Source organism: Streptomyces liliiviolaceus (genome assembly GCF_018070025.1).
In the GTDB taxonomy this organism is placed as follows: Bacteria; Actinomycetota; Actinomycetes; order Streptomycetales; family Streptomycetaceae; genus Streptomyces; species Streptomyces liliiviolaceus.
In genome coordinates this window covers 401895-459565 of record NZ_JAGPYQ010000002.1, presented here as the reverse complement: position 1 = coordinate 459565, position 57671 = coordinate 401895, and the positions used below count along the sequence as shown (strand labels likewise).

Annotated in this window: 38 protein-coding genes and 2 pseudogenes (2 of these 40 cut by a window edge); 24 read left to right on the top strand and 16 right to left on the bottom strand. The window is 71.9% G+C overall.

The window, feature by feature from the left end:
* From J8N05_RS37405 to J8N05_RS37385, 5 genes are all read left to right on the top strand, one after another.
* Positions 1-402 carry the 3' portion of an MHYT domain-containing protein gene (locus tag J8N05_RS37405; RefSeq protein ID WP_210891113.1) on the top strand. It extends 399 nt beyond the left edge of the window, so 402 of the gene's 801 nt are visible here — the last part of the coding sequence; its start codon lies off the left edge, out of view; the stop codon is at positions 400-402.
* A 70-nt stretch (positions 403-472) separates the two neighbouring features.
* A complete protein-coding gene (locus J8N05_RS37400) occupies positions 473-3145 on the top strand; it encodes a sensor histidine kinase (RefSeq protein ID WP_210891111.1) in 2673 nt (890 codons plus the stop codon).
* Positions 3142-3579: a roadblock/LC7 domain-containing protein gene (locus J8N05_RS37395; RefSeq protein WP_210891109.1), complete on the top strand. Its 438-nt coding sequence runs from the start codon at positions 3142-3144 to the stop codon at positions 3577-3579. Before J8N05_RS37400 ends, J8N05_RS37395 begins: the two co-directional genes overlap by 4 nt.
* A gap of 16 nt (positions 3580-3595) precedes the next feature.
* Positions 3596-3724: a hypothetical protein gene (locus tag J8N05_RS48020; RefSeq protein WP_282108199.1), complete on the top strand. Its 129-nt coding sequence runs from the start codon at positions 3596-3598 to the stop codon at positions 3722-3724.
* Between the two features lie 49 nt (positions 3725-3773).
* Positions 3774-4379 (top strand): GTP-binding protein, encoded by a 606-nt coding sequence (locus J8N05_RS37385; protein WP_210891107.1) that lies wholly within the window; start codon positions 3774-3776, stop codon positions 4377-4379.
* A gap of 111 nt (positions 4380-4490) precedes the next feature.
* Here the strand turns inward: J8N05_RS37385 and J8N05_RS37380 are convergent, their stop codons facing one another.
* Positions 4491-4919, bottom strand: coding sequence for a PPOX class F420-dependent oxidoreductase (locus tag J8N05_RS37380; RefSeq protein ID WP_210891104.1), 429 nt, complete (start codon positions 4917-4919; stop codon positions 4491-4493).
* Positions 4920-5014: 95 nt separating this feature from the next.
* Here J8N05_RS37380 and J8N05_RS37375 point away from each other — a divergent pair, with 95 nt between their 5' ends.
* Entirely contained in the window at positions 5015-5428 is a 414-nt protein-coding gene (locus J8N05_RS37375) for a roadblock/LC7 domain-containing protein (protein ID WP_210891102.1), read from the top strand.
* Positions 5429-5655: 227 nt separating this feature from the next.
* Positions 5656-6504 (top strand): annotated as a pseudogene (locus J8N05_RS37370) (DUF6397 family protein); the annotation flags it as partial.
* Positions 6505-6853: 349 nt separating this feature from the next.
* On the opposite strand, the gene J8N05_RS37365 reads toward J8N05_RS37370, so the two are convergent.
* Positions 6854-7726 carry an acyl-CoA thioesterase gene (locus J8N05_RS37365; RefSeq protein WP_210891100.1) on the bottom strand — a complete coding sequence of 291 codons (873 nt, stop codon included), beginning with the start codon at positions 7724-7726 and terminating at the stop codon, positions 6854-6856.
* A gap of 19 nt (positions 7727-7745) precedes the next feature.
* A complete protein-coding gene (locus J8N05_RS37360; protein WP_210891098.1) occupies positions 7746-10259 on the bottom strand; it encodes a DEAD/DEAH box helicase in 2514 nt (837 codons plus the stop codon).
* A gap of 145 nt (positions 10260-10404) precedes the next feature.
* Here J8N05_RS37360 and J8N05_RS37355 point away from each other — a divergent pair, with 145 nt between their 5' ends.
* Positions 10405-11199: a metal-dependent hydrolase gene (locus J8N05_RS37355; RefSeq protein WP_210891096.1), complete on the top strand. Its 795-nt coding sequence runs from the start codon at positions 10405-10407 to the stop codon at positions 11197-11199.
* Positions 11200-11300: 101 nt separating this feature from the next.
* On the opposite strand, the gene J8N05_RS37350 is transcribed toward J8N05_RS37355, so the two are convergent.
* The 4 genes from J8N05_RS37350 to J8N05_RS37335 form a co-directional block, all read right to left on the bottom strand.
* Positions 11301-11582 (bottom strand): type B 50S ribosomal protein L31, encoded by a 282-nt coding sequence (locus J8N05_RS37350; protein WP_210891094.1) that lies wholly within the window; start codon positions 11580-11582, stop codon positions 11301-11303.
* Positions 11583-11637: 55 nt separating this feature from the next.
* Positions 11638-12108: a DUF5709 domain-containing protein gene (locus J8N05_RS37345; protein WP_210891092.1), complete on the bottom strand. Its 471-nt coding sequence runs from the start codon at positions 12106-12108 to the stop codon at positions 11638-11640.
* 338 nt (positions 12109-12446) lie between these two features.
* On the bottom strand, positions 12447-14237 hold the full coding sequence (locus J8N05_RS37340) for an ABC transporter ATP-binding protein (protein WP_210891090.1): 1791 nt from the start codon (positions 14235-14237) through the stop codon (positions 12447-12449).
* Positions 14234-16033: an ABC transporter transmembrane domain-containing protein gene (locus J8N05_RS37335; protein ID WP_210891088.1), complete on the bottom strand. Its 1800-nt coding sequence runs from the start codon at positions 16031-16033 to the stop codon at positions 14234-14236. Before J8N05_RS37335 ends, J8N05_RS37340 begins: the two co-directional genes overlap by 4 nt.
* Before the next feature lie 188 nt (positions 16034-16221).
* Here J8N05_RS37335 and J8N05_RS37330 point away from each other — a divergent pair, with 188 nt between their 5' ends.
* Positions 16222-16959: a hypothetical protein gene (locus J8N05_RS37330; protein WP_210891086.1), complete on the top strand. Its 738-nt coding sequence runs from the start codon at positions 16222-16224 to the stop codon at positions 16957-16959.
* A gap of 86 nt (positions 16960-17045) precedes the next feature.
* A pseudogene (locus J8N05_RS37325) lies at positions 17046-18704 on the top strand (peptide-N4-asparagine amidase); the annotation flags it as partial.
* A gap of 13 nt (positions 18705-18717) precedes the next feature.
* Here J8N05_RS37325 and J8N05_RS37320 read toward each other — a convergent pair.
* Both J8N05_RS37320 and J8N05_RS37315 read right to left on the bottom strand, forming a co-directional pair.
* The gene (locus J8N05_RS37320) at positions 18718-20208 is read right to left on the bottom strand and encodes a Gfo/Idh/MocA family protein (protein WP_210891082.1); all 1491 of its coding nucleotides are present in this window, start codon (positions 20206-20208) and stop codon (positions 18718-18720) included.
* A gap of 156 nt (positions 20209-20364) precedes the next feature.
* Entirely contained in the window at positions 20365-20850 is a 486-nt protein-coding gene (locus J8N05_RS37315; protein ID WP_210891080.1) for a MarR family winged helix-turn-helix transcriptional regulator, read from the bottom strand.
* A gap of 95 nt (positions 20851-20945) precedes the next feature.
* On the opposite strand from J8N05_RS37315, the gene J8N05_RS37310 reads away from it, so the two are divergent.
* A complete protein-coding gene (locus J8N05_RS37310) occupies positions 20946-22745 on the top strand; it encodes an ABC transporter ATP-binding protein (protein ID WP_210891078.1) in 1800 nt (599 codons plus the stop codon).
* Positions 22746-22788: 43 nt separating this feature from the next.
* Positions 22789-23634 (top strand): endolytic transglycosylase MltG, encoded by an 846-nt coding sequence (mltG, locus tag J8N05_RS37305; RefSeq protein WP_210891076.1) that lies wholly within the window; start codon positions 22789-22791, stop codon positions 23632-23634.
* Between the two features lie 165 nt (positions 23635-23799).
* Here the strand turns inward: mltG and J8N05_RS37300 are convergent, their stop codons facing one another.
* The 3 genes from J8N05_RS37300 to J8N05_RS48235 all read right to left on the bottom strand — a co-directional run bounded on the left by J8N05_RS37300 (position 23800) and on the right by J8N05_RS48235 (position 26057).
* Positions 23800-24897: an NAD(P)-binding domain-containing protein gene (locus J8N05_RS37300; protein WP_210894089.1), complete on the bottom strand. Its 1098-nt coding sequence runs from the start codon at positions 24895-24897 to the stop codon at positions 23800-23802.
* 85 nt (positions 24898-24982) lie between these two features.
* Positions 24983-25798 carry an ATP-binding cassette domain-containing protein gene (locus J8N05_RS37295; protein WP_210891074.1) on the bottom strand — a complete coding sequence of 272 codons (816 nt, stop codon included), beginning with the start codon at positions 25796-25798 and terminating at the stop codon, positions 24983-24985.
* 175 nt (positions 25799-25973) lie between these two features.
* Complete coding sequence (locus tag J8N05_RS48235) at positions 25974-26057, bottom strand: putative leader peptide (RefSeq protein WP_366784861.1); 84 nt, start codon at positions 26055-26057, stop codon at positions 25974-25976.
* 138 nt (positions 26058-26195) lie between these two features.
* Between J8N05_RS48235 and J8N05_RS37290 the strand changes: the two genes are divergently transcribed.
* The 3 genes from J8N05_RS37290 to pgm all read left to right on the top strand — a co-directional run bounded on the left by J8N05_RS37290 (position 26196) and on the right by pgm (position 29313).
* The gene (locus tag J8N05_RS37290; RefSeq protein WP_210891072.1) at positions 26196-26618 is read left to right on the top strand and encodes a secondary thiamine-phosphate synthase enzyme YjbQ; all 423 of its coding nucleotides are present in this window, start codon (positions 26196-26198) and stop codon (positions 26616-26618) included.
* 167 nt (positions 26619-26785) lie between these two features.
* Positions 26786-27454, top strand: coding sequence for a CHRD domain-containing protein (locus J8N05_RS37285; RefSeq protein ID WP_247706849.1), 669 nt, complete (start codon positions 26786-26788; stop codon positions 27452-27454).
* 218 nt (positions 27455-27672) lie between these two features.
* Positions 27673-29313 (top strand): phosphoglucomutase (alpha-D-glucose-1,6-bisphosphate-dependent), encoded by a 1641-nt coding sequence (gene pgm / locus J8N05_RS37280; protein WP_210891070.1) that lies wholly within the window; start codon positions 27673-27675, stop codon positions 29311-29313.
* Positions 29314-29482: 169 nt separating this feature from the next.
* Here pgm and J8N05_RS37275 read toward each other — a convergent pair whose 3' ends face one another.
* On the bottom strand, positions 29483-30193 hold the full coding sequence (locus J8N05_RS37275) for a GntR family transcriptional regulator (protein ID WP_210891067.1): 711 nt from the start codon (positions 30191-30193) through the stop codon (positions 29483-29485).
* 52 nt (positions 30194-30245) lie between these two features.
* Here J8N05_RS37275 and manD point away from each other — a divergent pair, with 52 nt between their 5' ends.
* The 6 genes from manD to J8N05_RS37245 all read left to right on the top strand — a co-directional run bounded on the left by manD (position 30246) and on the right by J8N05_RS37245 (position 37694).
* On the top strand, positions 30246-31502 hold the full coding sequence (gene manD / locus J8N05_RS37270) for a D-mannonate dehydratase ManD (protein ID WP_210891065.1): 1257 nt from the start codon (positions 30246-30248) through the stop codon (positions 31500-31502).
* Complete coding sequence (locus J8N05_RS37265; protein ID WP_247706847.1) at positions 31499-32974, top strand: mannitol dehydrogenase family protein; 1476 nt, start codon at positions 31499-31501, stop codon at positions 32972-32974. Before manD ends, J8N05_RS37265 begins: the two co-directional genes overlap by 4 nt.
* 85 nt (positions 32975-33059) lie before the next feature.
* A complete protein-coding gene (locus J8N05_RS37260; protein ID WP_210891063.1) occupies positions 33060-34454 on the top strand; it encodes an MFS transporter in 1395 nt (464 codons plus the stop codon).
* Positions 34451-35503 (top strand): L-idonate 5-dehydrogenase, encoded by a 1053-nt coding sequence (locus tag J8N05_RS37255; RefSeq protein ID WP_247706846.1) that lies wholly within the window; start codon positions 34451-34453, stop codon positions 35501-35503. Before J8N05_RS37260 ends, J8N05_RS37255 begins: the two co-directional genes overlap by 4 nt.
* A gap of 145 nt (positions 35504-35648) precedes the next feature.
* Complete coding sequence (locus J8N05_RS37250; protein ID WP_247706845.1) at positions 35649-36719, top strand: sugar kinase; 1071 nt, start codon at positions 35649-35651, stop codon at positions 36717-36719.
* 159 nt (positions 36720-36878) lie between these two features.
* Positions 36879-37694, top strand: coding sequence for an SAM-dependent methyltransferase (locus J8N05_RS37245; RefSeq protein ID WP_210891061.1), 816 nt, complete (start codon positions 36879-36881; stop codon positions 37692-37694).
* 54 nt (positions 37695-37748) lie between these two features.
* On the opposite strand, the gene J8N05_RS37240 is transcribed toward J8N05_RS37245, so the two are convergent.
* From J8N05_RS37240 to J8N05_RS37230, 3 genes are all read right to left on the bottom strand, one after another.
* Entirely contained in the window at positions 37749-38669 is a 921-nt protein-coding gene (locus J8N05_RS37240; protein WP_210891059.1) for a helix-turn-helix domain-containing protein, read from the bottom strand.
* Positions 38670-38759: 90 nt separating this feature from the next.
* Positions 38760-50744 (bottom strand): non-ribosomal peptide synthetase/type I polyketide synthase, encoded by an 11985-nt coding sequence (locus tag J8N05_RS37235; RefSeq protein WP_210891057.1) that lies wholly within the window; start codon positions 50742-50744, stop codon positions 38760-38762.
* Between the two features lie 259 nt (positions 50745-51003).
* Entirely contained in the window at positions 51004-52173 is a 1170-nt protein-coding gene (locus J8N05_RS37230; RefSeq protein WP_210891055.1) for a mannose-binding protein, read from the bottom strand.
* Between the two features lie 455 nt (positions 52174-52628).
* Here J8N05_RS37230 and J8N05_RS37225 point away from each other — a divergent pair, with 455 nt between their 5' ends.
* The 3 genes from J8N05_RS37225 to J8N05_RS37215 form a co-directional block, all read left to right on the top strand.
* On the top strand, positions 52629-53486 hold the full coding sequence (locus J8N05_RS37225) for a type VII secretion system-associated protein (protein WP_210891053.1): 858 nt from the start codon (positions 52629-52631) through the stop codon (positions 53484-53486).
* 92 nt (positions 53487-53578) lie between these two features.
* On the top strand, positions 53579-54817 hold the full coding sequence (locus J8N05_RS37220) for a ricin-type beta-trefoil lectin domain protein (protein ID WP_308287028.1): 1239 nt from the start codon (positions 53579-53581) through the stop codon (positions 54815-54817).
* 165 nt (positions 54818-54982) lie between these two features.
* On the top strand, positions 54983-57671 hold the 5' portion of the coding sequence (locus J8N05_RS37215) for a right-handed parallel beta-helix repeat-containing protein (RefSeq protein WP_210891048.1). Its footprint extends 629 nt past the window's final position; the window shows 2689 of its 3318 coding nt (coding positions 1-2689); it begins with the start codon at positions 54983-54985; its stop codon lies beyond the right edge, outside the window.

Genomic DNA, 57671 nt, shown 5'->3' with positions numbered 1-57671 from the left:
CGGCTGCACGGCGAGGTGCGGTACGACCCGCTGCTCGTCGGAGTCTCCGTGGGCATCGCCGTGGTCGCGGCGACCGTCGCACTGTGGGCTGCGCTCAACATCAGCTCGCCGATCGCGGTCGCCGTCGCCTCGCTCGTCATGGGCGGGGCGGCCAGCAGCATGCACTACACCGGGATGGCGGCGGTCCACGTCCATGTCACCCCCTCAGGGGAGGCACTGCCCGGGGCTACGGCGATGCAGTTCGTCTTCCCCCTCGCCGTCGGTCTCGGGTCCTATCTCTTCCTGACGTCGGCGTTCGTCGCGCTCTCCCCGACAGTGGGCGAGCGCGAGGCCTCCGCGTCGGCCCAGCGGCCCGTCGAAAGCGACCGCTCCTCGGCGCCACCTGCGAGTGCCGTCCCCTAGCTCCTGGTAAGGAACCCGGACCGACGACCCGACAAGGCGCGCCCACCGAACCACTTCGAGCGAGAAGGCCATGCGTACATCCCGAAGGACCCCGACAGACGGTGCGCAGCCGTCGACGGCCGAGGTACGGGGCCGTCGCGCGCATGCCGGACCGCCGGCCGACGAAGACTCCGGCCGGGAGGAAACCGACGACACGGAACCGAGGGGCGCGCCCACGCGCGCGAGGAGCTGGAATCCGCGGCCCCGTACCGTGCGAGCGAAGGTCGTCTGCCTGCTCATGGTCCCGGTTGTCTCCCTGCTGGCCCTCTGGGCACACGCCACCGTCACCACGGCCCAGGACGTCGCACGGCTGCGGCAGTTGCAGCGCGTGGACTCCGAAGTGCGCGCCCCGGTAGCAGCGACCGTCATCGCGCTCCAGGACGAGCGCGCGGCAGCCGTCCGCTACGCCACGCGCCCCTCGGCCGACCGGGAGCGCGCCCTCAAGAAGCTGGCGGCGCGCACCGACCGGACCGTGTCGGAACTCCGCCTCGGACAGGGCAGCACCGTCGCCGACAGCGAGGAACTGCCCGCCGCGGTGGCCGTACGCCTCGAAACCTTCGTGACAGGCGCCGAACAACTCCACTCCCCGCGGACCGCCCTACTCGACCGCACGACCGGCTGGTACGAGACATACAGGCGGTACACCGGGACCATCGCCACGGCCTTCGGGGTGGGCGGAGCGCTCACCGGCATCCAGGACGCGGAAATCGGCTCCGACGCGCGCGTACTGCTTGAGTTCTCCCGCGCGGGGGAGGCCCTGGCGCAGGAGGACGCGGTACTCGCCGGTGCCCGCCTCGAAGGGACCCTCGACGGACAGCGGCTGCGACTGTTCACCGGCGCCGTCGACACGCGCAGGCTGCTCACCGACTCCGCTGCCGTCGATCTCCGCGAACCCGAACGAGCCGCCTGGCAGGCCCTCACGGAGGGTGCCGCGTACGCCGACATGACGGCCGTCGAGGACGGGGTGCTCACCGCCCCGCCCGGCGCGACGGCCCTCCAAGCCCTGCCCGGGGAGACCTGGAACGCCGCCCACGCGCGCGTGCAGGACGACATGCGGTCCATCGAGGCGGACGCCGGCCGCGACGTCGCGGACCGGGCCGACCCCCTCCGCCGCGGTCTGCTCTCGCCCGCGGGCGCCGCGGTCCTCCTGGGGCTCGCGGCCATGGCCGCCTCATTGATCATCTCCGTACGCATCGGACGCGGCCTCGTCGTCGAACTGGTGACCCTGCGCAACAGCGCCCTGGAGATCGCCCGGCGCAAACTGCCGAACGCCATGCGGAGACTGCGGGCCGGAGAGGAGATCGACGTCCGTGCAGAGGCCCCGCCGGGGCGGCCCGCCGAGGACGAGGCGGGGCAGGTCGCGGAAGCACTGACCACCGTGCACCGCGCAGCCCTGCACGCGGCCGTCGAACGCGCGGAACTGGCCGGCGGCATCTCCGGCGTCTTCGTCAATCTCGCCCGCCGCAGCCAGGTTCTCGTCCACCGCCAACTCAGGCTGCTGGACAGCATGGAGCGGCGCTCCGAGGACCCGAAAGAACTGAGCGACCTCTTCCGGCTCGACCACCTCACCACACGGATGCGACGCCACGCGGAGAGCCTGATCATCCTCTCGGGAGCGGCCCCCGGCCGGGCGTGGCGCATGCCGGTCCCCCTGACGAACGTGGTGCGCGCAGCCGTCTCCGAAATCGAGGACTACGCGCGCGTGGAGGTACGACAGCTTTCGGAGACCCTGGTCGTCGGAGCGGCGATCGCCGACCTCACGCATCTGCTGGCCGAGATCGTCGAGAACGCCGCCCAGTTCTCCCCGCCCCACACCGGAGTGCGGGTCACCGGCGAACCGGTCGGCAACGGATACGCCTTGGAGGTCGAGGACCGGGGGCTGGGCATGGGCAAGGAGACCCTCGCCGAGACCAATCGCCGCATCGGGCAGTCCCAGGCACTCGACCTGTTCGACAGCGACCGGCTCGGCCTCTTCGTGGTGAGCAGGCTCGCCGCCCGCCAGGGCATCAAGGTGCACCTGCGGACCTCGCCCTACGGAGGTACCACCGCGGTGATCCTCCTGCCCGTCGCGCTGTTGCACACGAGCACGGAGGAACGTTCCGGTACGCGTCGCGTGAGGGCCGAGGAGCCTGTGGGACGGCCTCCCGGACGAACTGCCGGACGGCCGGCGGAACAGCCCGTCGATCGAGCCCCCGGACGGACCGCCGGACGCGAGTACGCGCGCGTGCCCGGCCCCCTGTCTCGGCGGAAATCCGTGGGCCCCGCCCCACGACAGGAGTCAGTGGAAGCCCACATCCGACAGGAGTCGGTGGAGGCCCACATCGAACGACCCGCACTCGTCTCGCCCGTAGCCGCCCCGGCGGAGGCGTCGGCGGACGGCTCGCACGCCGGACCCCCGCCCGAGGTGATCACTCTGCGCCTGCACCGTTCCTCCGACGACGACGCGCCGTCCGACGTGCCCGACGGACTCCCGCGGCGCGTACGTCAGGCCAGCCTCGCCCCGCAACTGCGTGAAGGACGCGCCGAAGAGCCCGCGAACCCGGCACGTCACCGGGACGACGCCGAGCGCACCCCCGAAGCGGTACGGGACCGGATGACGGCCTACCGCGCCGGGTGGGCCCGCGGCGGCGGCCGTTCCCCCGGTCTCCGCACCACGTCCGGCCCCGCAGGGGGCAGAGACAGCAGCGAAGGAGACCTCGCATGATCCAGGATCCGGATACGGGGACCGCGGAACGGTCCGGCGAACTCGACTGGCTGCTGGACGACCTGGTGCTGCGGATCGCCGAGGTGAGGCATGCAGTCGTGCTCTCCGACGACGGGCTCGCGGTGGGCGCCTCCACCGGTCTCGGACGCGAGGACGCGGAGCATCTCGCTGCGGTCTCCTCCGGTTTCCACAGCCTGGCCAAAGGCGCGGGCCGTCACTTCGGCGCGGGCGGAGTACGCCAGACGATGGTGGAGATGGACGACGGCTTCCTGTTCGTGGTGGCCGCCGGAGACGGGTCCTGCCTCGCCGTCCTGAGCGGCGTGACGGCCGACATCGGCCTGATCGCCTACGAGATGGCACGCCTGGTCAGACGGGTGGGCGAGCATCTCCACTCGGCTCCCCGCGAAGGCTCCCGTCCGCCCGCGGCCGGGTGAGCGGGGGCCGGAGGCCATGACCGAGGAACGGGCAGCCGTCCCCGAGCAACCGGGCAGCCAGTGGTACGACAGCGAGGCCGGACCGCTCGTCCGCCCGCACACCTGCCCGACGAGCGCATCCTGCGCGAGGTCGTCGACGGACTGAGGGCTCTGTAGACGTCGACCGATCCCCGCGAAACCGAGAGAAGTGAGCGATGGCCCCTGAACACTCCGATGCCACCAGCGGTGAGACGGCCGCCCTGGCACTGAAGATCCTCGTCGCCGGCGGCTTCGGCGTCGGCAAGACCACCCTGGTGGGCGCGGTCAGCGAGATCAGACCGCTGCGCACCGAGGAACTGCTCAGTGAGGCTGGCCGGTCGGTGGACGACACCGGCGGCGTGGACCGGAAGGTGACGACGACCGTCGCCATGGACTTCGGGCGCATCACCATCAGGTCCGGGCTGTCGCTCCACCTGTTCGGAACGCCAGGCCAGGACAGATTCTGGTTCCTGTGGGACGAACTGGCGCAAGGAGCCCTGGGCGCCGTCGTCCTGGCGGACACCCGCCGGCTTGAGGACTGCTTCCCGGCGGTGGACTACTTCGAACACCGGCACATCCCCTTCGTGGTGGCGGTCAACTGCTTCACCGACGCACGCACGTACGGCGCCCACGAAGTGTCACGGGCCCTCGACCTCGACCGGGGAACCCCCGTGGTGCTCTGCGACGCCCGTGACCGCGACTCGGGAAAGGAAGTGCTGGTACGTCTCGTCGAGTACGCCGGGCGGATGCACACCGCCCGGCTCCTCGACTCGGTCGGCTGACCGACCGGGTCGACTGGAGGACCCGCCCGGCTGACGGATCCGCCCAGCTGATGGATCGGTCGGCTGACGGATCCGGTCGGCCCGGTCGGAGGACTCACCCAGTCCCGGAGGTCAGTCCGAGACCGACCCCTCCGCGAGAACCTTCTCGATCCTCACGCGTACGACGAGTTCACCGGGTACGCCGTTCCGGGCCGCGAACTCCTCGGCGCGCTCCTCGCCCATGTACCGGCCTCCGATCCGTCCCGCCCAGAGCCGGACGTCGTCGAGGTCCTCCGAGATCCGGGCCTGCCCCTGTACGACGACGTAGGCGAACGGCGGCCGGTCGTCGTCCACGCACAGGGCCACCCGGCCGTCCCGAGCCAGATTCCGCCCCTTGACGGTGTCCTTCCCCGTGTTGAAGACCAGGTCGTCGCCGTCGAGCACGAACCAGATCGGTGCCACATGCGGCCGTCCGTCGGCCCGGACGGTCGACAACTTGCCGGTGCGGGTTCCGTGCGAGACGAACGCCCGCCATTCCTCATCGGTCATCTTGTGTGCCATGCCCCTATCCTCCTTGCCCGGACGGCGACGGTGGTGAAGGCTGGTCGATCGGATCCTCCGGCCAGGGGGAGTCACACATCACGGGGAGACGGATCATGGCGGAGAACCGGGGACTTGACTGGCTGCTCGACGACCTGACCCAGCGTGTCGAGCACATACGCCACGCACTCGTGCTGTCCAACGACGGGCTGGTGACCGGGGCGAGCACAGGTCTGCGGCGGGAGGACGCCGAACACCTCGCCGCCGTCTCATCCGGCCTGCACAGCCTGGCCAAGGGCTCGGGCAGGCACTTCGGCGCGGGCCGGGTCCGGCAGACCATGATCGAATTCGATGACGCGGTGCTCTTCGTCACGGCAGCCGGCACCGGCAGCTGCCTGTGCGTGCTCAGTGCGGCCGAAGCCGACATCGGCCAGGTCGCGTACGAGATGACTCTGCTCGTCAATCGCGTCGGCGAGCATCTTCACGTCGATGCCCGACATCCGGAACACTCGCCCACCATAGACATCTGACCTGCACAGACGTCGTCGCGGTCGAAGTTATCCACAGGCTCGGCGCGAGGTGCGGCGAACCGGCTACGGTTTTTCTCGAAGCAAGCGCACGCAAAGCGCACATCGCTGCACGGGGGAGAACCACCATGTCCGGCAACACCATTACCGAGTCGTTCACGCCAACCGTCACGCAGTCCGTCACGCCAACCGTCACGCAGTCTGTCGAGTCAATCGTCACAGAGTCCGTCATGTCCGGTCCGAACGGGCCCGTCGGCGTGACCTCGGCACAGGCCTCGACACTCGCGCAGAGTCGCGCCTCGCGGGAGCTGGGGCTCAAGCGGGGCGAGTTCGACCTCGCCGTACGGCTCGGGCGCATCCGCACCGTGCCCGACGAAGGCGGCGGAGGCCATCGCGTCACCCGCGCCGAGGTCGACAGGGTGCGGGCCGAGGAAGGCTTCCCCGAGACTCTGCGGGAACGTGTCAAAGCGGTCGGCACCTCGGAGGGCGCGGCTCTCATGGGTGTCACGACCGCCCGGTTCACGCGCTTCGCCCGCCTGGGCCTCGTCGTTCCCGTCAAGTTCTACCTGAACCGCTACCGCGCCGTGGTCTGGCTGTACCTGGCCGAGGAGTTGCGGCAGTTCGCCGACGACAAGAAGCATGCGTCGCTGCTGAGCGGGCGTGTGCCCGAGAGCCTGCGCGGCCAACTGGAGACGGGGCTGGACCTGCGGGCCCGGAACTGGCGAGGCCGGCACCTAGGGTTCCTGCTTCGGCAGAACGAGGATCCATGGGCGCGTGCCGCGGTCGTGGCGTCGCTGCTCGACCCCGTCCAGGTCGCAGAGATCGTCCCCGACCCCTACGAGCGCGCCTACATGGACCGGTACCGGCCCGAACAGACCACCCACGGAGCGCCCGACTCGCCCGCCGCCCACATCACGGCCCGGATCATGACAGCGACGGATCCGGACGAGATCGGCTGGCTCCGGGCCGATCTGGCGAACGGGCTGGAGGAGGCACGCGACCACCGGGCCGCCCCGCGGCCGACGCCGGAGACCGGGCCTGCGGAGGTGGGGCACGACCTGCCGACGCCTCGGTCGACGCCTTTCGGGGACCACCACACGCCGGTCGACCACCGGCAGCCCGTCGACCTGCGAGAGGCCGCCAAGCTGCGGCACCCGGCCGCAGTGCGACGAGCGGCCGGGCAGCGACGTCCGGGAGAGCAGCGGCGCACGGCCGACGTACGGCAGCATCCAGCCGGACGGCATCCGGTCGGACGTCATCAGGTCGAGGGACGGCATCCGGCGGCAGCGCCACACCCCGCCGTAGGACGACGGCCGGCTGACGAGCGACACCCGGCCGAAGCGCGGCCCGCGATCGAAGAACCGGGACGCCCAGGGCGCCTCCTCGGCTGGCTGCGGCGCAGAAACCTCTGACCCGGCCGGTGCCCGCTCAGTCCTCCAGCTTGCGGAACAGCCCTTCCTGGACGACGGAGACGAGCAGGCGTCCCTCCTGGTCGTAGATACGCCCCCGGGCCAGCCCTCGGCCACCCGTCGCGATCGGCGACTCCTGGTCGTACAGGAACCACTCGTCGGCGCGGAACGGCCGGTGGAACCACATGGCGTGGTCCAGGGAGGCCATGTCGAAACCGCGCCGGCCCCACAGGGGTTCCACCGGGATACGGACGGCGTCCAGGAGGGTCATGTCGCTCGCATAGGTGAGCGCGCAGGTGTGGACCAGCGGGTCGTCGCCCAGGGGTCCGACGGCGCGCATCCATACGGCGCTGCGCGGCTCGGCGTTCTCGATCTCCTCCGGTGTCCAGCGCAGCCGGTCCGCGTAGCGGATGTCGAAGGGCTGGCGCCGGGCCATGCGCTCCAGCGTCTCGGGGAGCGCGCCCAGATGTTCCTTGATCTCCTGAGTGACGCTCGGGAGCGACTCGGGGTCCGGGACCTCACGGGTCGGCGGCAGCTGGTGCTCGAAGCTCCCTTCCTCAGGCTTGTGAAAGGAGGCGGTCAGATTGAAGATCGTGCGGCCCTGCTGCACGGCGGTGACGCGGCGCGTGGTGAACGACCGCCCGTCCCGCACCCGTTCGACCTGGTACACGATGGGCACGCCCGGCCGGCCCGGACGCAGGAAGTACGCGTGCAGGGAGTGCACGGGCCGTTCCGGGTCCGTGGTGCGGCCGGCGGCGACGAGGGCCTGGCCCGCGACCTGTCCGCCGAAGACCCGCTGCAGGGATTCCTGCGGGCTGGGGCCACGGAAGATGTTGACCTCGATCTGCTCCAGGTCGAGCAGATCGACGAGCCGTTCCGCTGGGTTCGTCATGTGTCGCGTTCTCCTGTGCTCACAGCTGGCCGACGGCGGTGACCTTGACGATGGCACGTCCCTCGGCATCGGAGGCCACGAGGTCGATCTCCGCGCTGATACCCCAGTCGTGGTCGCCGTTCGGGTCGGCGAACGTCTGCCGGACCCGCCACAGACCGTTCTCCGGCTGCTCGTCGATGAGCAGGAGCTTGGGACCTCGGGCGTCGGGGCCGGTGCCGAGGTCGTCGTACTCGTCCCAGTAGTCGTCCATGGCCTCGCCCCAGGCATCGGCGTCCCAGCCCGCCTCGGAGTCGAGCTCTCCGAGTTCGGCGACGTTGTCGAGGGCGGCGAGTTCGACACGCCGGAACATGGCGTTGCGGACGAGGACCCGGAAGGCACGCCCGTTGGCCGTGACCGGCTTGACCTGGTCGGCCTTCTCCTGGGCCTCCTCGGCCGTCATCACCTCGGGGTTGGCGAGCTGTTCCCACTCGTCGAGGAGGCTGGAGTCGACCTGACGCACCATCTCGCCGAGCCAGGCGATCAGGTCTTCCAGGTCCTCCGACTTCAGGTCGTCCGGGACGGTGTGGTCAAGGGCCTTGTAGGCGCTCGCCAGGTAGCGGAGCACGATGCCCTCGGTGCGGGCGAGTTCGTAGTGGGACACGAACTCGGTGAAGGTCATGGCCCGTTCGTACATGTCCCGGATGACGGACTTCGGGGAGAGCGGATGGTCACCCACCCACGGGTGGCTCTTGCGGTAGGTGTCGTACGCATGGAAGAGCAGCTCTTCCAGCGGCTTGGGGTACGACACGTCCTGGAGCCGCTCCATGCGCTCCTCGTACTCGACGCCGTCCGCCTTCATCGCCCCCACGGCCTCACCGCGGGCCTTGTTCTGCTGGGCGGCGAGGATCTGCCGCGGGTCGTCCAGCGTGGACTCCACGACGGACACCATGTCCAGGGCGTAGGAGGGAGATTCCTGGTCCAGGAGGTCGAACGCGGCGAGAGCGAAGGTCGACAGCGGCTGGTTGAGAGCGAAGTTCTGCTGCAGGTCGACGGTGAGGCGCACGATGCGCCCTTCCGCGTCCGGTGTGTCGAGTTTCTCCACGACTCCGCCGTCGAGGAGGGAGCGGTAGATGGCGATCGCCCGCCTGATGTGCCGCAGTTGCTGCTTGCGCGGCTCGTGGTTGTCCTCCAGCAGATGACGCATCGCGGCGAAGGCGTTGCCGGGCCGCGCGATCACAGAAAGAAGCATCGTGTGAGTGACTCGGAAACGCGAGGTCAGCGGCTCAGGATCGGACGAGATCAGCTTCTCGAACGTGCCCTCCGTCCAGCCCACAAAGCCTTCCGGGGCCTTCTTGCGCACCACCTTGCGACGCTTCTTCGGGTCGTCGCCGGCCTTGGCAAGGGCCTTCTCGTTCTCCACGACGTGCTCGGGGGCCTGCGCCACGACGAAGCCCGCCGTGTCGAAGCCGGCCCGGCCCGCCCGGCCGGCGATCTGGTGGAACTCCCGCGCGCGCAGGGTCCGCACACGCGTGCCGTCGTACTTCGCCAGAGCGGTGAACAGCACGGTGCGGATGGGCACGTTGACGCCGACACCGAGGGTGTCCGTGCCGCAGATGACCTTCAGCAGTCCGGCCTGCGCCAGCTTCTCGACCAGGCGGCGGTACTTGGGCAGCATGCCGGCGTGATGCACACCGATGCCGTGCCGTACGTAGCGGGAGAGGTTGCGGCCGAACTTGGTGGTGAAGCGGAAGTTGCCGATCAGCGCGGCGATCTGGTCCTTCTCCTCGCGCGTGCACATGTTGATGCTCATCAGAGCCTGCGCCCGCTCCACGGCCTGCGCCTGGGTGAAGTGCACGATGTAGACGGGCGCCTGCCTCGTCTCCAGGAGTTCGGTGAGCGTCTCGGTGAGCGGAGTCAGCTTGTACTCGTAGGAGAGAGGGACGGGGCGGGTCGCCGAGCGGACCACCGAAGTGGGACGGCCGGTCCGCCGGGTCAGGTCCTCCTCGAACATGGAGACGTCGCCGAGCGTCGCCGACATCAGGATGAACTGGGCCTGCGGCAGTTCGAGGATCGGGATCTGCCAGGCCCAGCCGCGGTCGCCCTCGGCGTAGAAGTGGAACTCGTCCATCACGACCTGGCCGACGTCGGCCTGTTTGCCGTCGCGCAGCGCGATCGAGGCAAGGACCTCGGCGGTGCAGCAGATGACCGGGGCGTCCGCGTTCACGGACGCGTCGCCGGTCAGCATGCCGACGTTCTCGGTGCCGAACATCTTGCACAGCTCGAAGAACTTCTCCGAGACGAGCGCCTTGATCGGCGCGGTGTAGAAGGTGACCTCGTCCCGGGCGAGAGCCGCGAAGTGCGCACCCGCGGCGATCATGCTCTTGCCGGACCCGGTGGGGGTCGACACGATCACGTTCGCACCCGAGACCACCTCGATCAGCGCCTCCTCCTGGTGGGGATAGAGCGTGAGACCGCGTTCCCCGGCCCACGACTCGAAGGCTTCGTAGAGGGCGTCGGGATCTGCGGTCTGCGGCAGCTGATCGATAAGGGTCACACACCCATCTTGCCTGTCATCCCACCCGATGAGGGAATCGGATGCGAGGCCGAAGATCACGAACGCTACGCTGTGTCGCCGACCAGGTGTCAGCTCACCAGGACAACTGGCAGTCAGTACAAGAGGAATGGGGCGGGGCACGGCCATGATGGGACCAGCACACTCACTGTCCGGGGCGGCGGCCTGGCTGGGCGTCGGAGCGGCGGCGGCGGCCTCCGGCCACACGATGCCGTGGCCGGTGCTCCTGACCGGGGCGCTGATCTGCGCGGGCGCCGCCCTCGCCCCGGATCTGGACCACAAGGCCGCCACCATCTCGCGGGCCTTCGGACCGGTGTCACGGGGCCTGTGCGAGATCGTCGACAAGCTCTCGTACGCCGTCTACAAGGGGACGCGGAAGCCCGGCGACCCGCGGCGTTCGGGTGGGCACCGGACACTGACGCACACCTGGCTGTGGGCCGTGCTGATCGGCGCCGGAGCCTCGGTCGCCGCGATCACGGGAGGCCGCTGGGCGGTTCTGGGACTTCTGTTCGTGCACATGGTGCTCGCCATCGAAGGGCTGCTCTGGCGGGCGACGCGTGGTTCCAGCGCCGACGTCCTGGTCTGGCTGCTGGCCGCGACGAGTGCGTGGATCATCGCGGGAGTGCTGGACAAGCCGGGCAACGGAGCCGACTGGCTCTTCACCGCGCCGGGCCAGGAGTACCTGTGGCTCGGGCTGCCGATCATCCTCGGTGCGCTGGTGCACGACATCGGGGACGCGCTGACGGTGTCGGGCTGCCCGATCCTGTGGCCGATCCCGGTCGGCCGCAAGCGCTGGTACCCGATCGGGCCGCCCAAGGCGATGCGGTTCCGGGCAGGCAGCTGGGTGGAGCTGAAGGTGCTGATGCCGGCATTCATGCTGCTGGGCGGAGTGGGCGCCGCGGCGGCACTCAACTTCATCTGACGGCGCCACGTCCGAGTGGCCGCGCCACCGGGACGGGTGGCGCGACCGGCGGACAGGGGACGGCCGTCACCCACTGCCGGGAGGCACCCGTTCCGGCCGGGTCAGGACGCCTCGCCCTCGCCCGACGCCTTGTCCTGGCCTCCGCCGCCGTACCGCTTCTCGAAGCGGGCGACCCGTCCCTCGGTGTCCACGGTCCTGGCCGTCCCCGTGTAGAAGGGGTGGCTCTCCGAGGAGATCTCCACATCCACGACGGGGTACGTCCGGCCGTCGTCCCACTCGATCGTCTGGTCGCTGGCGGCGGTGGACCGGGTCAGGAAGGCGTACCCGGCGGCCCGGTCACGGAAGACGACGGAGTGGTAGTCGGGGTGCTTGTCCTGCTGCATGACTGCTCCTTGCGTGGGGGAGGGGTGCGCGGACAGGGCAGCGGGGGAGACGCGGTCAGCCGGACAGGGAGTCCTCGTCGACGATGTGCATGGCGGCCTCCTCCGCCGAGGCAGCGGCTCCGTCGATGCCCACGTCGGTGGCGATCAGCCCGCTCTCCCCGTCCTCGTGCGCTCCTTCTCCGGGGGCCACGAGACGTCCGGAGCGGAGGGTGCCCACTTCGTTGTCCAGGGGTTCGCCGTCCGAGTCGGAGCAGTCTCCGATGCCGTCGCCGTCGGGTGCCGCGATGTCCGGGAGTTCTTCGGCGAGACGTTCGTCGAGGGTTTCGCCGCGATGGCGCTCGGCCGCTGTCACGTCTTTGCGTTCCACCGCCCAGGGGCGTTCCGGAGGCGACCAGCCGCGATCCAGAGGGTCGCTCACACCGTCGGTTTCGAGGGTGTCCTCGGCGTCGAGCAGTCCGGCGTCGTCCTGAACCTCGGATCCGTCGGGCTGGTAGACATCGTCTCCCCAACCGTCGGCGCTGTCCACGGGTACCTCCAGGTGGTGCGGGCCGGCCTGCTGTCACCGCGTTCGGCGGCGGGTACGCGGACCGCTCGGCCCAGGCCTCGCCCGTACGGAACACGTGGAACCGGGCGGTTCCCGGGCGCTCCCCGAGCCGGTGCCGACCTCCACACTTCCACCCACCTGCGACACCGCGCAACGTCACGGAGCCCGGCCGGGCGCGTCGGCCCGCCCAGGCGGGCGCGGCGGAGGGCCGGCCGCCGGGCGTGGCGCCACGACGGACCGGCCCGGTCACGAGCGGACCTCCCGCGGCGCCCGAGCCCTGCGGGCGGAGCGTCCCCAGGCCGGCCCGCCCACGTCCCCGTTCACCCGTGCCAGGACCGCCACAGCGCCGCGTACGCGCCGTTCGCGGCGACCAGCTGGTCGTGGCTGCCGAGTTCGCTGATGCGGCCGTTCTCGACGACGGCGATGACGTCCGCGTCGTGGGCCGTGTGCAGCCGGTGGGCGATGGCGACCACGGTGCGGCCGTCGAGGACCCGGGCCAGGGAGCGCTCCAGGTGCCTGGCCGCCCGCGGGTCGAGGAGCGAGGTGGCCTCGTCGAGGACCAGTGTGTGCGGGTCCGCGAGCACCAGGCGGGCGAGCGCGATCTGCTGGGCCTGGGCGGGTGTGAGCGCGACACCGCCCGAGCCGACCTCGGTGTCGAGACCGTCGTCCAGCGCCCGCGCCCACCCGCCGGCGTCGACCGCGCCGAGGGCGGCCCACAGCTCGGCGTCGTCGGCGCCCGTGCGGGCGAGGAGCAGGTTGTCGCGCAGGGCGCCCACGAACACGTGGTGCTCCTGGTTGACCAGGGCCACGTGGGAGCGGACCCGTTCCGCGGACATCCGGGACAGTTCGGCGCCGCCCAGGGTGACCTGGCCCGTGCGGGGCGCGTAGATCCCGGCGAGCAGCCTGCCCAGGGTGGACTTGCCCGCGCCGGACGGACCGACCAGGGCCAGCCGGGTGCCGGGCGCGACCTCCAGGGAGACCTTGCGCAGCACGTCGACACCCGCCCGGTAGCCGAAGTGCACCTCGTCGGCGTGCACGTCACGCCCGTCGGGGGCCAGCGCACCGTCACCCGCGTCCGGCTCGATCTCGCGGACGCCCACCAGCCGTGCCAGCGACACATGGGCCACCTGCAGCTCGTCGTACCAGCGCAGGATCAGGCCCACCGGGTCGACGAGCATCTGCGCGATCAGGGCGCCCGTCGTCAGCTGGCCCACGTCGATCCAGCCCTGGAGGACGAAGTATCCGCCGATCATGAGGACCGAGCCGAGGACCGTGGTGTGGGTGACGTTGACGACCGGGAAGAGCACCGACCGCAGCCAGAGGGTGTACCGCTCCCAGGCGGTCCACTCCCTGACCCGCCGGTCCGACAGATCGATGCGGCGCTCGCCGAGGCGGTGCGCCTCGACGGTGCGGCCGGCGTCCACGGTCTCGGCGAGCACGGCGGCCACGGCCGCGTAACCGGCGGCCTCGGAGCGGTAGCCGGACGCGGCGCGCTTGAAGTACCAGCGGCAGCCGATCAGCAGGATCGGGACGGCGACCAGTACGGCGGGCGCGAGCGGCGGCGCGGTCACGACCAGCCCGCCCAGCAGCAGCACCACCCACACCACGGCGATGGCCAGCTGGGGCACGGCCTCGCGCATGGCGTTGGCCAGCCGGTCGATGTCCGTGGTGATCCGGGAGAGCAGATCGCCCGTACCGGCCCGCTCCAGGACGCCGGGCGGCAGCCCCACGGCCCGTACGAGGAAGTCCTCGCGCAGGTCGGCCAGCATCCGCTCGCCGAGCATGGCCCCGCGCAGTTGCACCTGGTGCACGAACACGGCCTGGACGACCAGGGCGAGGGCGAACAGGGCGGCGGTGCGCTCCAGGTGCAGTTCGCGCGCGGCGGTCGTGCCCTCGGAGACGTGCTGGACCAGGGAGCCCAGCAGATAGGGGCCCACCATCGAGGAGACGACGGCGACCGTGTTGACGGTGACGAGCACCAGGAAGGTCCGGCGATGCCGCCGGAACAGTTCGGCCACGTAGGCGCGTACGGTCGCGGTGGCGCCGACGGGCAGGGTCTCTGCGGTCGTCGGGGCCGCCGGATCGTAGGCCGGTGGCGCCACGCCGATCATGCCGTCTCCTCGATCTCTTCCAGTTCCTGCAGCCGGTTCAGTTCCTGTTCGGCGACCTCGTCGTCGGTCTCACGGGTCACCACGGCGCGGTATCGCGCGTCGCTGTGCAGCAGTTCGCGGTGCACGCCGACCGCCGCCACCTCGCCCTCGTGGACAAGCACGACCCGGTCCGCCCGGTCCAGCAGCAGCGGCGACGAGGTGAGGACCACCGTCGTGCGTCCCTGCCGCAGGGCGCGGATCCCGTCGGCGATCCGCGCCTCGGTGTGCGAGTCGACCGCGGACGTCGGTTCGTCCAGGACCAGTACGCCCGGGGCCGTGACCAGCGACCGGGCCAGTGCGAGGCGCTGGCGCTGGCCGCCGGACAGGGACCGGCCGCGTTCGGTGATCCGGGCGTCCATCGGGTCGTCGGCGTCCAGCGAGCCCTGGGCGAGCGCGTCCAGGACGTCGCCGCACTGGGCCGCGGTCAGCGCCTCCTCGGGACTGACGTCTCCCGACGAGGGCACGTCGAGCAGTTCGCGCAGCGTGCCGGAGAGCAGGACCGGATCCTTGTCCTGGACGAGGACGGCGTTGCGGGCGGAGCGGAGGGGCAGTTCGTCGAGCGGCACGCCTCCGACCAGCGCGGACGGCAGTTCCGAGGACTCCGCCGTATGGCCGCCGAGCCGTTCGGCCAGTTCGCCCGCGGCGTCCGGGTCGCCGCACACCACGGCGGTGAGCCGTCCCTCGGGCGCGAGTAGACCGGTCGCGGGGTCGTACAGATCCCCGGTCGGCACGACGGCCTCGCGCGATCCCTCGCCGTCCGTGGCCCGTTCGAGGGACAGTACCCGCGCCGCGCGCCTGGCGGACGGTCGGGAGAAGGAGTACGCCATCGCGATCTCGGTGAAGTGCCGCAGCGGATAGGTGAGGATCATGACCGCGCTGTAGACGGTGACCATCTCGCCGACGGTGATCCGGCCCTCGCGGGCCAGGTTCACGCCGTGCCAGACGACGACGATCAGCAGCAGACCGGGGAGGAAGACCTGGATCGCGTGGATCAGCGCCCACATGCGGGCGCTGCGCACGGCGGCGTGCCGGACCTCCTGCGAGGCGCGGCGGTAGCGGTCGAGGAACAGTTCCTCGCCGCCGATCCCGCGCAGCACGCGCAGGCCCGCGACGGTGTCCGAGGCCAGCTCGGTGGCGCGTCCCGCCCTCTCGCGCTGGAAGTCGGCGCGGCGGGTGGCCCGGGGCAGCAGCGGCAGCACCGACAGCGCCAGGACGGGCAGGCCCACGGCGACGACACCGCCGAGTGCCGGCTGGTAGACGACGAGGGCGACACAGACGAGCACGACGGTCACCGCGGCCGCGGTGAACCGGGACACGGCTTCCACGAACCAGCCGATCTTCTCGACGTCGCCCGTGGAGACCGCCACGATCTCACCGGCCGCGACGCGGCGGGTCAGCGCGGAGCCCAGCAGAGCGGTCCTGCGGGCCAGCAGCTGCTGCACGCGGGCGGCCGCGGTGATCCAGTTGGTGACCGCGGCCCGGTGCAGCATGGTGTCGCCCAGCGCGATACCGAAACCGCACAGGGCGAGCAGCCCGCCCGCGAGGGCCAGTCGCGCGCCGGAGCGGTCCACGACGGACTGGACGGCGAAGCCGACGCAGAAGGGCAGTGCGGACACGGACAGGAAGTGCAGCAGCCCCCAGACCAGGGCCTTCATCTGTCCGCCGAGCTGATTCCGGCCGAGCCATACCAGGAATCGGGGCCCCGAGCGTGCGTCCGGCACACCCGGGTCGGGATACGGAAGGTCTTGAATCTGCATGACGTCCCAAAGGGCTCGTAGTACGGAGGTGCGGAGGCAACAAACCGTGCAAGGTTCGCGTCGCAGCGTGGTCGCAGGCAAACGCTTTTCCGTCGTGGGGCAAAGATTCGGCCCAAACCGCCCGCATATGACCGGTAGGTCGCGGGGGCGGGCACGGTCGTCCGCGTCGTGGTGCGACGATGGACGGTATGCACATAAGCGGAGGGATGCGCACGACGGCCGTGGCGGCGGTTCTGGGCGCCGTGATCATGCCATTGGCGGCCTGCGGCGGTTCGGACGACGGCGGCGGGAAGAAGAGCAACGGGCAGGCGGGGGACGGGTCCCGGCAGGCGCGCACGGTCGACCTCAAGCGCATCCCCGATGTGGGGGACAAGCTGCAGAAGCAGATCCCCGCGAACTCCCGGCAGGTCGTCGCGGTCTACGGACAGGGCAAGGACTCGGCGAAGTCCACCATCGTCCTCTACACCAAGTCCGGTTCCACCTGGGACAAGACCCGCAGCTGGGAAGGGCACAACGGCAAGAAGGGCTGGACGACCGACCACAACGAGGGCGACAAGCGCAGCCCCGTCGGAGTGTTCACGCTCAGCGACTCGGGCGGTGTCCTCGACGACCCCGGCGCCAAGCTCCCGTACACGCAGTCCTCGGGTTTCCAGGCCCCGCACTACTGGGCCAAGTCGCACTGGAACGACTTCGACTACGTCATCGCCATCGACTACAACCGCGTCAAGGGCACCTCGCCGAACGACCCGACCCGCCCCCAGGGCCAGTCCAAGGGCGGCAGCATCTGGCTGCACATGGACCACGGCAGCGGTACGTCGGCCTGCGTGAGCCTGTCCAAATCGGGCATGCAGTATCTGCTGCGCACCCTCGACCCGGACCGGCACCCGGTCGTGGTGATGGGCGACAAGGCGGACCTCAAGGCCTGACGGCCCCTCACCACCGGCACCAGCCCCACCGGTGCCGGTCCCACCGGGCATTGCGGGCCGGGCCGAGTCCCCGTAGAACACCGCTCATGAGAAGACGGATCATCATGTCCATGCTCGCCGGAGCGACCCTCGTGGCGAGCACCCTCCTCGGAGCGGGCCCGGCCCAGGCCGCCCGGCCGGCACAAGCCCCGCCGACGCAATCCCCGACGGCCAGCCCGCTCGCCACCCCGCTCGCCGACCCGCCCGCCGAGTTCGGCACCGACTGGCACGACCCGCTGACCGCCGCCCCGCCCGTCACCAGGCCCGCGGGCGCGTCCTGCGAAGTGACGGTCGCCGAGGCGCAGTTCCGCGACTTCACGCCGTACACGGGCACGTACGCGCCACCGCGCGGCTGCGGTGACCGCTGGAGCAAGGTCGTGCTGCGCCTCGACGGCAAGGTCAAGGGGCGGCAGTACGACCGGCTCGGGTATCTGCACATCGGCGGTGTCGAGGTCTTCCGTACGTCCACTCCGCAGCCCTCGCCCGACGGCATCGAGTGGTCGGTGGAGAAGGACGTCACGCGCTACAGCGACACGTTCCGCGGCGCACACGACGTCGAGATGCTGATCGGGAACGTCGTCGACGACACCTACACCGGGATCATCGACGTCAAGGTGACCCTGACCTTCTACCCCGCCCCTCCCTTCGAGAAGTCGGCCGCGGCCAAGGCCACCGCTACCCCCGACCGCGTCCTCACCCTCCAGGACGGCACCCTCACCACACCCCGCAACAGCGAACGCATCGTCGCCGAGGTGTACGCCACGGGGTCGGGCGGCGGCTGCGAGGAGTACTGGTACCTGACCGTGCCCGACGCCGCTCCGTACTCCTGCAAGGCGGACGACGGCCCCTACCGCGAGGTGCAGATAGCGGTCGACGGCCAACTGGCGGGCATCGCCGCGCCGTTCCCCACCGTCTGGACCGGCGGCTGGTCCAACCCCTTCCTCTGGTACGTGATCCCGGGCCCGCGCGCCTTCGACATCAAGCCCGTCGAGTACGACCTGACGCCGTTCGCGGGGCTGCTCAACGACGGCCGTCCGCACCGGATCGACGTCTCCGTGGTGGGCGTTCCCGAGGGGCAGAGCGGCTGGAGCACCCCGGTGAACGTCCTCGTCTGGCAGGACGCCAAGAGCAAGCACGTCACCGGGAGGCTCACCGCCCACAAGGCCGTCGCCCTCACGAACTCCTCCACGTACACGCCGGGTTCCGAGCACCGGCTCGACACCGACGCCGGGCACCGGCTGACCGTGGCCGGGTACGTCGACACCTCGCACGGCCGTGTCGCGACCACGATCGATCGTGAGCTGGCCGGTACCTCCGTGCACCGCTGGACCGACGGCGAGAACACGGACGCGCTCGACGGGACCTGGACCGACGACGAGAAGGTCACCGTGGACGGGCGCGGGCCCGCCGTGACGACCCGTACGGACCGCACGTACACCATGGACGGCACCACGACGCTCGGTGCGGGCGACCGGCTGCGGACCGTTCTCTCCCTGGGGGACCGGGCGTCCGTCGTGGAGACCCGCGGCGGCCGGCGCACCGCGTGGTCCCGGCTCGACGACGGCTACACGGGCGACGCGACGTACACCGCGAACGTGCCGCGCGACCAGCGGCACGCCGTGGCCACGACGAGCGAGCGGTACCGGCTGTACGGGTCGGACGGGTGCTACGACCGGCGCCTGACGACCGTGCAGGGCGTACTCACCGGCGGTACGGACCTCACCCGTTCTGTCGAAGGTCGTCCTGCGGCTTCGGCGAGTCCATGCCCGGCCGCTCCTTCTTCCACAACCCGCGGGTGAAGTCCGGGATCGCCTGCGGTGCCCCGTTCGCCTTGATCGAGGCGTGGCTCAGCGGCACCGGAGCGGTCCAGGTGGCGGCGTCGTAGACGTCGAAGTCCGGTACCAGCCCGAGCCGGATGGACTGCATCAGCCGGAACAGCATGATGTAGTCCATCCCGCCGTGCCCGCCGGGCGGGTCGGAGTGCTCCTTCCACAGCCAGTGGTCCCACTCCGCGTACGCCGAGAAGTCGCCCCAGGCGTCGTCCGTGTGGTCCGGCTCTATATAGATCCGCTCCGGGTAGTCCTCGAACACACCCTTCGTACCGCCGAGGCTGTTGATCCGCGAGTAGGGATGGGGCGTCGACACATCGTGTTCGAGCCGGATCACCCGCCCCTTGGCGGTCTGTACGAGGCTGATGGTCCGGTCGCTCTCGATGTACGTCTCCTTCCAGCTCGGGTCGCCCGGCGGCATGTGCTCCGCGCGGTACTCGGCGAGGCCCAGCGAGGGGGTGCCGAAGCTGGAGATGTGGGTGACGCGGTCACCGCGGTTGACGTCCATGTAGTTGGCGACCGGGCCGAAGCCGTGGTTCGGATAGAGGTCGCCGCGCAGCCGGGTGTGCCACAGCCGCCGCCAGGGACCTTCGTAGTAGTCCGGGTCGAACATCAGGCCGCGCAGATCGTGGTTGTAGGCCCCGGCGCCGTGCAGCAGCCGCCCGAACTTCCCCGCGTGCGCCATGCGCAGGACCCGCATCTCGTTGCGGCCGTAGCAGCAGTTCTCCAACTGCATGCAGTGTCTGCGGGTCCGTTCGGAGAGGTCGACCAGTTCCCAGAGCTGGTCGAGCCGCATCGCGACCGGACACTCCACACCGACGTGCTTGCCGCTGAGCATCGCCGTGCGCGCCATCTCGAAATGCAGGTCCCAGGGCGTCGCCACGTACACGAAGTCGAGGTCCCCGCGCGCGCAGAGCTCGACGAAGTCGTGCTCGCCCTTCGTGTACGTCGCCGGGGCGGGCTGTCCCGCGGCCACCACCTTGGCCGCGGCTCTCGCGGTCTTGTCCTTGACCGGATCGCACAGTGCGACGACACGGACGCCGTCGAGGGCCAGGAACAGGTCGATCATGCCGCCGCCGCGGTTGCCGAGCCCGATGATCCCGACCCGCACGGTCCCGCGCCCCTCGAACGGCACGCCGATCATGGTTCTGCCCTGCGCGGCGGGAGCGGCCGGTTCGCCGTCCGCGGCGTTCTCTGCCGGCGCCGCGGCTCCGGCGGCGTGTGCCGTGCCGCCGCCACCCGCGAACGAACCGAGGCCCAGCCCCAGGCCCAGTCCCGTTCCGGTGACGCCCGCCGTGCGCAGTACCGAGCGCCGGGAGCGGCCCTCAGGATGCTCGTCGGGTTCGGCTCCGGATTCCGGTGTCGCGTGATCGTCGTGCATCGGACCTCCTTGGTGGGGGAGCGCGGGTTCGCCGCGCTGTCACCCTCCTAGGGGGCCGACCGGGGAACAAGGGACGGAAGTTGCCAGGGGTTGGACTTTCCGCAGCAGGCAGTCAGCAGGCAGTCAGCAGGCAGTCAGCAGGCCATCCGTAGGCCGTCAGCAGGCGCGTCCCGCACCCCGGCCGGCATCGACCCCGTCATCGGGGGCGGAAGCGCCGTCGACCAGCGTGTCCAGCAGCCCGCCCAGCACCGCGCGCTGTTCGTCCGTGAGGGGCGCCAGGATGTCCTCCGCGGCCGCCCGGCGTGCGCCGTGCAGCTCCCGCAGCACCCGCCCGCCGTCCTCCGTCAGTTCGATGCGGATGACGCGGCGGTTGGTGGGGTCCGGTACCCGTCGTACCTTGCCGCTCGCCTCCAGACCGTCGACCAGGGTGGTCACCGCCCGCGGCACCACTTCGAGCCGCTCCGCCAGATCGGCCATGCGCGGCGGGGAGTCGTAGTGGGCGAGGGTGCGCAGCAACCGGGACTGGGCCGGGGTGATGCCGAGCCCGCGCGTCTGGAGATGGCGCTTCTGGATGCGGTGCACACGGCGGGTCAGCCGCAGCAGCTGCTCGGCGAGCAGGCCGTCGGCGTCGGGGGTGTCCATGCCGGGAACAATATCAGGATCTAGTTCATTGTGAGTATAGGTAACAATGAGCTATGCTCCGTCAATCCTCTTCCTCTCACATCCGTAGGAGCCCATTGCCCCGCGACGACATCAACTGGACGCCGCCCCCCGTCGAGGCAGAACAGCCCCGGCAGGTGCGCCGCATTCTCGCCCTCTTCCGTCCCTACCGCGGCCGGCTGGCCGTCGTCGGCCTGCTGGTCGGCGCCGCGTCCCTGGTCTCGGTCGCCACGCCGTTCCTGCTCAAGGAGATCCTGGACACCGCGATCCCGCAGGGACGCACCGGCCTGCTGAGCCTGCTCGCGCTGGGCATGATCCTCAGCGCCCTGCTCGGCGGTGTCTTCGGTGTCCTGCAGACCCTGATCTCCACCACGGTCGGCCAGCGCGTCATGCACGACCTGCGCACGGCCGTCTACGACCGGCTGCAGCGCATGTCCCTCGCCTTCTTCACGAGGACGCGTACCGGCGAGGTCCAGTCGCGCATCGCGAACGACATCGGCGGGATGCAGGCGACGGTCACCTCGACCGCCACCTCCCTGGTCTCCAACCTCACCAGCGTCGTCGCCACGATCGTCGCGATGGTCGCCCTCGACTGGCGGCTGACCGTCGTCTCGCTGCTCCTGCTGCCGGTGTTCGTGTGGATCAGCCGCCGCGTCGGCGACGAACGCAAGAAGATCACCACCCAGCGCCAGAAGCAGATGGCGGTCATGGCCGCCACGGTCACCGAGTCGCTCTCCGTGAGCGGCATCGTGCTCGGCCGCACGATGGGCCGCTCCGACTCCCTCACCCGCTCCTTCGCGGAGGAGTCCGAGAGCCTCGTCGACCTGGAGGTCCGGTCGAACATGGCGGGGCGCTGGCGGATGGCCGTCATCGGCATCGTCATGTCCGCCATGCCGGCCGTCATCTACTGGGCCGCGGGAATGGCCCTCCAGCTCGGCGGCCCCGCGGTCTCCATCGGCACCCTGGTGGCGTTCGTCTCGCTCCAGCAGGGACTGTTCCGCCCGGCCGTCAGCCTGCTGTCCACCGGCGTCCAGATCCAGGCCTCGCTCGCCCTGTTCCAGCGCATCTTCGAGTACCTCGACCTGCCCGTCGACATCACCGAGCCCGAGCGGCCGGTCCACCTCGACCAGGTCAAGGGCGAAGTGCGCTTCGAGGGTGTCGAGTTCCGGTACGACGACAAGAGCGGCCCGATCCTCGACGGCATCGACGTCACCGTGCCCGCCGGCAGCAGTCTCGCCGTCGTCGGCCAGACCGGCGCCGGAAAGTCCACGCTCTCCCACCTCGTCCCGCGTCTGTACGACGTCACGGGCGGCCGTGTCACCCTCGACGGGGTGGACGTGCGCGACCTCGACTTCGACACCCTCGCGCGGGGGATCGGCGTCGTCTCCCAGGAGACGTACCTCTTCCATGCGACGGTCGCCGACAACCTGCGGTTCGCCAAGCCGGACGCCACGGACGAGGAACTGCGCGCCGCCGCGAAGGCCGCGCAGATCGACGACCACATCGCGTCCCTGCCCGACGGGTACGACACGGTGGTGGGGGAGCGCGGACACCGGTTCTCCGGCGGTGAGAAGCAGCGCCTGGCCATCGCCCGGACCATCCTCCGGGACCCGCCGGTCCTGATCCTCGACGAGGCGACCAGCGCCCTGGACACCCGTACCGAGCGAGCCGTCCAGGAGGCCATCGACGCGCTGTCGGCCAATCGGACGACCATCACCATCGCGCACCGGCTGTCCACCATTAGGGGCGCCGACCAGATCGTGGTCCTCGACCGCGGGCGCACCGCGGAACGGGGCACGCACGAGGAGCTGTTGGAGCGGGACGGCCGTTACGCCGCACTGGTCCGAAGGGACGCCCAACTGGAGCCAACAAGATGAAGATATGTCGAGTTTAGGACGATATGCGGGTTAACGTGCCCGCATGCAGAACTACACTCCGCCCACTCCGCCACGGAGAACGATCCGACTGACGCGCCGGGGCCGGACCGCCCTCATCGCGACCGGCGCCGTCGTGGCGGTCACCGCCGTGGCGGTGCCGCTGCTGAGCACGGACGACAAGAAGGAGCCCCAGGCCCTGGTGATCCCGGAGGGCTGGCGCACCGGCCAGGTCTACGCGGCCATGGACAAGGCCCTCGCCCTGCCCGCGGGCTCCAGCAAGAAGTCGCTGGAGAAGGCCCGTCTCAAGCTGCCGAACGACGCGAGCGGCAACCCCGAGGGCTATCTCTTCCCCGCGACCTATCCCATCGACAAGAAGTCGACCCCTGTCTCCCTGCTCTCGTACATGGTCGACACGGCGAACAAGAAGTTCGGCGGGGGCACGGTCACGGCCGGGGCCGAGCGCAACGCGATGAACGTCTACCAGACCGTCACCGTCGCGAGCATCGTGCAGGCGGAGGCCGCCACCAAGGCGGACATGGGCAGGGTGGCCCGGGTGATCTACAACCGGCTCGACCGGGGCATGCCGCTGCAGATGGACTCCACCATCAACTACGCGCTCAACCGCAGCACCCTGCGGACCAGCGAGAACGACACGCAGCTGGAAAGCCCGTACAACACGTACGCGCGGATGGGGCTGCCGCCGACGCCGATCGCGAATCCCGGTGAGGAGGCCATGCGTGCCGCGGTGGCGCCGACCCAGGGCGACTGGCTGTACTTCGTCACGGTCAAGCCGGGCGACACGCGCTTCACGGCCGACTACGAGGAGCACAAGCGGAACGTCGCCGAGTTCAACCGCGCTCACAAGGGCGCCTCGGCGTCGTCGGGCTGAGCCGGGCCGCGAACACGGCGTGGTAGGTGCTCACGGGGCCCGCCGCGCCCCTCCGGGGGCGCGGGAAGTCGTCGAGGGACCGCTCACGTCGTCGCACGGACGGAGCCGACCCATGTGCACGGCCGACCCGTGTACGCATCCTGCCCACGTGCATCCTGCGGCCGGTCAGCCGGTGGCTTCCGCCACGACGGGGCCGGCGGGGGCGTCCGCCAGCAGTCGTCTGATGTCCCGGACCGCCGCCCGCCCGGCACGGTTGGCGCCGATGGTGCTCGCCGAGGGCCCGTACCCGACCAGATGGATCCGTGGATCGACGGCCGCCCGGGTCCCTTCGATGCGGATGCCTCCGCCGGGCTCGCGCAGCCGCAGCGGGGCCAGATGGTCGACCGCCGCGCGGAAACCGGTCGCCCACAGGACGACGTCCGCGCTCACGCGCCGACCGTCGTCCCACTCCACGCCGTCCGGAGTGATCCGGTCGAACATCGGCAGCCGGTCCAGGACCCCGTCCGCGAGGCCCTGCCGGATCGCGTCGTTGAGCGGCAGTCCGGTCACCGACACGACACTCTTCGGGGGCAGCCCCTGACGGACCCGCTCCTCCACCATGGCGACCGCCTCCCGGCCCACGTCCTCGCTGAACGGCCCCTCCCTGAACACCGGTGGCCGCCGTGTCACCCAGGTGGTCGCTGCCGCGTACGGGGCGATCTCCAGCAGATGCTGCGTACCGGACGCGCCCCCGCCCACCACGACGACGCGCTGCCCGGCGAAGTCCTGCGGCCCGGCGTACTGGGCGGTGTGCAGCTGTCGGCCCCGGAAGGTCTCCTGGCCTGGATAGCGCGGCCAGAACGGCCGGTCCCAGGTGCCGGTCGCGTTGATCAGCGCCCGCGTGGACCACGTACCGTCCGACGTCTCGACGAGCAGTCGGCCCGCGTCGCCCTCGCGTACGGCCTTGACGTCGACCGGCCGTCGTACGCGCAGGTCGAAGGCGTGCTCATAGGCGTCGAAGTACTCGCCCACGACCTCGGAGGACGGCCGGTCCGGGTCCGCGTCCGTCAGTTCCATGCCGGGTAGTGCGTGCATGCCGTGCACCTTGCCGTAGGTCAGGGACGGCCACCGGAACTGCCAGGCGCCGCCCGGCCGCGGCGCGTGGTCCAGGACCACGAAGTCCCGCTCCGGCTCGAAGCCGGTGCGCCGCAGGTGGTAGGCGCTGGACAGACCGGCCTGGCCGGCGCCCACGACGACGACGTCGACTTCCCGTACCTGGTCCAGTGCCTGGTCCCGTACCTGCGCTCCGGTGTTGTTCACGCTTCTACCAACTGTGCGGGCGGCGCGGATCTTCCCGGGCGGGCCCTCTTCAGGCGGCCGGTTCGGTGCCCAGGCGCTCCAGCAGTCCGGCGCGCAGTTCGGCGAACCGCGCGTCGGTGCGGTCGCGCGGCCGGTCCAGCTCGACCGCGATCTCGTACGCGATGGCGCCCGCGTCCATCACCAGGACACGGTCGGCGAGCAGCGCGGCCTCCTCCACGTCGGACGTGGCCAGGAGTACGGCACAGCCGTGCCGCTGCCACAGCTCACCGACGAGCCGCTGTGCCCCTGCCCGGGCGGGCGCGTCCAGGGCGCCGAACGGCTCGTCGAGCAGCAGGAGATCGGGGTCGGCCGCCAACGCGCTCTCCAGCGGCTCGCGTTGGACCTCGGCGCCGGAGCCGGAGGGCGACCCGGGCCGGGGACCGGCATGGCTCAGGAGACCCACCTCGGTCCGTGTCTGTCCGGCGGCTGCGCGTCGGAATCCGCCGGGCCGTCCGAGCCCGAGCAGTACCGTGCGCCACACCTTCCTCCACGGCGTCAGCGGGGGCGCCTGGTAGGCGACTGCCTTGCGGCGCGGTACGAGCACGGTGCCCTCGATGGCACTGTCGAGCCCGGCGAGCACGCGCAGCAGGGTGGACTTGCCGCAGCCACGTCGACCCAGGAGTGCCACGAACTCGTCCTGTCCGATGGAGAGTTGCAGGTTGTCGATGACCGCGCGGCCGTCGAAGGTGCGGGTCAGCCCTTCCACGCGTACCGCCGGGACGGGTGTCGTCGGCCCGTGCTCCCGGTCGCTGCCGGAGCCGGAGCCGGAGCCGGAGTCGGCGGAAGCCTGCTGCGGGCCCACCGTCCGGTGAACGTCGGTCGCCATCGCGGCAACAGCCTTTCGAGAGGAAGCGAGGAGCCGGGGAACCGGGGAACCGAGGGAGCGGGGAACCGGGGGAGCGCGCCCGGACCGTCAGGAGTCTCAGGAGCGGTTGGGCCGCGCTTCAGTGGTCCGGTTTCAGGCCCGGCTCAGGCGGGCGCGGGAAACGGGTGGGAAGGCGTCAGCGGCCGGTGCGACACGCGGCAGAGGCCACCCGCAGCAGGTCGATGTGACCGCGCGTGGTGAGCAGAGCTGAACGCAACATGCCGCCGAACGTAGCCAGCCCGGTCGCATACGGTCAATGCCGTCTCGCGGAGTGGTGGCGCGTCTCACGGGGCGGTCGGCGGAGGCATCGCGGGTGCGGAGCCCCGAGCACGGGTGCGGAATGGGTGAGGATTGGCTCATGTCCGATGCCTTCACCACCCGTGTCCTGAACATCTCCTCCGGCTCCACGGAAGCGGTCGTCGACCTCACCCGTGAGTGCGAGGCCTTCCTGCGGGAGGCGGCGGGCGGCCGCGACGGCCTGCTCAACGTCTTCGTGCCCCACGCGACCGCCGGCGTGGCCGTCCTGGAGACGGGAGCGGGCAGCGACGAGGACCTGCTCGCCGCCCTCCACACCCTCCTCCCCGCGGACGACCGCTGGCAGCACCGCCACGGCAGCCCCGGCCACGGCCGCGACCACGTCCTCCCGGCGCTCGTACCTCCGCACGCCACGCTGCCGGTCGTCGCCGGGCGGCTGGAGCTGGGGACGTGGCAGTCGGTGTGCCTGGTCGACACCAACAAGGACAACCCCGACCGTCAGGTCCGGCTGAGCTTCCTGGGGTGAGCGGGATCGTCCTCGGTGCCGGCCCAGTGTCAAGGTCGCGTCGCGAGTGATCGCGGCCCGTCTCAGAAATGTCTCAGGGCTGTCATGGCGTGAGCTGTGTCGTGAGGGCAGTCCGTGTTGTGGGTGACGGACCGCGAAACAGCCGCGGTCGCAGCACGGGGAAAGGCATGACTGCCATGAAGAGCAAGCGTTTCGCGATGATCGCCGTATCCGCCGTCACGGGCGCGCTCCTGCTGACCGCCTGCAACGGGGAGGACAGCGTGAACGGCGCCGACCCCGCCGCGAGCGCCGAGGCCAGCGCCCCGGCCACCGGCGGGCACGGCTCGTCCGGTACGGAGCACGGCGGAGCGCAGGGCGTCGGCAAGTGGGAGAAGAACGCGGAGGACGCGACCTTCTTCGGTTCGGTGATGACCGGTGCCGACGAGGTCCCGGTCGAGGGCGGTCCCGCCGTGGGGGACAAGGACGGGCACGCGCTCGCCCTGATGCGGATCCAGGGCGACCAGGTGTCCTACGCGTTCACCTTCAGCGGGATCCAGACGCCGACCCTGGGCCACCTCCACAAGGGCGTCAAGGGTGTCAACGGCGATGTGAAGATCCCCTTCTTCACGAAGAAGCTGGAGGACGGCAAGAAGTTCGTCTTCGGCACGGTCACCGTCGACGACAAGGACCTGCTGGAGGGCATCAAGGCCAACCCCGGGAACTGGTACTTCAACATCCACACCGCTGAGTTCCCGGGCGGGGCCGTCCGCGGCCAGGCCTACAAGCTCCCCTCCGGTGTCGACGTTCCCGACACCATGAACGAGGACACCCTCACCGCCGTCGTCAAGGACGCCTAGTGGTCGCGGGCGAGGGCCCGGGCACCTTCCGGGGTGCCGGGCCCTCGCCGACCGGGCACGGGGGTGCCGGTGTCGCGCGGGGGTGCCGGTATCGCGCCGCGCGCGGTGTGCGTCCCGGAAGGGCGGGCAGGGGAGAATGGGCCGGTACGCCACGGACACATGGGCCGGTACGCAACGGACCCCATGGTCGACCTTGCTTGAGGCTTAAGGAGCGGGACATGCAGGACGCGCGAGCAGGGCAGGTCGCCGGACCCGGGGACCTCGTCGATGTGGCCCGCCTGGTCACGGCCTACTACGCGCTGCACCCCGACCCGGCCGAGCCCGGGCAGCGGGTCGCGTTCGGCACCTCGGGGCACCGCGGCTCGTCGCTGGCGACGGCTTTCAACGAGGACCACATCGCGGCCACCAGCCAGGCCATCTGCGAGTACCGCACCGCACAGGGCACCGACGGCCCCCTCTTCCTGGGCGCCGACACCCACGCCCTGTCCGAGCCCGCGCGGGTCACGGCCCTTGAGGTGTTCGCCGCCAACGACGTGAGCGTCCTCATCGACCAGGGCGACGGCTACACGCCCACCCCCGCGGTCTCGCACGCCATCCTCACCCACAACCGCGGCCGCACCTCCGGCCTCGCCGACGGTGTGGTGGTCACCCCCTCGCACAACCCGCCCGCCGACGGCGGCTTCAAGTACAACCCCCCGAACGGCGGCCCGGCCGGCTCCGAGGCGACCTCCTGGATCCAGGACCGCGCCAACGACATCATCACCGGGGGCATGAAGGACGTACGCCGCATCCCCTACACCCGCGCCCTGGCCGCACCCGGCACCGGCCGCCACGACTTCCTCGGCACCTACGTCGCCGACCTGCCGAGCGTGCTGGACCTGGACGCGATCCGGGCCGCCGGCGTGCGCATCGGCGCCGATCCGCTGGGCGGCGCCTCGGTCGCCTACTGGGGCCGGATCGCCGAGCAGCACCGGCTGGACCTGACGGTGGTCAACCCGCTCGCCGACCCCACCTGGCGTTTCATGACGCTGGACTGGGACGGCAAGATCCGGATGGACTGCTCATCGCCGTACGCCATGGCCTCGCTCATCGAGCAGCGCGACCGGTTCGACATCGCCACCGGCAACGACGCCGACGCCGACCGGCACGGCATCGTCACCCCGGACGGCGGGCTGCTCAACCCCAACCACTACCTGGCCGTGGCGATCTCCTACCTGTTCTCGCACCGCAAGGAGTGGCCCGCCGGCGCCGGGATCGGCAAGACCCTCGTGTCGTCCGGGATGATCGACCGGGTCGCGGCGGACGTCGGCCGGACCCTGGTCGAAGTCCCCGTCGGATTCAAGTGGTTCGTGGACGGTCTGTCCGACGGGACGCTCGGCTTCGGCGGCGAGGAGTCGGCGGGCGCGTCCTTCCTGCGCCGCGACGGCTCGGTGTGGACCACCGACAAGGACGGCATCATCCTGGCCCTGCTCGCCTCCGAGATCACAGCGGTCACCGGGAAGACCCCCTCGCAGCACTACGGGCAGCTCACCGAGCGCTTCGGCGCCCCCGCCTACGCGCGCATCGACGCCCCGGCCTCCCGCGAGGAGAAGGCGCTGCTCGCGAAGCTGTCCCCGCGCCAGGTCACCGCCGACACCCTCGCGGGCGAGCCGGTCACCTCGGTCCTCACCGAGGCACCCGGCAACGGCGCCGCCCTCGGCGGGGTCAAGGTGTCCACCGCCAACGCCTGGTTCGCGGCCCGCCCTTCGGGCACCGAGGACGTCTACAAGATCTACGCGGAGTCGTTCTCAGGACCGGAACACCTGGAGCAGATCCAGGAGGAGGCCAGGTCCATGGTGCTCGCGGCCCTGAACACCTGACACCGGCGCGGGCTCCGGCGCCCCGACTTCTCGTGGATGTCGTCGTGCCGCCGGGGCACGCTTTCCGGTAGCCGGTAGCCGGTAGCCGGTAGCCGGTAGCCGGTAGCCGGTAGCCGGTAGCCGGTAGCCGGTAGCCGGTAGCCGGTAGCCGGTAGCGTGTCCGGTGCGCTCACTCCCACACCACGATGTTCCGCCGCACCGGCACGGACGACGCGTCCGTGGCGAACAGTTCGGGGGAGTGGGCCCGGATGCGCTCGATGTCGTCGAAGACGGCTCGCAGATGCGTGCGCATGGCCGTGCGGGCGAGCGGGACGTCCCCACCCGCGATCGCGTCGAAGATCTCGCGGTGCTGGGCGACGAACACGGCAGGCGACACGTTCTCGTGGAGGCCGAGGCGGCGGGCCCGGTCCAGGTGGCCCTTTGCGGCGGCGACGGTCGTCCAGACGTTCCCGTGCCCGCTCAGCCGCATCAGGCCCTGATGGAACGCCTCGTCCAGATCGAAGAACTCCTCCAGACCGAGGTCCGCGCGCCGCTGCCGGTCGAGGTTGTCCCGCAGTTCCCCGACGAGCGCGGGGTCGAGCTCCGCGGGCAGGTCGTCCAGTGAGGCGAGTTCCACCGCCTCCCGCAGGAACTGCGCGTCGGCCACCTGCCCCGGGTCGACGCGGGACACGAACGATCCGATCTTGGGGAAGACCTGCACCAGGCCCTCCTGGGCCAGCAGGATCAGGCTCTCCCGCACCGGCGTACGGCTGACGCCCATCGACGCGGCGAGTTCGTTCTCCGAGAGGGCCGCGCCCGGAGCCAGTTCGAGGGTCAGGACCATCTGGCGCAGTTTCAGGTAGATGTCGCGCCGGTTCGTCCGCCCGTTCGTTTGAGCCATGGGCCCATCGTACGTAGAAGCACGGCACAAGTATTGCCGTGCTGCGATACAGATGCTTGTATACAAGTACTTCGCGACCAATCGCGACCAAGGAGTGCCTGTGAGCAGGATCGAAAAAGTCGAGGTCTTCGTCGCCTCCCCCGGCCGGACCTTCGTCACGCTCCGGATCACCACCACGGACGGGGTGACCGGCCTCGGCGACGCCACGCTCAACGGCCGGGAACTGGCCGTCGCCAGCTATCTGCGCGACCACGTGGTCCCGCTGCTGATCGGCAAGGACCCGTCCCGTATCGAGGACATGTGGCAGTACCTCTACAAGGGTGCCTACTGGCGGCGCGGACCCGTCACGATGACCGCGATCGCCGCCGTCGACACCGCACTGTGGGACATCCTGGGCAAGACCGCGGGCCTGCCCGTCTACAAGCTCCTCGGCGGCCGGTCGCGCGACGGCGTACTCGTCTACTCGCACGCCAGCGGCACCGACGTGCCCTCGCTCCTCGACGACGTCCAGCGCTATCTGGAGCTGGGCTACAAGGCCGTACGCGCCCAGGCCGCCGTGCCCGACGTCGGCGGCACGTACGGGGTGCGCAAGGGCAAGGTCTACGAGCCCGCCGCGACCGAGCTGCCCGACGAGCAGCCCTGGGACACCGAGGCCTATCTCGACTTCGCGCCCAGGTACCTGGAGGCGGTCCGGGAGCGTTTCGGCTTCGGCTTCCACCTCCTGCACGACGTGCACCACCGGCTCACCCCGAACGAGGCGGCCCGGTTCGGCAGGAGCGTCGAGGCCTCCCGGCTGTTCTGGATGGAGGACCCGACCCCGGCCGAGAACCAGGAGTCCTTCCGGCTGATCCGGCAGCACACCACGACACCCATCGCGGTCGGCGAGGTGATGAACTCGATCTGGGACGTCCAGCACCTCATCACCGAGCAGCTCATCGACTACGTACGCACCACCGTCGTCCACGCGGGCGGCATCACGCATCTGCGCCGCATCTTCGACCTCGCCGCGCTCCACCAGGTACGGACCGGCTCCCACGGGGCGACCGACCTCTCGCCGGTGAGCATGGCCGCCGCCGTGCACCTCGACATCGCCGTGCCGAACTTCGGCATCCAGGAGCACATGGGCCACCCCGACGAGACCGCCGAGGTGTTCCGCACGGGGGTGACGTTCGCCGACGGCATGCTGTACCCCTCCGACGAGCCCGGCCTCGGCGTCGAGTACGACGAGAAGGCGGCCGAACGCTTCCCCTACCGGCGGCGCTACCTCCCGGTCGCCCGCCGGCTCGACGGGTCGGTGCACGACTGGTGAGCGCCGACGACCAGTTGAGCCGCAAGGCACTGCCCCGGCTCGCGCCCGGACTGCGGCCCGCCGTCGACCCGGCCGAACTGCGCACCCGTGTCGTCCACTTCGGTCTCGGCGCCTTCCACCGGGCCCACCAGGCCGTCTACACCGAGCAGGCCGCCGCCCGCTCCGGTGAGCCCTGGGGCATCACCGCGGTCGCGCCCCGCTCGGCCGACACCGTGCGCGCCCTGCGAAACCAGGACTGTCTGTACTCGCTCACCGAACGCCGGCCGGACGGCCACCGCACACGCGTCGTGGGCTCGGTCGTCGGCGCGCTGGCCATGGGGCCCGACGCGAAGGCCGTCGACGCCCTGCTCGCCGACCCCGAGGTGACGGTCGTGACGCTGACCGTGACGGAGAAGGGGTACCACCGAGCGGCGTCGACCGGCGGTCTCGACCTCACGGCCGGGCCGATCGCCGCCGACCTGGCGGCCGGTCCCGACGGGCCGCTCACCACGGTGGTCGGGCGGCTCGCCGCCGGTCTCGCCGCCCGGACGCGGGCCGGGGCACCCCCGATCGCCGTCGTGTCCTGCGACAACATGGCGGGCAACGGCGCCGCACTGTCCCGGGTCGTCCACGACTTCGTCCGCGCGTCGGCCTGGCCGGACCGCTCGCGGATCCTGGACCGGATGGCCGGGGTCGTCGCCTTCCCCGCGACCGTCGTGGACCGGATCGTGCCCGCCACCGGCGAGGCCGACCGGGCGACGGCCGCCGCCGCGCTCGGTGTACGGGACGCGCTCGCCGTGACGGGGGAGCCGTACCGCCAGTGGGTCCTTGAGGACTCCTTCGACGCGCCCCGGCCGCCCTGGGAGCTCGACGGCGCCCTGTTCGTCCCGGACGTGGCGCCCTACCAGCTCACCAAACTGCGGCTGCTGAACGGTTCTCACTCCGCCCTCGCCCACCTCGGCCTGGCCGCCGGACTCACCACGATCGCCGGGACCATGGCGACGGACTGGGGCGAGCGTCTCGTACGGGCGCTGTGCGCGGAGGTGGCACCCACCCTCCCCGCGGGCGGCCCGGACCCGGTCGCGTACGCCGACGACCTCGTCGTACGTTTCCGCAATCCCGCCATGCGCCATCTGCTGCGGCAGATCGGCTCCGACGGCTCGCTGAAGATCACGGAGCGCTGGCTGCCCGCGCTGAGGGAACTGCGCGCCCGGACCGCGGCCACCCCGGGCGCCCGGGTGACCCCGGTGCTCGAACTCGCCCTCGCCGGCTGGGCGCACGGCACCCGCCGGGTCCCTTCCGGCCGCGGCGCCCCCTCTGATCCCGCCGCCGACGCGCTCGCCGCCTGCTGGGGGACCGCGACCCGCCCCGCCGAGACCGTACGCGCGCTGCTGCGCGTCCTCGGCGCCCCGGACCTGGCGGACGACGACGCCCTCACGTCGGCCGTCGCGGACCGGCTCCCCGCCCTGGCCGCCGGACGCGTCGAGATCTGACCCCGAACCGCCTCCCCTTACCCGTTCCCCGCCCCCCGCCCCCCGTCCCCAACAGCTTCCTCGGTTACGAACAACGGAGTTCACGATGAAGGACAGCGTCATAGCCGCTCAGCAGACGCCTTCCGCCCGGCGCAGCACCCGCGATCTCACCCGCGCCGCCGTCTCGGGCTGGCTCGGTACGGCCATGGAGTTCATGGACTTCCAGCTCTACTCGCTGGCCGCCGCGATCGTCTTCAACAAGATCTTCTTCCCGGACGTCAGCCCGGCCATCGGACTCATCGCCGCGATGGCCACCTACGGTGTCGGATACGTGGCCCGGCTCGCCGGAGCCGTCTACTTCGGGCGGATGGGCGACCGGCTCGGCCGCAAGAAGGTCCTGTACATCACCATCCTGCTGATGGGTGCCTCCACCACCCTGATCGGCGCCCTGCCCACGTACGCCACCATCGGCATCCTCGCGCCGATCCTGCTCGTCGCACTGCGCCTGGTGCAGGGCTTCGGCGCGGGCGCCGAGATCGCCGGGGCCACCGTCATGCTGGCCGAGTACGCGCCCGTCAAGCGGCGCGGCCTGATCTCCTCGCTGGTCTCGCTCGGCACGAACTCCGGGACGCTCGCCGCGTCGGGCCTGTGGGCCATCCTGCTCGCCGTGCTCAGCGAGGACCAACTGCTCTCCTGGGGCTGGCGGTTGCCCTTCCTGCTCAGCTTCGGCCTGATGATCTTCGCGGTCTGGGTGCGGCGCAGTCTCAAGGAGAGCCCGGTCTTCGAGGAGCGTCCCGACGTCGTCGACGGTGTGGCGCTGGCCCGTGACGAGGTCGAGTCCGTGATCGCCACCGCCGACGAGCACCAGGGCGGTGTCCTGGCGGCGGGCATCCGGCAGCGCAAGGGCAAGGCGTTCTTCCTCGCACTGGGCCTGCGCTTCGGCCAGGCCGGCAACTCCGGCCTGATGCAGACGTTCCTCGTCGGCTACATCGCCACCAACCTCGCGGTCGGCCGGTCCGTACCGACGGACGCGATCGTGTACGGCTCACTGGCGGGCTTCGCCACCGTGCCGCTGATCGGCCTGCTGGGCGACCGCTTCGGACGCCGCTCGGTCTACCTCGCGCTCTCCGCCCTGACCGTCGTCCTCGCCTTCCCGGTGATGCTCCTCATCACCTCCGGATCGACGCCGGGTGTGATGCTCGGCATGGTCCTCGGCCTGAACGTCGGAGTCCTCGGACTGTTCTCGCTGGAAAGCGTCACGATGGCCGAACTCTTCGGCTCCCGCACCCGGTTCACCCAGCTCGCCCTCTCCAAGGAGATCGGCGGCATCCTCGCCACCGCGATCGGCCCGGTCCTCGCGGCCACGCTCACCGCCGTCACCGACAGCTGGTGGCCCATCGCCGCCATGCTCATCGTCTACTCGCTCATCACCTTCGTCAGCGCGTACCTCGCCCCCGAGACACGCGGACGCGACCTGGTCCGGCTGGAGGACGCCGTATGAAGACGATCACCCCCCGTATGAGGGCGGTCGTGGTGCACGGCCCCGACGACGTACGCGTCGACGAGCGGGCCCGGCCCGCCCCCGGCGCGGGCGAGGTGCTGCTGGCCGTGGAGTGGGGCGGGATCTGCGGATCCGACATCGCGTACTGGAAGAAGGGGGCGTCCGGCACCGCCTCGCTCGCCCATCCGCTGGTGCTCGGGCACGAGTTCGCGGGCCGGATCGCCGCACTCGGCGACGGAGTCGCCGGGCTGGACGTGGGACAGGCGGTCACCGTCCACCCGGCCAGCCTTGTCGGCGACGGTGTCCTGCCCGAACGGCTCGCCGGCCGGACGAACCTCTACCCGCGCGTCCGCTACTTCGGCTCGGCGGCCTTCGACCCGCACACCGACGGCGGGTTCAGCGAGTACCGGACGGTCGACGCGGCCCAGATCCGGCCGCTGCCGGCCGGCGTGAGCACCGAACAGGGCGCCCTCGCCGAGCCGTTGGCCGTCGCGCTGCACGCCGTCGGCCGGGTCCCGGAGCTGCGCGGCCGTACGGTCCTGGTCAACGGCTGCGGTCCGATCGGCTCGCTCGTCGTCGCCGCGGCCCGGTACCGCGGGGCGGGCCGGGTGATCGCCGCGGACCTGTCGCCGTCCTCGCTCGCCGTCGCCCGCGCCATGGGCGCCGACGAGACACGCGACCTCTCCGCAGGTGAGAAGCTGCCCGAGGACGTGGACGTGGTCTTCGAGGCGTCCGGCGCCCCGGCCGCGCTCGGCCCCGTACTGCGGGCCACCGCCCGCGGCGGCACCCTCGTCCAGGTCGGCAACCTGCCCGGTACGGCCGTGGCGGCGGCCCTCGGCGACCTGGTGACCCGGGAGATCACCTGGATCGGCTCGTACCGCTTCGTCGAGGAGATCGACGACGCGCTGCGCGCACTCGGGGACGGTCTGGACGTGACCCCGCTGATCACGCACCGCTTCCCGCTGGAACGGGCCGAGGAGGCGCTCGCCGTCGCCGCCGACCCGGGCAGCGGAAGCAGCAAGGTCATGCTGCGGCTGCGCGCCGCCTGAACCGTCGAACCATGGGCCCCGTCCGCCGCGGCCGACCCCTTCCAACCCTCTCCAACCCTCTCCAACCCCCCTCTTGGACCCTTCCCGCGCCTTCCAGCCTCTCGCCGCTTTCCCCGCCACGCCCGCCATCCGCCAGGAGAAGCCCGTGTCCCTGCCGCCCCCTCCCCGCGCCGCCGACCGTCATGAGCGGGCGGCCGACGTCATGTGCGTCGGCGAGACGATGGCCGTTCTCGGTCCGCCGGACCCAGGCCCGCTCGCCGAGCAGTCCCTGCTGAGCATGGCCGTCGGCGGTGCCGAGTCCAACGTCGCCTGCGGACTGGCCGGACTCGGGCGCCGGGCCGCCTGGCTGAGCCGCCTCGGCGACGACCCGTTCGGCAGCCGGATCCTGGCCGAACTGACCGCGCGCGGCGTGGACGTGAGCGCCGTGGAGACCGACCCGGAGCGCCCGACCGGCGTTTACTTCAAGGACCCGGCCCCTGACCCGGAAGCCGGTCCCGGCCACACCCGTACGTACTACTACCGGGGCGGTTCCGCGGCGTCCGCGATGGGGCCTGACCTGGCCCGGCACCCCGCGCTCCGCCGGGCCCGGATCCTGCATCTGTCGGGGGTCGCCGCGGCCCTCTCCGAGAGCTGTGCGCGGCTGCTGGAGGCGCTCCTCGTCGGCCGGGACGACCATGCCGGGTCCGGTCCGCTCGTCTCCTTCGACGTGAACCACCGCCCCGCCCTCTGGCGTCGGGGAGGGCACGACTCCCCGGCCGCCGCGCGGAGTCTGCTGGCGCTCGCCCGCGCCGCGGACATCGTGTTCGTCGGCCGGGACGAGGCCGAGGAGCTGTGGGGCACCGCCCGCCCGGACGACATCGCGGAACTGCTCGCGCCCGCACCCGCCGTGGTCGTCAAGGACGCCGAGCACGGAGCTACCTCGTACGTCGCCGACTCGTCAGGCGCGGCCTCGTACGCCGGCCGTCTGCGGACGTTCGTGCCCTCGCTGCCCACCAAGGTGGTCGAACCGGTCGGCGCCGGCGACGCGTTCGCGGCTGGCTATCTGACGGGAGTGCTGGAGGAGCGCGACGAACGCTCCAGGCTGCGCCTCGGCCATCTGGCTGCCGCCGCCGCGCTGCGGACCCGGGACGACGTGCCCGACATGCCGTCGCGTACGGAGACCGACCGCTGCCTCGCCCTGGACGAGGACGCGTGGGCCGCCACGGCCCGCCGCTGAGAAGACACCGAATGAGCCAACGAGTGGCCGAACAGGGTGCGTTGGGGCCTGCGTTGCACATGGGCCGAGGCGTGAGGAATAACGTGGGCGCCCACGACCGGCGTTCGCCGGTTCCGTGATCCGCACCCCGCCCACGCATACGTACGCACAGGAGCGTCCATGACTGACCAGGCAGAGAACTCGGAGCCGGAGGCGCTCGCCAGGATCGACACCTCCGTGCCGCAGTCGGCCCGGATCTGGAACTACTGGCTGGGCGGGAAGGACAACTACGAAGTCGACCGCGTGGCCGGCGACGCGTTCCGTGCCGTCTTCCCCGGGATCGAGACCGGAGCGCGGGCCGCCCGGTACTTCCTCGCCCGCGCCGTCCGTCATCTGGCCGCCGAGGAGGGCATCCGGCAGTTCCTGGACATCGGCACCGGACTGCCCAACGTGGACAACACCCACCAGATCGCCCAGCGGGTGGCGCCCGAGAGCCGGATCGTCTACGTCGACAACGACAAGCTGGTCCTGGCGCACGCCCGGGCGCTGCTCACCAGTACACCGGAAGGCGTCACCAACTACGTCGACGCCGATCTGCGCGATCCGGGCACGATCGTGCGGGAAGCCGCCAAGACGCTCGACTTCGACCGGCCGGTCGCTCTCATGCTGATGGGCATCCTGGGCCACATCGAGGACTACGACGAGGCACGCGCGATCGTGCGGCAGCTGGTGGACGCGCTGCCGCCCGGCAGCTACCTCGTGCAGTACGACAGCACCGACACCAGCAAGGCGTACGTCGAGGCCATCCAGCAGTACAACGAGGGCGGCTCGATCCCGTACATCCTGCGCAGCCCCGAGCGGATCGAGGGCTTCTTCGAGGGTCTGGAGCTGCTGGAACCGGGTGTGGCGTCGTGCTCGCGCTGGCGTCCCGACACCGAGGCCCTGGGGCTGCCCGCAGAGGTGCACCAGTACGGCGGTGTCGGCCTCAAGCGCTGAGACGGGCCTGTCGGCCGGCGTACGTCGGCCGACAGGACAGGCCCACCGGCGAGGTCAGGTCTCCTGGAGGATCCGGTGGAGGATCGTGGGCGTCTCCTCCGGTGAGTCCGCTTCGAGCCCCAGGCGGTTCAGGACGTCCCAGTAGCGCTCGATCTCGGCAGGCTTGTCGGGATAGAGAGCACTGGCCAGCTGTTCGAGGCAGACCACGTCGGGCAGTTGACCGCCGGGCAGGCGCAGGACGGTGACCGGACCGCCCTCGGCGGCGTAACCGCCCGCGAGGAACGGGATGATCTGGACGGTGACCTGCGGGAGCCGGCACATCTCGATGAGATGCCTGAGCTGGGCGCGCATCGTGTCGGTGCCGCCCACCGGGCGCCGGAGCGCCGCCTCGTCGATCACGGCCCACAGCTGGGCGGGCGGCTCACGGTGCAGAACCCGCCGGCGCTCCGTGCGCAGCGTGACGCGCCGCTCGATCTCCTGCGCGTCCGCGTCCGGGTGGCCGAGCCGGATGGAGGCGCGCGCGTAGGCGGGGGTCTGCAGGAGGGCGGGTACGCGCTGGACCTCGAAGCAGCGGATGACGCTCGCCGCCTGTTCGGCCCCCAGGTAGGTCTGCAGCCACGGGGGCACCACATCGCTGTAGTACTGCCACCAGGCGGGGGTGTTGGCCTCTTCGGCCAACGCCAGCAAGGTGCCGCGCTCGGCCTCGTCCGTCACTCCGTAGTGCGTGAGCAGATCGGCCACGTCACGCAGCTTGCACCCGTGCCGGCCGGCCTCCAGGCGGCTGATCTTCGACCGGGAGGCGCGGATGACATGCCCCGCGGCCTCACGGGAGATCTCCTTCTCCTCCCGCAGCGCGCGCAACCGCGCGCCGAGCAGCAGGCGTGGCATCACGGGACCGGCCGACTGGCCGTCCGGAACTCTGCGGTCGGAGACACCGCTGTCGAACGGTGAACCTACGGCCTCTGTGGTGCCCATGGGCAGTCTCCCTGCGCTGAACGCAACTCTGCGCGCATCCGAACACTGTGCCCACCCATCTTAGGGGCTGTCCTGTACATGATCTTGAAATCAGGAGTCGGCTCCTGCCTCGCGCGCACCTGCCAGGGGGTCCGGCCCGACGGTGTGGCCGAGCAGGTGCAGCGGGCCCGCTGTCACGCCCGCCCGTTCGGTGGCCTCCCAGTAGGCGCGGGCCGCCGCTTCGTCCACCAGCCCGTGCACCAGGGGTAGTTGGGGTTCGGCCGCGTGCAGGAGGGATTCCGTGCGGCAGGAGGCGAGGGTTCCCTCCAGCCAGGGCTGGGCCAGGTATCCGGCCGCCGCCGCTGCCGGCAGGCCTTCGGCGATCTCGCGGCCGAGGTCGCCGAGGTGCAGGAGCCCGCCGCCCAGAACGAGTACGTCCCGGCGTTCCCGCATCCGGGCCACCGCCCGCCCGGTGTCGAAGCAGTGCGGGAAGGAGTCGTCGACCACGATGGTGCCGGGTGCCAGCCGGTCCACGTCCAGGAGCGTGTGGGTGCTGCTCACCGCCGTGACCACCAGATCGGCCTCGTAGACGGCGTCGGGCAGCGCGGACCGGGACTCCGCCACCTCCACCTCGTCGGCCCGGCCGTTCTCCTTCAGCCGTCGTGCGAGCTGCCGCAACCGTGGTCCGCTGCCGGGCGCGTCGCAGAGCAGCAGGCGCCGTGGCGGGCGGGTGGCCCGGGTGAGCAGCAGGTCCAGGGAGGACGTGCCGATCGAGCCCAGTCCGACGAAGGCGACATCGAGGTCCGCGAGGTCCTGTCCGGTGGCGTCGAGTGCCGCGTGCACGGTCCGGACGACCGACACGACGGTCGCCGCGTGCCCGGTCGTCACGGCGGCCGATCCCGGTCCGAGGTTCGCGGACCGCAGTACGTCGAAGCCGTAGCCGGTCAGCGAGGGGATCATGCCGGCCAGGGAGACGCACCGGGCTCCGAGCGAGGAGGCGAGCGAGACCGCGCGGGCGGTGTGCGCGACGAGTTCGGGGTCCCGGCCGAGTTCGTCGGAGAAGAGAGGCACACAGACGAAGCCCGACCCGCCCAGCGGTGTGCGGACCGTCTCCAGCAGGCGTGGGGCGTTGCCGGGGAACAGCATCGCGCGCAGGTCTTCCCGTTCCAGGACGTCCTCGGGCAGTCCTGCCAGCCGGGCGAGATGGCCGGGGGCGGGCAGATAGCCGACCAGGGCGGCGTCCATCGTCTCCCGGGGCGGGCGTGGCGGGCGGCCCTTGTCGCGTGGGCCCGTATCGCGTGGGCTCACGGCATGTGCGAGCCGTTCCCGGAGCGCCCCTGCGAAGTCCTCCAGCGCCGACGGGGAGAAGGCCGCGGCGGACCCCCGTACCGTCACACGCAGTCCGGTGCCTTCCGGGCGTGCGGCCAGGAACACGTCCGTCGCCGACGACGGCGGCGCGAACGCGCTGTCCCGGTCGTCCCACGACGCCGTCAACGACTGCCCGTGCGGGGCGGCGAGGACGGAGAAGTCGAGGTAGGTGAAGAAGAACTGCGAGGTCAGGGGCAGTCCGTCGGCGTTGCGGGGCACGATGTCCTCGTGCGTGCGCGCCTGTTCGGCCTCGGTGACGATCCGTCGCAGGGCGGCGCCGAAGTCCTCCCCGTGTGCGGCCGCGGGCCGGACGGGAACCGCGTTGGCGAACGGACCGAAGATCCGGTGCGCGTCGAGGGTCAGGCCCCCGTCGCGGCCGCTCACCGCCAGACCGACGATCAGGTCCGCCCGACCCGTGACCTGTGTCAACTGCTGGTGGTACGCGGTCAGCAGCGGCGCGTACAGGGTGGCCCCCGCCTCCGCCGCGAGCGCCCGCAGCGCCGCCGTCCGCCCGGCGTCGAGGACGAACCCCGCCGACACGAAGTCCGTACCGTCGTCGGCCGTACCGTCGCCCTTCTCGGCGGTGCGCAGAACGGGCTGACGGTAGGGCGCGTCGACCCGCGCCCGGCGCTCCGCCGCACCCGGCGCGGCGCGGGTCTCCGGCTCTGCGCGGATCTCCGGCTCGGCCGACAGCAGGGCGTGGTCACGGAAGGTCGCGCGGGGCGCGGCCGGTTCGGGAGTGTGGCCCGCGGCCAACTGGTCGTAGACCGCGGTCAGTTCCTGTACGAGGAGGGCGGCGCTGTATCCGTCCCCGATGAGGTGGTGTGCGTGGACGAGGAGGACGTGTTCGTGCTCCGTGAGGGTGAGGACCCGCAGCCGGAGCAGCGGCCAGGCCCATGGTTCGAAGCGCCGCCGCGCCTCGGCCGCCGTGCGGTCGTCCACCTCGGCGGGGTCGGTGAGGGTCTCGAAGGCCACCGGCAGACGCAGGGAGGGCGGGAGCTCCTGCTGGACGGGCGGCCGGGCACCGGCGGGGAAGACGGTACGCAGCATGCCGTGCCGTTCCACCAGCAGGTCCACCGCCGCCTGGAACACCTCCGGGTCCAGCGGGCCGGACAGCCGCAGCCGCGCGGGCCAGGAACCGCCTCCACCGGGTGAGAGGGCCTCGGCGAGGAGGAAACCGCGCTGGGCAGGTGTGACGGGGAAGGGCGCCGCGTGGTCCGCGGGCGCGGTCGCCGCCCGTGCGTGGGGCTGCTCCGCCGCTGTCACGTCCACCGCGGCGGCCAGCCTCGCGAGGGTCCGGTTGTCGTAGATCACCGTAGGTCGGGGCAGCTGCGTCCTGCCCTCGCCGAGCCGGGCGAACACCTGGAGGACGAGCAGCGAGTCGCCGCCCAGGTCGAAGAAGTCATCCTCGCGGGAGACGGCATCGACCTCCAGCAACTCGGCCCAGATGGCGGCCAGTTGCAGTTCGGTGGGGGTGGCGGGGAGCGTACTCCCGCCGGAGGCCGCCACCGGCGCCGAGGAAGGGTCGCCCAGCGCACGGCGGTCGATCTTGCCGGTGCCGCTGAGGGGCAGTCGGTCCATCACCGTGATCCGCGCCGGGACCATGTACGGCGGCAACAGACCGGCCAAGTGGCGGCGTACGTCCGGAGGTTCGGGCTGTCCGGCGCCCGGCCGGGCGGTGACGAACGCCAGCAGCCGCCCCTCGCGTGCGACCACCGACGCCTGCGCGATGCCGGGATGCGTCTGGAGGGCCGCCTCGACCTCTCCGGTCTCCACCCGGTTGCCGCGGATCTTCACCTGGTCGTCGGTCCGCCCGAGGAACTCCAGAACGCCGTCCGCGCGCAACCGGACCCGGTCTCCGCTGCGGTACCAGCGACGTCCGTCCCGCACGGTGAACGCCTGCGCGGTCACATCGGGTTGGCCCAGATAGCCGGGTGTCAGCCCGACTCCCGCGATGAGCAGTTCACCCGGTTCCTCCGGGCGGCAGGGCGTCCCGTCGGGGCCGACCACCGCCACGTCGGTGCCGGTCACCGGCCGTCCGATCGGCAGGATCTGCACGTCGTCGGCCGGACGCGTGGTGATGAGGTGGCAGGTGGCGTTGACGGTCGTCTCGGTGGGGCCGTACAGGTTGGCGATGCGCTGTCCGTCGCCGAACAGGTCGAACCACCGGCGTACGTGAGCGGCGGACAGGGCTTCCCCGCCCACATGCACCCAGCGCAGCGCCGACAGGTCCGGCCGCCCCGCTCCCCGCCGTACCCGCTCCTCGGCGGCCGACAGCAGTTGCTCCCACAGCGTCGGTACGGAGCTCCACACGGTGATCCGCGTCCGTTCCGCGTACGCCAGCAGCAGCTCGGGATCCCGCAGCAGCCCCCGCGGTACGGTCACCACGGTGCCGCCGACCAGCAGGGGTGCGAGCAGTTGGCGTACCGAGGCGTCGAAGCACGGCGACGCGGTCTGCGCGAGGCGGTCGTCGGGGCCGTAGCCGAACGTCCCGATGGCCCAGTCGAGGTAGTTCTCCATCGCCCGGTGGGTGATGGGCACGGCCTTGGGGCGGCCGGTGGAGCCCGAGGTGAAGATGACGTACGCGATCGCGTCGGGGTCCGGGGCGGGTGCGGGGACGGGCGCCGCGGTGTCGGTCCGCGGGTCGGGCGAGCCGTCGGCGCGTACCGCGCGCACTCCGTCGTCGCCGAGCGACTTCGCGACCCGCAGGGTCGGTTCGTGGCACACCACGGTGGAGACGTCCGCGCGCTCCACCTGGTCCGCCAGCCGGGCGGTCGGGTACGTCGCGTCCAGCGGGACCCAGCCGGCCCCGGCACGCAGGATGCCGACCACGCCGATCACGGTGTCCGGGCCGGGCTCGGTGAGCAGCCCGACCAGGTCACCGGCTCGTACGCCGTCGGCGCGCAGCCGGTCCGCCAGGAGCCGGGAGGCGCGGTCGAGCGCCGCGTAGGTGAGGGTCGTGCCGTCGGCCGCCACGGCGGTCGCGTCGGGCGTGGCACGGAACCGGCGCAGCAGTCGGGCGACCACACCGTGCGGTTCGTCGGTCGTGCGGGGGGACTCGGGGAACGGCGTGCACAGGGCGGCCAGTTCGTCGCGGTACTCCCGGTCCAGCCGTGCGACCGTCCGCGGTTCGAAGAGCGGCAGTGGGAAGTTCCACGACAGGCGCAGCGTCGATCCGTCCGCCCAGCACAGCAGACTCAGCCGGGTCGCCGCCGAGCCGGTGCCGGCCGCGTCGGCCCGTACCTCGACCGGGCAGTCGGCCGCCATGCGTGCCGGGAAGCGGGCGAAGCTGAAGCCCGCCGGGCTCGCCGTACGGGGGCCTCCGCCGGGCAGGAGCGCGGCCAGGTCGAGGCTGCTCAGCCCGGAGTGCTGCTCGCTCTCCAGCCAGCTGCGGCGCAGCCGTCGTGCCAGCTCGACGACCGGTTCGCCGGGGGTCGTGGTGCAGAGCAGGGGGAGGGTGTCGGCGAGCGGGCCGATGAGCCGGTCCACGTCGGGGAAGCGTTCCTCGCGGCGGGCGCGGGCCACGTTGACCGCGATGTCCCGCTGCCCGGTCCACCGCGACAGGCAGCGCGCATAGGCGGCGAGCAGCAGGTGGAACAGGGACACGTCGTGCGCGGCGGCCAGCCGTTCCAGGCGGGCGGTGACGGTCGTGTCGAGCGAGCCGTGGTGCTGCACGAGCGGGCCCGACGGGGGTGCGTCGGGATCGCCGTCGTAGGGCAGCCGCAGCCGATCGCCCCGCGAGGCCAGGCGCTCGGTCCAGTAGCGACGGTCGGCGTCCGAGGCGGTGGTGTCCCAGGAGCGGGTGGTACGGGCGTACCGCGCGAAGCTCGGCGCGTCCGGCGTCGGCCGCGGGTGTTCTCCCCGCCACAGCGCGGTGTACGAGGCCCACAGTTCCTCGGCCAGGACGTTCAGGCTGTATCCGTCCGCCGCCGCATGGTGGACCACCAGCAGCAGATGCGCGACTCCAACTTCCTGACGGAGCAGCAGCGCCCGTACGGGCGGCTCGGCCGTCAGGTCGAAGGGCTGGTTGCACAGAGCCGTTTCGAGGTCGGCCACCTGCTCGGCGGCGCAGTCGCGGACCTCGTACCAGGTCGACAGCGCAGCGGCCGGAGCCAGCCGCTGCACGGGACCTGTCGATCCCGTGCCCGGATCGTCGATCCGCAGCCGCAGCATGCCGTGCCGTTCGGCCAGGCCGGCCAGCGCCCGCCCGAGCACATGCGTGTCCAGGGGACCGCGGACCGTCATCCGCAGATGGCCGCGGGCCGGGACACCGGGATGCAGCCGACTGCTGGTGTGCAGGGCCAGCTGTACGGGGGTCAGCGGGAAGGGGATGTGGTCCGCGCTGGGTGGTGGCGCGGACGTCTCTGTCTCCGTCGCCGTCTCTGTCGCTGCCGGGGCGCCGTCCGCGTCCAGGTGCGCGGCCAGTTCCCGTACCGTCCGGTACTCGAAGAAGAGCGTGGCGGGCAAGGAACGGCCCGTCCTGCGTTCGAGTCGCTTGACCAGGTCGACCGCGCCCAGCGAGTCCAGTCCCAGGGACAGGAACGGTGCGTCGTCGTCGACACCGGACACCGGGACGCCCAGCGACTGCGCCAGCAGCTCCCGCAGCACCGGGGCGGTGCCGGACAGGGGCGTGACGGTGTCGACCTCGGGACGCGGCTCGCGCAGTGGTTCGCGCGTACCCGGTGCTGGGATGCGGTGCAGGGGGACGCGGTGCAGTGGGTCGCGCGATGGCTCCGGCCGGTCTGTCGTCCGGTCGGTGAGGACCAGTTGGGCCTGGTCGGTGCCGCACGCGGTCCGCAGTGCCGCCAGCGCCGGTGCGGTCGCCAGGGGTCGGCCCCCCTCGTCGGGGAGGGCGTCGGCGGCGAACGCGGCGGCGAGACCGGTCTCGGCGAACGGCCCGAAGTTCACCGACAGCCACGCCCGCCCCGCCTGCCGCTCGGCACCCGCGAACGAGTCGAGGAACGCGTTGGCGGCAGCGTAGGCACCAAGTGCCCCGGCCAGGCCCGGCAGTACCGAGGAGACGGAGGAGAACGCCACGCACACCCCGGGACTGCGTCCGTGCCGGGTCAGGGCCTCGGACAACAGCACGGTGCCGAGCGTCTTCGCGCCCAGCGCCTCCATCGTCTCCTGCACCTTGGTCCCGCGCAGACTGCCGGGACGCACCACCCCGGCCGCGTGGAAGACGGCGTCCGGCGCGGGCAGTCCGGCGATCAGCGCCTCGACGTCGTCCCGCGAGGTGAGGTCGGCCCGGTGGTAGCGGGCGTCGGCGCCGAGTCCGGCGAGCTCTTCCAGCAGGCCCACCGGCGGTTGCGGGGAACGGCCCGTGAGCAGCAGGACCGGTCGGCCGCGCCCGGCGAGGTCCCGGGCGAGGGCGGAGCCGAGGCCCCCGGCGCCGCCCGTGATGAGGAAGGTGCCGTCGGCGGGCAGCCGGTCATCGATGCCGGAAGGTTCCGCCGTTCGCGGGGTGACGGTCCGTACCAGCCGCTGTCCGTCCCGCCAGGCGACGGCGCCGGCCGCCTGGGGTGCCGTCACCTCGGCGAGGAGGGCTTGCAATCGCTGTTCGGTGTCGTCGAGGGAGGAGAGGTCGACCCAGTTGGCGACCGCTCCGGCGGACTCCGACGGCACGGCCGACGTCAGACCGCCCAGTACCGCCTGGACCGGGTTCGGCCGTTCGCGGCCGTGCCCGGTGGCCTGCGCGTCCTCGGTCACCACGAGCAGACGGCCGGCCCCGGTCAGGTCGAACAGCGTCAGCGCCTCGTGGAACGCCGCGACCAGTTCGCGCTGGATCCGCTCGATCCCGGTGGACGTGCCACGAGCGGCGGGCCCGGCCAGCAGGACCACCGCCTGCGGGCGGGCTTCGGGGGCCGCGCTCGTCTGCACGCCCTGGTTCGCGAGGCGCCGGGTGAGGTCGTACACGGCCGTCGAGTCGGGGCCGGTCACCAGCACCGGTCCGCGCGCGTTCCACGGCGGCAGGGGCGCCTCCTGCCAGGTGACGCGGTGCAGCAGGCCGGGCCGCGCCGCCTCGGGCCAGTGACGGCGCCGCTGGTAGGGGTAGGGCGGCAGCGGAACCCGCCGACGGCCCGCGCTGTCGAACGGTTCCGTACGGTCCAGTGACGCGCCGCGCGCCCACAGGTGTGCCGTCGTCTCCAGCAACTCGCGCGCCCCGCCCGGGGCTTCGCCCTGCCGTGCTCCGGAACGCTCCGGCCCCACGGGCGCGGAGATCACGAGGATGTCCCTGCCGGAGCCGTTCCTGCCGGAGCCGTCCCTGCCGGAGCCGTTCCGGTCCACCGGCTCCCGCGCGGCGGCGGTCGCCCGTACGAGACCGGCGAGCTCGTCCCGCGACCCCAGTTCCACGAACGTGTCGTAGCCCTCGTCGAGCAGCCGGGTCACGGCCCGCCCGAACAGCACCGGCCGCAGGGCGTGTTCGCGCAGATGATCCGGGTCCAGGCGCGGCTGCCATTCGGCGGTGAGCGTGCTCAGCACCGGGAATTCGGGATCTGTGATCTTCAACTGGCGCGCTGCGGTGGCCAGTTCGGTGGCGATCGGCGCCATCAGCGGTGAGTGGAAGGCGCGCGACACCTCCAGTACGCGTACGGAGGCGCCTCCCGCGGAGAGTTCCCGTGCGGCCCGCTCGACCTCGTCGGTGCTGCCGGAGAGCACCAGCCTGCCGGGGCCGTTGTACGCGGCGACCGCGAGCTCCTCGGGGCCCGCCGCGATCAGCGCCGCCACCTGCTGCTCGTCGGCTCCGCGCACCGCCGCCATCGCGCCCGGCGGGGTCGACGCTCCCATGAGCCGTCCGCGTTCCGCCGCGAAGGCGAGCGTGTCGGCGAACGACAGTGCTCCGCCGGCGCAGGCGGCGGTGAGTTCGCCGACGCTGTGTCCGACGACCGCGTCCGGTCGTACGCCCCAAGCACGCAACTGCCGGGCGACCGCGACCCCGTGGGCCACCAGCAGCGGCTGCGCCACCTCCGTCGCCGCCTGGGCCCGCGGGTCCACCTCGGGGTCGACGCACCAAGCGGTCAACTCCCGCCCGTGCACCGGGCCGACGTGGGCCGATGCCTCGTCGAGCGTGGCGCGGTACACCGCTGCCGTCGCGTACAGGGCACGGCCCTGCCCCGGTCGCAGAGAGCCCTGGCCGGGGAACACGAAGACGGTCCGCAGCCGGTTCGCCACCGTCCCGCCGACCACGCCCGGCAGCCGGTCGCCACCGGGAGCCGTGGCAGCGGCCAGACGTTCCCGCAGGTCACCCTCGGCCACGACGGCGAGGCGGTACGCACCCTCGTCGCGGGCCATGGCCGCCGCCCGGCACACGTCACCCTCGTCCGACTCCGGGTGCGCGCGCAGATGACCGACGAGACGGGACGCCCACGCGTCCAGCCCGGCCGCGCTGTTCGCCGACAGGGTCAGCAGGTGCGGGCCACCGCCCTCGGCCGGCTCGTGCGCGGTGCGGGGCGGTGCCTGTTCCAGCACGGCGTGCGCGTTCGTGCCGCCGAAGCCGAAGGCGTTGACACCGGCCCTGCGGGGACCGGCCGACCACCATGTGTCCGCCTCGGTGACCGGCGCGAATCCGGACCGTGCGACGGCGGGCGACGGCGGCGAGTGGTGCAGGGAGGCGGGCAGTCGGCCGTGCTGCAGTGCCAGCACCACTTTGACCAGGGAGGGCAGGGCGGCCGAGTTCAGCAAGTGCCCGACGTTCGTCTTCACCGAGCCCAGCAGCCGTGGTCGGCCGTCCGCGCGCGGCGGGAAGGCGTGGGCCAGGGAACGCAGTTCGACGGGGTCCCCGACGGCCGTGCCCGTCCCGTGCGCCTCGACATACGTCACCGTTGCCGGATCGACGCCGCAGACCTCGTACGCGCGCGTGATCACCTCGCGCTGGCGCAGCGGGTTGGGTGCCATCAGGCTCAGTGAGGTGCCGTCGTTGTTGACGGCGGTGCCGCGGACGAGGGCGAGGACGTCGTCGCCGTCCCGGTGGGCGTCCCGCGGGCGCCGCAGCACGAGGGCCGCGCCTCCCTCGCCGGGTACGAACCCGTCGGCGGCCGTGCTGAAGGCGCGGCTGCGGCCGGTGGGGGAGAGGGCCTGGGCGGCTTCCAGGGCCTCGTAACCGTCTGGGGTGAGGTGCAGGTTGACTCCGCCGACCACGGCGAGGTCGCACTCGCCGTCCGCGAGGCTGCGGCGGGCCAGATGCAGCGCGACCAGTCCCGATGAGCAGGCGGTGTCCACGGCGAGGGCCGGGCCGTCCAGGTCGAGGCAGTGCGAGACGCGGGCGGCGACGAGGTTGGGGAGGTTGCCCGTCAGCGCCGTCGCGGACGAGGCGAGGCCGGGGGAGAGGCCGGCGAGGACCTGGCGGTAGCCGCTGTCCCCGACCGCGGCGAAGACGCCGACCCGCAGGCCGCGTCGGCGGGGTCCGGCGTAACCGGCGCGTTCCAGGGCCTCGTGGGCCAGTTCGAGGAAGATCCGGGCCTGCGGGTCCAGTGTGCGGGCCTCCTCGTCGCCGATGCCGAAGTGGGCGGCGTCGAAGGCGGCCGGGTCGTCGAGGAAGGCGCCCCAGCGGTCCGGCCGTACGGTGCCGACGGGGCCATCGGCGCCCCAACGGTCCTGCGGCACCTCCGTGACGACGTCACGACCGGCCGTCAGCAGCTCCCAGAACTCCTCCGGCGTGCTCGCGCCGGGGAAGCGGCAGGCCATCGCGACGACCGCCGTCGCCGCCGACGCGTCACCCGGCGAGAGCGGAACCGACGGCTCGTCCGTGGGCGGCTCGTGCGCGGCGGTGGTCTCTGCCGCCGCCCCCAGCAGGTGGTCGGTGAGCGCCGCGACGGTGTCGTGGCGCATCACGGCCGGCCCCAGCGTGGCCCCCAGCGCCTCCTCCAGCCGGGCCAGCGCCTCCATGGCCTTCAGCGAGGTGCCGCCCAGCTCGGAGAAACGGTCCCCGTCTCCGAAGGACGCCTCCGGCAGACCCAGTGCCCGGGCCCAGGCACCGCGCACCATCTGCCGCACGGCGTCGTACGAGCGGGGTGGCGCGGGGGACGCGGAGGGCACAGAGGGCGCGGGGACTCGGACGGCTGCCAGGATCTCGCGGGCCAGGGGCGAGGACGATGCCGCGGGCCGGTACGCGCCCTCCTCGAACCGGGCCCGCATCCGCTGCCGTTGCAGCTTGCCGCTCGTGGTGCGCGGGAACACCGACGGCGGCAGCGCGAGTACACGTACGTCGTCGTGCCCCAGCGCGGTACGGATCCGGCGCGCGACCCCGTCCAGCACCTCGGCGGCCCCGCGTGGCGGCCGGGCCCAGGGCACGAAGACCACCACCCGCTCGCCGCCGGTCACCGGGTCCGTCGAGCCGATCACCGCCGGGCTGCCCGGCGGCAGTCCGGGGCTCGCGCCCACGACCTCCTCCATGTCCGGGGCGTGGAAGGTACGGCCGTTGAGGAAGAGGACGTCCTTGTGACGGCCGGTGACGCACAGCCGGCCGTCCCGCAGGAACCCCAGGTCCCCGGTCCGCAGCCATCCGTCCTCGGCGAAGGACAGCGCCGTCGTCTCCGGCAGCCGGTGGTAGCCACGGGCGAGCTGCGGGCCCCGCACCTCGATGTGACCCACCCGCCGGTCGCCCAACGGCCGACGGGCGTCGTCGGTGATCCGGACGGAACAGCCCGGCACGGGCGGGCCGACGTCCATCACCTCCACGACGTCACCACCCGGCTCGCGCTCGACGACCATGCCCCGGGCGAGTGCGGCCCGCTCCAGAGCGACGGGCACCGCCACCTCGCCCACCGGCGGGAACGTGACGGCCAAGGTCGCCTCGGCCAACCCGTACACGGGTGTCGCCGCCCGCGGATCCAGCCGGGCGGGACGCATTCTGGCGGCGAAGTCCCGCCACACCGTCGCGGAGATCGGTTCGGCCCCTACCAGGATCAGCCGTACGGGACTCAGGTCGAGCCCGGCGAGTACGTCGTCGGGGACGCGCCGGACGGTCAGCGCGAGCGCGAAGTTGGCGGCCGACAGGACCGTGCCCCGGTGCCTGGCGGTCACCTCCAGCCACAGGCGCGGGTTCTTCGCGAACGACAGCGGACCGATCTTCACCTGCTTCGTCCGCGAGGCCAGCGGTGCCAGATGGGTGCCGATGAGACCCATGTCGTGGAAGTACGGCATCCAGCTGACGAGGACGTCCTGCTCGGACAGGGCCGAGACGGCGACTATCTGCCGCAGGTTGGCCACCACGGCGGCGTGGGTCAGCTCCACGCCCTTGGGCGCGCCGGTGCTGCCGGACGAGAACTGCAGGAACGCCAGGTCGTCGGGCGCGGGCTCCGCGGGCGCGGCCGGAGCGGAGCACTTCCCCAGCGTCTCCAGCCGCAAGACCTCGACAGGGCCCGGCAGTTCGCCGGCCAGTTCCGCGCAGGCCGCGTCCACCAGGACGGGCGGGCGCCCGAGGTGCTCCCACACCGGCCCGACCCGCCGTGCGTCGGGCGCGAGCGGCACCGGTACAAGACCGGCCGCCAGCGCACCCCAGAACATCGGCTGGAAATCCTCGCTGCGGTCCGCGAGCAGCGGCACACAGGTGCCCGGGGCGACTCCCGCCGCACGGAGGCCGCCCGCGACCCGCAGGGACTCTTCGAGGAGCTGCCGGAAGGTGACGGCCACTTCACCGCCGTCGCCGCGGACGTGGACGACGACTTGTCCAGGTGCCCGGTGGGCGGCGTCCAGCAGCACGTCCAGGAGCGTTTCAGGAGGAGTCATGAGTCCGTTCGTTCGTGCGTGGGCGAGCTGTTGGTGCTTGAGCGAAGCGTCCGCGCGCGAAGAAGGGGAGGCGGCGCGCTGCGGGGAGACAAGTATGAGCAGTACATGGGCCCCCGCAAGTCGCAAGCCACATGCCACATGCCGCAAGCCACAGGCCCCCGCGGCCGTCCCCGGTTCGAGGGCGGGCGCAGGGGCCTGATGGCGGGCTGTGAGGCGGTGGGTCGGGTGACGGCCGCACAAGGAGCGGCGACCGCCGGGGTCAGGTCGACCAGATGACTCCGCCGTTGTGGAGGATGACCACCTTCGCGTCGGCTCGCAGGATCAGCTGGGCGTTCGCGTGGCCGTGGCTCTTGGAGGCCCAGATCGGGCGGTCGTCGCCGTTGTGGATGACGAGATTGCCGTCCTCCTGGAAGATCGCCCGGTGGTTGCTGCCGAAGGTCATGGACGCCCAGATCGGCTTGTCCTTCTCGTTGTAGACGACGAGGTTGCCGTCGCCCTGCATGACCATGCGGATGCGGTTGGTGCTCCAGGACTGGCCCGTCTGCAGCACACTGGTCGCGTAGACGGTCTTGGTGCCCCAGTTCGGCTTCGGGGCCGCCTTCGGCTTGTCCTTGGCCGGGGACTTCGACTTCTTCGCGGCCGGGCTGCTCGTCTTCGCCTCCGGCACGGGCGCGACGGCCTTGGGGGCGACCTGCGGAGCCTCGGTCTTCTTCGGCTTGTCCTTGCGCGGGGACGAACTGGGCGTCTCGGCCACGTAGTCGTCGAGGACGGCGGGGGCGGAGCTCGCGTTCAGGACGGTGTCGGAACCGTCCGCGGCCAGCCCCTTGTTGTCGGGGCGCCCGTCGTCCTGTGCGCTCCCGGCAAGCAGCAGCGGTATCGCGATCAGGACGGCGCCGGCGATCGCGGCCCCTGCCAGGACCGGCTTGCGGGGGCGTCCGTTGTTCACGCCGGTGCCGGTCTTCGTGCCCGGCGGGGTCGTCGCGACGGCCGCCGCGACGGCGACGCCCTCCGTACGCGCCTCGGACGTCTCGGCGGTTGCCGCCGCGGGCGAGGGCGCCGCAGGGGTGGTGGGAGTGGGGGGTGTGGGGGGAGTGGCTGAGGTGGACGGGGTGGCAGGAGCCCCGGCGGCCTTCCCGTCCGGACCGGTGCCGGTCTCGCCGTCCGGTTCGGTGCCGCTCTCCGCGGCCGGGGCGGCGCCCTTCTTCCCGGCCGGGGCGGCGCCTGACTTCGACGCGGAGGACTCGGAGGACTCGGAGGACTTGGACGACTCGGAGGCTTCCGGGGTCTCAGGGGCCTTGGCGGCGGCAGGCGCTCGCTCGTCCGGTGCCGACGACGACGCGGGTGGGGACGCGGGTGTGGACTCGGCCTCCTCCGCGCCGGCGGCGGCCCCCTCCGCGTTCGCGCCGGGGGTGTGGTGCTGGGGGGACATGCGGTACTCCTCCTCGGTGGCGGAGCTGTCGGTGGTGGGCACCGGCCCGGACAACGGCTGGGCCGATCCGATGCCCTCCTGAGCTGCGAGGCCTTCCCGTACGGTCCTGGCTTGGACGTCCGGACGGAAGGCACGAGTACAAGGCGGAACAGGGCACTTGTACATGGACGGGTCCGATGGCAGACCCAACCTAGCCCGTCGCAGGGGCGACAGCAGCACCCTCAGCCCCAACCGCCCCTTCGCTTTGTCCGTCCACGCCTCACTGCTCCCGGAAAGTTCTCCATCCGGGCAGCAAACGGGCACAGGGCCGCCCGATACGGGTCCGCCCCGGCGCCCCACGCGTGGGACTGGTGTGGCATCCTGTTGGCTCCCCGATCTGATCGATATCGGCATCGGCGTGCGCGCGCGTGATGCGGCGCCCAGGAATCCGTACGGACCGAAGAGTTCAGGTGAAGATGCGGCCCGGAGAACGGCAGGAGGGCAGGCACGACGCCTTGCCCGTGGTGCCCGACGGCTCCGGCGGGACCGCCGCCACCGGGTCACCCGCCGACGGCGCCCCGGACGCACCAGCCGTCGCGGACACCGTGAACACCGTGGACAACCCCGACATACCCGAGGCCGTACGGGCCGCTGCCCGCCGGGCTCCCGGTCACTGGATCGGGGTGGTCGACCCGGAGTGGACCGAGGAGCGGACCCCGCCGGAGTGGGCGGTCCTGGGGGAGTGGCAGTCGGACGAGAGCGGTGGCGTGGGCGAGTACCGCGCCAACCCGGCGTACCGGCCCTCGGCCCAGGTGCTCGGCTGGCCGGAGCCCACCGACCCGGTGGACGCGGCGGCACAACGGGCCGCCACCGGTTACGGCTCGGTGGACGAGGCCCTCGCGGCGCTCGCCGAGGCGGAGGTGACCGTGGTGCGCGCGCCGGACGGCGGGCCGCTCAAGGGCACCGGACAGGACGGGGCGCCGGTGGTGCTGTTGTTCACCTCACCGGCACACGAGTTCATGTCCCCGGTACTTCGCCATGGCAGGCTTCCGGCGCGGCAACTGGCCCGGTCGCTGAGCGGTTCGGGCACCCAGCTGATGGTCAACGCCGCCGCCGCGGCACCCTTGTTGGTCCCGGCGGACAGTCTTCTCGGTCCCGTGGGCGGACCGCCTGCCGAGGGAGCCGCCGCAGCGGACCGTACCGGCACAGGCACAGGCACAGGCACAGGCACAGGCACTGGCACCGGCACCCAGTCCGTGACCGCGCCGCCACCGAGCGACAGTTCTCCTGAACTTCACCCCCACAGCCCCCACATCGCAGGGAGGACCCCGTGACACGTTCGACCCAGCAGCCCCCTGCCTCCCCGAGTGCGTCCGCCGAATCCGGTTCGGGCGGCGGTTCCGGCTCCGGTGGCGAGGAGACGGCCGTGACTGCCACCTCCGGCTCCACGGCCGCCGTCGCCGAGCCCGGGCCCCGGTCCGCGCCGGAGCGCACGCCCGAGCCCGCAGCGGCGAAGGCCGGCACGAAGTCCGGTGAGGCCGAAGGGGCCGAAGGGGCGGCCCCCCGGGGCAAGACCGCCGACCCCGAAGCCGCGACCGAGCCGGAAGCCAAGGCTGGGACGAAGCCCGAGGCCGGGACCAAGTCCGAGGCTGGGACCAAGTCCGAGGCTGGGACCAAGTCCGAGGCCGGGACCGATCCCGAGGGCGGGACCGACTCCCATGCCGGGGAGGGCGGGACCGACTCCGAGGCCGACCCCGGTGCCGCCGCCGCGGCCAAGAGCCGGCTCCCCGCGCTTGTACGGACCATGACGGCGACCGCGATCGACCGGCCGCAGCAGCAGACCGGGCCCGTGGGCCGGCCGGGCAAGGCCGTGCTGGCCGGGGCCGCCGTCGCGGGCGCGCTGCTCGTGTCCGTGCCGTTGCTGATGCTCGGCGGGGACGACGACGAAAAACGCAAGGGACCGGCCTCGGCCGGAACCGTGCTGGGCGGCAGCGCCCAGGACGTGCCGGGAGAGTTCGCGCAGACCTCGCCCGACACCGGTTCCGCGGGCGACGACAAGAAGGACTCCGTCCAGCAGGGCAAGTCGGCCCAGAACGCCGCCACGTCCGCCCCGGCGAAGAGCGAGGGCAAGGGCAAGGGCGAGGACGACGGCGAGGCCGAGAAGGGCACCGCTCAGAAGGACGCCGGACAGAAGGACGAGCCGGCGAAGGAGAGCGGCGGGAAGACGACCTCGGGCGGGGGCAAGAGCGGCTCCACGAAGGCCGGTTCGGGTGTGACCCTCAGCGCCCCCGTCTCCCTGCGCAGTCATCTCTCGGGCAAGTGCATCGACGTACCGGGCAGTGATTTCGGCGACGGCAAGAAGCTGTTCGTGTGGGACTGCAACGGCGGGGCCGCCCAGAAATGGCAGTTCGCCTCCGACGGCACCGTCCGTATCAAGGGCCTCTGCCTGGACGTGGCCAATGCGAACTACAACGACGGCACGCCCATCCAGATCGCCCGGTGCAGCGGCAACTCCGCCCAGAAGTTCGTGCTGAACGCCAGCCACGACCTGGTCAACACCGTTGTCGGCAAATGTGTCGACATCAAGGACAACAACCGGGGCAGCGGTGCCTGGCTGCAGCTGTGGAGCTGCGCGGGCACCGACAACCAGAAGTGGAGCGTCTGAGACAAGGCGCCCGCGGTCCGGGAGAGTCCCGGAAGGTCCGGGAGCACCCCTCTCGGCACCCGCCCGCCCCAGGGCGAGGCATGATGGCACCGTCGGTTTCACCGACACGCGCCCCCGGTGAGGGGGCGCCCGTAGATGAAGCCCCCGTGGCAAGGAGGTTGGTGCGTGTCGCGCCAGGTACTGACGGTCGGTCCGGGGGACCGGGATCGCTACCGGACGATCGGTGAGGCACTCTCGGCTGCCCGTACCGGCGCGCTCATCAGCGTCCGGCCCGGGACGTACGCGGAGAACCTGGTGATCAACACCAGGGTCACCCTCACTGCCGAAGAGGGCCGGGGCACCGTGGAGATCCGGCCGCGCTCGGGCAGCGTGCTCGCGCTGCGCGCCGATGCCGTGATGGTCTCCGAACTCACCCTGCGCGGCGGCGACGCCGAGCAGCCCGCCGTGGACGTCCGGCGCGGCCAGGCCGCGTTCGACGGCTGCGAGATCATCGGCTCCGCCTGGACCGCGCTGCTGGCCGGGGGCACCGGCTCCGTCGCGCTGCGCGAGTGCCGGGTGAGCAACTCGCAGGGCGCGGGCATCGTGGTCACCTCGACCACACCCACCACCGTGGAGTCCTGCACCTTCGAGCACCTCGGCACCAGTGGCCTGGTCCTCGCGGAGCAGGGCGAGGCACGCATCCGCGGCTGCACGGTCCGCGACGCCCGCGGCAACGGCCTGCTCGCCAACGGCGAGTCCCGCGGCACCGTCGAGGACTGCGACATCTCCTCCACCGACAAGCCCTCCATCGCCCTGGAGGAGACCAGCTCCCTCTCGGTGATCCGCACGGTGGTGCACGACACCAGCACCGGTGTGCACCTGAGCAGCGGGGGCCGTACGACGCTGGAGGACGTCCGCGTCACCGGCTCGTCCGGCAACGGGATCGTCCTGGCCAAGGGCACCGACCCGGTGCTGCGCCGCTGCCGCGTCTCGCGCACCCGCGGACACGGCGTGCTGGTCACCGACCGGTCGCGCGGCACCTTCGAGGACTGCTGGGTGGACGGCGCGCAGGGCGCGGCCCTGCGGGTCGCCGGGGCCGCCTCCCCGGCCCTGACCGGTCTGACGGTCCGCGACTGCGACCAGACCGGGCTGCTCCTGGAGGAGGACTCGGCGGCTGAGCTGGACCACCTGGAGGTGATCGGCGGCTCGCCCGCGATCGCGGTGCGCGGCGGCGCCAACCCGCTGCTGCGCCGGGCCCGGCTGGTGGAGCCCTCCGGCGACGGCATCGTGGTCTCCAAGGACGCCCGGGGTCGCGCCGAGGACTGCGAGATCGTCCGGCCGAAGGGCGCGGGCGTACGCGTCGCCTCCGGCAGCACCCTCTACCTGGCCGGCGGCGGAGTCTCCGACACGACCACCAACGGCCTGGTCGTGGACGACGGCGGCAACGTCACCGTCCGCGACTTCCGCATCGAGATATCCGGTGAGGAGGGCGTGGTCGTCGCCGCGGGCGGCGAACTGACCGCCAACCGCACCTCGGTGCACGCCCCCAGAGGCCACGGGTTCCTGCTGCGCGAGGGCGCGCTCGCCTCGCTCAGCGGCTGCGAGGTGTCCGGCGGCGCCCAGGACGGCTTCCGGATCGAGTCCACCGCGCCGGTCTCCCTGGTGAACTGCCTCGCCCGGGAGAACGAGGGCGGCGGCCTGGTGCAGACCGCCCCCGGCGAGCGGCTGGCCGTGGAGGGCCTGAACAGCAACGGCAACGGCAAGCGGGACGCCTGGGGTTCCGGCAGCGCCGAGAACACCGACCCGGCGGGCTCAGGAGCCGCGGACGCGCCCGCGGCGGACCGCCCGGAAGGCCCGCTCGGCGCCCTGAACGCGCTGATCGGCCTGGAGAACGTCAAGCAACAGGTACGTACGCTCGTCAACCTGACCCAGCTCGCCCAGCGCCGCGAACAACTCGGCATGTCGGCCCCGCCGATGAGCCGTCACCTGATCTTCGCGGGCCCGCCCGGTACCGGTAAGACCACCGTCGCCCGCCTCTACGGCGCGATCCTCGCCGAACTGGGTTCGCTGCGCAGCGGGCACCTGGTGGAGGTCTCCCGTGCCGACCTGGTCGCGCAGGTCGTCGGCGGTACCGCGATCAAGACCACCGAGACCTTCCAGCGGGCACTCGGCGGTGTGCTGTTCGTCGACGAGGCGTACACGCTGACCTCGGACAGCAACAACGGCGGCGCCGACTTCGGCCGCGAAGCGGTGGACACCTTGCTCAAGCTGATGGAGGACCACCGCGACGACGTGGTGGTGGTCGCCGCCGGCTACTCCCGCGAGATGGACTCCTTCCTCGCCTCCAACCCCGGTCTGGCCTCGCGCTTCTCGCGGACCGTCGAGTTCGAGAACTACTCGGTCCCCGAACTGGTCGCGATCATGGAGAACATGTGCGCCCAGCACCAGTACGAACTGGGTGAGGGCACCGAGGCGGCGCTCGCCGCGCACTTCGAGGCGATGCCGCGGGACGAGGGCTTCGGCAACGGCCGTGCCGCGCGCGGGGTCTTCGAGGAGATGGTGGACAGACAGGCGGTCCGGCTCGCCTCCCAGCAGCAGGTCGGCGAGCGCGATCTGCGGCTGCTGCTGCCCGACGACGTCTCCGCGACCGCCGTCACCAGTGCGGCCGAGGCCGCGGCACCGGCCGACGACCCGCTGACCCGCCTCGGCGACATGATCGGCCTGTCCGAGGTGAAGCGCGAGGTCGCGGACCTGGTCAACCTCATCACCACGGCCCGGCACCGTGCCGCCGCCGGGCTGCCGGTGCCCTCGCTCAGCAACCACCTGGTCTTCACCGGCCCGCCCGGTACGGGCAAGACGACCGTCGCCCGTCTCT

Excerpts from the sequence above, each read along its gene's own strand:
- J8N05_RS37400 (WP_210891111.1), top strand. The coding sequence starts at position 473 with ATGCGTACATCCCGAAGGACCCCGACAGACGGTGCGCAGCCGTCGACG.
- J8N05_RS37395 (WP_210891109.1), top strand. The coding sequence starts at position 3,142 with ATGATCCAGGATCCGGATACGGGGACCGCGGAACGGTCCGGCGAACTC.
- J8N05_RS48020 (WP_282108199.1), top strand. The coding sequence starts at position 3,596 with ATGACCGAGGAACGGGCAGCCGTCCCCGAGCAACCGGGCAGCCAGTGG.
- J8N05_RS37385 (WP_210891107.1), top strand. The coding sequence starts at position 3,774 with ATGGCCCCTGAACACTCCGATGCCACCAGCGGTGAGACGGCCGCCCTG.
- J8N05_RS37380 (WP_210891104.1), bottom strand. The coding sequence starts at position 4,919 with ATGGCACACAAGATGACCGATGAGGAATGGCGGGCGTTCGTCTCGCAC.
- J8N05_RS37375 (WP_210891102.1), top strand. The coding sequence starts at position 5,015 with ATGGCGGAGAACCGGGGACTTGACTGGCTGCTCGACGACCTGACCCAG.
- J8N05_RS37365 (WP_210891100.1), bottom strand. The coding sequence starts at position 7,726 with ATGACGAACCCAGCGGAACGGCTCGTCGATCTGCTCGACCTGGAGCAG.
- J8N05_RS37355 (WP_210891096.1), top strand. The coding sequence starts at position 10,405 with ATGATGGGACCAGCACACTCACTGTCCGGGGCGGCGGCCTGGCTGGGC.
- J8N05_RS37350 (WP_210891094.1), bottom strand. The coding sequence starts at position 11,582 with ATGCAGCAGGACAAGCACCCCGACTACCACTCCGTCGTCTTCCGTGAC.
- J8N05_RS37340 (WP_210891090.1), bottom strand. The coding sequence starts at position 14,237 with ATGATCGGCGTGGCGCCACCGGCCTACGATCCGGCGGCCCCGACGACC.
- J8N05_RS37335 (WP_210891088.1), bottom strand. The coding sequence starts at position 16,033 with ATGCAGATTCAAGACCTTCCGTATCCCGACCCGGGTGTGCCGGACGCA.
- J8N05_RS37330 (WP_210891086.1), top strand. The coding sequence starts at position 16,222 with ATGCACATAAGCGGAGGGATGCGCACGACGGCCGTGGCGGCGGTTCTG.
- J8N05_RS37320 (WP_210891082.1), bottom strand. The coding sequence starts at position 20,208 with ATGCACGACGATCACGCGACACCGGAATCCGGAGCCGAACCCGACGAG.
- J8N05_RS37315 (WP_210891080.1), bottom strand. The coding sequence starts at position 20,850 with ATGGACACCCCCGACGCCGACGGCCTGCTCGCCGAGCAGCTGCTGCGG.
- mltG (WP_210891076.1), top strand. The coding sequence starts at position 22,789 with ATGCAGAACTACACTCCGCCCACTCCGCCACGGAGAACGATCCGACTG.
- J8N05_RS37295 (WP_210891074.1), bottom strand. The coding sequence starts at position 25,798 with ATGGCGACCGACGTTCACCGGACGGTGGGCCCGCAGCAGGCTTCCGCC.
- J8N05_RS48235 (WP_366784861.1), bottom strand. The coding sequence starts at position 26,057 with ATGTTGCGTTCAGCTCTGCTCACCACGCGCGGTCACATCGACCTGCTG.
- J8N05_RS37290 (WP_210891072.1), top strand. The coding sequence starts at position 26,196 with ATGTCCGATGCCTTCACCACCCGTGTCCTGAACATCTCCTCCGGCTCC.
- J8N05_RS37285 (WP_247706849.1), top strand. The coding sequence starts at position 26,786 with ATGACTGCCATGAAGAGCAAGCGTTTCGCGATGATCGCCGTATCCGCC.
- pgm (WP_210891070.1), top strand. The coding sequence starts at position 27,673 with ATGCAGGACGCGCGAGCAGGGCAGGTCGCCGGACCCGGGGACCTCGTC.
- J8N05_RS37275 (WP_210891067.1), bottom strand. The coding sequence starts at position 30,193 with ATGGCTCAAACGAACGGGCGGACGAACCGGCGCGACATCTACCTGAAA.
- manD (WP_210891065.1), top strand. The coding sequence starts at position 30,246 with ATGCTTGTATACAAGTACTTCGCGACCAATCGCGACCAAGGAGTGCCT.
- J8N05_RS37260 (WP_210891063.1), top strand. The coding sequence starts at position 33,060 with ATGAAGGACAGCGTCATAGCCGCTCAGCAGACGCCTTCCGCCCGGCGC.
- J8N05_RS37255 (WP_247706846.1), top strand. The coding sequence starts at position 34,451 with ATGAAGACGATCACCCCCCGTATGAGGGCGGTCGTGGTGCACGGCCCC.
- J8N05_RS37245 (WP_210891061.1), top strand. The coding sequence starts at position 36,879 with ATGACTGACCAGGCAGAGAACTCGGAGCCGGAGGCGCTCGCCAGGATC.
- J8N05_RS37240 (WP_210891059.1), bottom strand. The coding sequence starts at position 38,669 with ATGGGCACCACAGAGGCCGTAGGTTCACCGTTCGACAGCGGTGTCTCC.
- J8N05_RS37235 (WP_210891057.1), bottom strand. The coding sequence starts at position 50,744 with ATGACTCCTCCTGAAACGCTCCTGGACGTGCTGCTGGACGCCGCCCAC.
- J8N05_RS37230 (WP_210891055.1), bottom strand. The coding sequence starts at position 52,173 with ATGTCCCCCCAGCACCACACCCCCGGCGCGAACGCGGAGGGGGCCGCC.
- J8N05_RS37225 (WP_210891053.1), top strand. The coding sequence starts at position 52,629 with ATGCGGCCCGGAGAACGGCAGGAGGGCAGGCACGACGCCTTGCCCGTG.